This window comes from Pseudomonas fluorescens, assembly GCF_005938625.1.
In the GTDB taxonomy this organism is placed as follows: domain Bacteria; phylum Pseudomonadota; class Gammaproteobacteria; order Pseudomonadales; family Pseudomonadaceae; genus Aquipseudomonas; species Aquipseudomonas fluorescens_BD.
This window is the reverse complement of sequence record NZ_VCNJ01000004.1, coordinates 1-55,177: the sequence shown is the minus strand read 5'-3', so window position 1 is coordinate 55,177 and position 55,177 is coordinate 1. Positions and strand designations below refer to the sequence as shown.

55 protein-coding genes and 2 pseudogenes (1 of these 57 cut by a window edge) are annotated in these 55,177 nt (G+C 58.9%); 20 read left to right on the top strand and 37 right to left on the bottom strand.

The window, feature by feature from the left end:
- Window positions 1–264, top strand: the final stretch of a protein-coding gene (locus FGA82_RS04420) for a helix-turn-helix domain-containing protein (protein WP_141126160.1). The gene continues 420 nt to the left of window position 1, outside the view; only the last 264 of its 684 coding nucleotides appear in the window; its start codon lies beyond the left edge, outside the window; the stop codon is at window positions 262–264.
- 1 nt (window position 265) lies between these two features.
- Here FGA82_RS04420 and FGA82_RS04415 read toward each other — a convergent pair whose 3' ends face one another.
- Entirely contained in the window at window positions 266–1,144 is an 879-nt protein-coding gene (locus FGA82_RS04415; RefSeq protein ID WP_141126159.1) for a sterol desaturase family protein, read from the bottom strand.
- 168 nt (window positions 1,145–1,312) lie between these two features.
- Here FGA82_RS04415 and FGA82_RS04410 point away from each other — a divergent pair, with 168 nt between their 5' ends.
- On the top strand, window positions 1,313–1,618 hold the full coding sequence (locus FGA82_RS04410) for a PepSY domain-containing protein (RefSeq protein WP_141126158.1): 306 nt from the start codon (window positions 1,313–1,315) through the stop codon (window positions 1,616–1,618).
- 327 nt (window positions 1,619–1,945) lie between these two features.
- Here the strand turns inward: FGA82_RS04410 and FGA82_RS04405 are convergent, their stop codons facing one another.
- Window positions 1,946–2,386 carry a hypothetical protein gene (locus FGA82_RS04405; protein ID WP_141126157.1) on the bottom strand — a complete coding sequence of 147 codons (441 nt, stop codon included), beginning with the start codon at window positions 2,384–2,386 and terminating at the stop codon, window positions 1,946–1,948.
- 110 nt (window positions 2,387–2,496) lie between these two features.
- A complete protein-coding gene (locus tag FGA82_RS04400; protein WP_141126156.1) occupies window positions 2,497–4,119 on the bottom strand; it encodes a methyl-accepting chemotaxis protein in 1,623 nt (540 codons plus the stop codon).
- Between the two features lie 276 nt (window positions 4,120–4,395).
- Between FGA82_RS04400 and FGA82_RS04395 the strand changes: the two genes are divergently transcribed.
- Both FGA82_RS04395 and FGA82_RS04390 read left to right on the top strand, forming a co-directional pair.
- Complete coding sequence (locus FGA82_RS04395) at window positions 4,396–5,418, top strand: transporter (protein WP_141126155.1); 1,023 nt, start codon at window positions 4,396–4,398, stop codon at window positions 5,416–5,418.
- Window positions 5,419–5,642: 224 nt separating this feature from the next.
- A complete protein-coding gene (locus FGA82_RS04390) occupies window positions 5,643–7,256 on the top strand; it encodes an inorganic phosphate transporter (protein WP_141126154.1) in 1,614 nt (537 codons plus the stop codon).
- 120 nt (window positions 7,257–7,376) lie between these two features.
- Here the strand turns inward: FGA82_RS04390 and FGA82_RS04380 are convergent, their stop codons facing one another.
- A complete protein-coding gene (locus FGA82_RS04380) occupies window positions 7,377–8,273 on the bottom strand; it encodes a LysR family transcriptional regulator (RefSeq protein WP_141126153.1) in 897 nt (298 codons plus the stop codon).
- 121 nt (window positions 8,274–8,394) lie between these two features.
- On the opposite strand from FGA82_RS04380, the gene FGA82_RS04375 reads away from it, so the two are divergent.
- Window positions 8,395–9,153 carry an SDR family NAD(P)-dependent oxidoreductase gene (locus tag FGA82_RS04375; RefSeq protein WP_141126152.1) on the top strand — a complete coding sequence of 253 codons (759 nt, stop codon included), beginning with the start codon at window positions 8,395–8,397 and terminating at the stop codon, window positions 9,151–9,153.
- A gap of 118 nt (window positions 9,154–9,271) precedes the next feature.
- Here FGA82_RS04375 and FGA82_RS04370 read toward each other — a convergent pair whose 3' ends face one another.
- Window positions 9,272–9,709, bottom strand: coding sequence for a multidrug/biocide efflux PACE transporter (locus FGA82_RS04370; protein ID WP_141126151.1), 438 nt, complete (start codon window positions 9,707–9,709; stop codon window positions 9,272–9,274).
- An 89-nt stretch (window positions 9,710–9,798) separates the two neighbouring features.
- Here FGA82_RS04370 and FGA82_RS04365 point away from each other — a divergent pair, with 89 nt between their 5' ends.
- Window positions 9,799–10,653 (top strand): LysR family transcriptional regulator, encoded by an 855-nt coding sequence (locus tag FGA82_RS04365; protein ID WP_141126150.1) that lies wholly within the window; start codon window positions 9,799–9,801, stop codon window positions 10,651–10,653.
- Between the two features lie 229 nt (window positions 10,654–10,882).
- On the opposite strand, the gene FGA82_RS04360 is transcribed toward FGA82_RS04365, so the two are convergent.
- Genes FGA82_RS04360 through FGA82_RS04350 form a run of 3 tightly spaced genes read right to left on the bottom strand, consistent with a single transcriptional unit; the run spans window position 10,883 to window position 12,927 of the window.
- The gene (locus FGA82_RS04360) at window positions 10,883–12,124 is read right to left on the bottom strand and encodes an RNA polymerase sigma factor (RefSeq protein ID WP_141126149.1); all 1,242 of its coding nucleotides are present in this window, start codon (window positions 12,122–12,124) and stop codon (window positions 10,883–10,885) included.
- Window positions 12,117–12,461 carry a YciI family protein gene (locus FGA82_RS04355; protein ID WP_141126148.1) on the bottom strand — a complete coding sequence of 115 codons (345 nt, stop codon included), beginning with the start codon at window positions 12,459–12,461 and terminating at the stop codon, window positions 12,117–12,119. Before FGA82_RS04355 ends, FGA82_RS04360 begins: the two co-directional genes overlap by 8 nt.
- Window positions 12,462–12,501: 40 nt before the next feature.
- Window positions 12,502–12,927 (bottom strand): YybH family protein, encoded by a 426-nt coding sequence (locus FGA82_RS04350; protein ID WP_141126147.1) that lies wholly within the window; start codon window positions 12,925–12,927, stop codon window positions 12,502–12,504.
- 141 nt (window positions 12,928–13,068) lie between these two features.
- Between FGA82_RS04350 and FGA82_RS04345 the strand changes: the two genes are divergently transcribed.
- Entirely contained in the window at window positions 13,069–13,554 is a 486-nt protein-coding gene (locus FGA82_RS04345) for a GNAT family N-acetyltransferase (RefSeq protein WP_141126146.1), read from the top strand.
- An 18-nt stretch (window positions 13,555–13,572) separates the two neighbouring features.
- Entirely contained in the window at window positions 13,573–14,178 is a 606-nt protein-coding gene (locus FGA82_RS04340) for a pyridoxamine 5'-phosphate oxidase family protein (protein WP_141126145.1), read from the top strand.
- 148 nt (window positions 14,179–14,326) lie between these two features.
- On the opposite strand, the gene FGA82_RS04335 is transcribed toward FGA82_RS04340, so the two are convergent.
- From FGA82_RS04335 to FGA82_RS04325, 3 genes are all read right to left on the bottom strand, one after another.
- Window positions 14,327–14,815, bottom strand: a complete 489-nt coding sequence (locus FGA82_RS04335; protein ID WP_141126144.1) for a GNAT family N-acetyltransferase — start codon at window positions 14,813–14,815, stop codon at window positions 14,327–14,329.
- 311 nt (window positions 14,816–15,126) lie between these two features.
- Window positions 15,127–15,621: a GyrI-like domain-containing protein gene (locus tag FGA82_RS04330; protein ID WP_141126143.1), complete on the bottom strand. Its 495-nt coding sequence runs from the start codon at window positions 15,619–15,621 to the stop codon at window positions 15,127–15,129.
- Window positions 15,622–15,689: 68 nt separating this feature from the next.
- Window positions 15,690–16,352: a LysE family translocator gene (locus FGA82_RS04325; protein WP_141126142.1), complete on the bottom strand. Its 663-nt coding sequence runs from the start codon at window positions 16,350–16,352 to the stop codon at window positions 15,690–15,692.
- A 139-nt stretch (window positions 16,353–16,491) separates the two neighbouring features.
- On the opposite strand from FGA82_RS04325, the gene alaC reads away from it, so the two are divergent.
- Window positions 16,492–17,709 carry an alanine transaminase gene (alaC, locus tag FGA82_RS04320; protein WP_141126141.1) on the top strand — a complete coding sequence of 406 codons (1,218 nt, stop codon included), beginning with the start codon at window positions 16,492–16,494 and terminating at the stop codon, window positions 17,707–17,709.
- A gap of 180 nt (window positions 17,710–17,889) precedes the next feature.
- Here the strand turns inward: alaC and FGA82_RS04315 are convergent, their stop codons facing one another.
- On the bottom strand, window positions 17,890–19,245 hold the full coding sequence (locus tag FGA82_RS04315) for a GntP family permease (RefSeq protein WP_141126140.1): 1,356 nt from the start codon (window positions 19,243–19,245) through the stop codon (window positions 17,890–17,892).
- An 82-nt stretch (window positions 19,246–19,327) separates the two neighbouring features.
- Window positions 19,328–19,861, bottom strand: coding sequence for a gluconokinase (locus tag FGA82_RS04310; RefSeq protein ID WP_141126139.1), 534 nt, complete (start codon window positions 19,859–19,861; stop codon window positions 19,328–19,330).
- A gap of 215 nt (window positions 19,862–20,076) precedes the next feature.
- Between FGA82_RS04310 and FGA82_RS04305 the strand changes: the two genes are divergently transcribed.
- Window positions 20,077–21,108, top strand: a complete 1,032-nt coding sequence (locus FGA82_RS04305; protein WP_141126138.1) for a LacI family DNA-binding transcriptional regulator — start codon at window positions 20,077–20,079, stop codon at window positions 21,106–21,108.
- Window positions 21,109–21,356: 248 nt separating this feature from the next.
- Here FGA82_RS04305 and FGA82_RS04295 read toward each other — a convergent pair whose 3' ends face one another.
- A complete protein-coding gene (locus tag FGA82_RS04295; protein ID WP_141126137.1) occupies window positions 21,357–22,229 on the bottom strand; it encodes a LysR family transcriptional regulator in 873 nt (290 codons plus the stop codon).
- Window positions 22,230–22,351: 122 nt separating this feature from the next.
- On the opposite strand from FGA82_RS04295, the gene FGA82_RS04290 reads away from it, so the two are divergent.
- From FGA82_RS04290 to FGA82_RS04280, 3 genes are all read left to right on the top strand, one after another.
- Window positions 22,352–22,792: a PACE efflux transporter gene (locus FGA82_RS04290; RefSeq protein WP_141126136.1), complete on the top strand. Its 441-nt coding sequence runs from the start codon at window positions 22,352–22,354 to the stop codon at window positions 22,790–22,792.
- A gap of 125 nt (window positions 22,793–22,917) precedes the next feature.
- A complete protein-coding gene (locus tag FGA82_RS04285; protein ID WP_141126135.1) occupies window positions 22,918–24,342 on the top strand; it encodes an MFS transporter in 1,425 nt (474 codons plus the stop codon).
- A gap of 155 nt (window positions 24,343–24,497) precedes the next feature.
- Window positions 24,498–25,043 (top strand): hypothetical protein, encoded by a 546-nt coding sequence (locus FGA82_RS04280; RefSeq protein ID WP_141126134.1) that lies wholly within the window; start codon window positions 24,498–24,500, stop codon window positions 25,041–25,043.
- A 139-nt stretch (window positions 25,044–25,182) separates the two neighbouring features.
- Here FGA82_RS04280 and FGA82_RS32810 read toward each other — a convergent pair.
- The 6 genes and pseudogenes from FGA82_RS32810 to FGA82_RS04250 all read right to left on the bottom strand — a co-directional run.
- Window positions 25,183–25,605, bottom strand: a pseudogene (locus FGA82_RS32810) (methyl-accepting chemotaxis protein); the annotation flags it as partial.
- Between the two features lie 120 nt (window positions 25,606–25,725).
- Window positions 25,726–26,502: pseudogene (locus FGA82_RS32805) on the bottom strand (PAS domain-containing protein); the annotation flags it as partial.
- Between the two features lie 566 nt (window positions 26,503–27,068).
- Window positions 27,069–28,082: an ABC transporter substrate-binding protein gene (locus FGA82_RS04265; protein ID WP_141126132.1), complete on the bottom strand. Its 1,014-nt coding sequence runs from the start codon at window positions 28,080–28,082 to the stop codon at window positions 27,069–27,071.
- On the bottom strand, window positions 28,079–28,606 hold the full coding sequence (locus FGA82_RS04260) for a sigma-70 family RNA polymerase sigma factor (RefSeq protein ID WP_141126131.1): 528 nt from the start codon (window positions 28,604–28,606) through the stop codon (window positions 28,079–28,081). The genes FGA82_RS04265 and FGA82_RS04260 overlap by 4 nt, the downstream gene beginning before the upstream one ends.
- Before the next feature lie 182 nt (window positions 28,607–28,788).
- Window positions 28,789–29,580 (bottom strand): phosphate/phosphite/phosphonate ABC transporter substrate-binding protein, encoded by a 792-nt coding sequence (locus FGA82_RS04255; protein ID WP_141126130.1) that lies wholly within the window; start codon window positions 29,578–29,580, stop codon window positions 28,789–28,791.
- A 140-nt stretch (window positions 29,581–29,720) separates the two neighbouring features.
- On the bottom strand, window positions 29,721–30,662 hold the full coding sequence (locus tag FGA82_RS04250) for a fatty acid desaturase (RefSeq protein WP_141126129.1): 942 nt from the start codon (window positions 30,660–30,662) through the stop codon (window positions 29,721–29,723).
- A gap of 325 nt (window positions 30,663–30,987) precedes the next feature.
- Here FGA82_RS04250 and FGA82_RS04245 point away from each other — a divergent pair, with 325 nt between their 5' ends.
- Window positions 30,988–31,407, top strand: coding sequence for a GNAT family N-acetyltransferase (locus tag FGA82_RS04245; RefSeq protein ID WP_141126128.1), 420 nt, complete (start codon window positions 30,988–30,990; stop codon window positions 31,405–31,407).
- Window positions 31,408–31,534: 127 nt separating this feature from the next.
- Here FGA82_RS04245 and def read toward each other — a convergent pair whose 3' ends face one another.
- From def to FGA82_RS04230, 3 genes are all read right to left on the bottom strand, one after another.
- On the bottom strand, window positions 31,535–32,074 hold the full coding sequence (gene def, locus FGA82_RS04240; protein ID WP_141126127.1) for a peptide deformylase: 540 nt from the start codon (window positions 32,072–32,074) through the stop codon (window positions 31,535–31,537).
- On the bottom strand, window positions 32,071–33,027 hold the full coding sequence (locus FGA82_RS04235; protein WP_141126126.1) for a YihY/virulence factor BrkB family protein: 957 nt from the start codon (window positions 33,025–33,027) through the stop codon (window positions 32,071–32,073). Before FGA82_RS04235 ends, def begins: the two co-directional genes overlap by 4 nt.
- A 164-nt stretch (window positions 33,028–33,191) precedes the next feature.
- Entirely contained in the window at window positions 33,192–33,383 is a 192-nt protein-coding gene (locus FGA82_RS04230) for a CsbD family protein (RefSeq protein WP_008082339.1), read from the bottom strand.
- A gap of 197 nt (window positions 33,384–33,580) precedes the next feature.
- Here FGA82_RS04230 and FGA82_RS04225 point away from each other — a divergent pair, with 197 nt between their 5' ends.
- Window positions 33,581–33,958 (top strand): hypothetical protein, encoded by a 378-nt coding sequence (locus tag FGA82_RS04225; protein WP_007917843.1) that lies wholly within the window; start codon window positions 33,581–33,583, stop codon window positions 33,956–33,958.
- 164 nt (window positions 33,959–34,122) lie between these two features.
- Here the strand turns inward: FGA82_RS04225 and fadD1 are convergent, their stop codons facing one another.
- Together fadD1 and fadD2 are read right to left on the bottom strand one after the other, a co-directional pair.
- Window positions 34,123–35,820 (bottom strand): long-chain-fatty-acid--CoA ligase FadD1, encoded by a 1,698-nt coding sequence (gene fadD1 / locus FGA82_RS04220; RefSeq protein WP_095112255.1) that lies wholly within the window; start codon window positions 35,818–35,820, stop codon window positions 34,123–34,125.
- Between the two features lie 346 nt (window positions 35,821–36,166).
- Window positions 36,167–37,855, bottom strand: a complete 1,689-nt coding sequence (gene fadD2 / locus FGA82_RS04215) for a long-chain-fatty-acid--CoA ligase FadD2 (protein WP_141126125.1) — start codon at window positions 37,853–37,855, stop codon at window positions 36,167–36,169.
- Window positions 37,856–38,055: 200 nt separating this feature from the next.
- On the opposite strand from fadD2, the gene FGA82_RS04210 reads away from it, so the two are divergent.
- Both FGA82_RS04210 and FGA82_RS04205 read left to right on the top strand, forming a co-directional pair.
- Window positions 38,056–39,000, top strand: a complete 945-nt coding sequence (locus FGA82_RS04210) for an alpha/beta hydrolase (protein WP_141126124.1) — start codon at window positions 38,056–38,058, stop codon at window positions 38,998–39,000.
- Window positions 39,001–39,042: 42 nt separating this feature from the next.
- Entirely contained in the window at window positions 39,043–39,513 is a 471-nt protein-coding gene (locus FGA82_RS04205) for a MaoC family dehydratase (RefSeq protein ID WP_003227420.1), read from the top strand.
- A 258-nt stretch (window positions 39,514–39,771) separates the two neighbouring features.
- Here the strand turns inward: FGA82_RS04205 and FGA82_RS04200 are convergent, their stop codons facing one another.
- Window positions 39,772–40,239, bottom strand: coding sequence for a ferritin-like domain-containing protein (locus tag FGA82_RS04200; RefSeq protein ID WP_034153383.1), 468 nt, complete (start codon window positions 40,237–40,239; stop codon window positions 39,772–39,774).
- Window positions 40,240–40,444: 205 nt separating this feature from the next.
- Between FGA82_RS04200 and FGA82_RS04195 the strand changes: the two genes are divergently transcribed.
- A complete protein-coding gene (locus FGA82_RS04195) occupies window positions 40,445–40,681 on the top strand; it encodes a DUF3820 family protein (RefSeq protein WP_003227425.1) in 237 nt (78 codons plus the stop codon).
- Between the two features lie 29 nt (window positions 40,682–40,710).
- Entirely contained in the window at window positions 40,711–41,892 is a 1,182-nt protein-coding gene (locus FGA82_RS04190) for an aminotransferase class V-fold PLP-dependent enzyme (RefSeq protein WP_141126123.1), read from the top strand.
- Here FGA82_RS04190 and FGA82_RS04185 read toward each other — a convergent pair.
- The 4 genes from FGA82_RS04185 to zwf form a co-directional block, all read right to left on the bottom strand.
- Window positions 41,889–42,467 (bottom strand): hypothetical protein, encoded by a 579-nt coding sequence (locus tag FGA82_RS04185; RefSeq protein WP_141126122.1) that lies wholly within the window; start codon window positions 42,465–42,467, stop codon window positions 41,889–41,891. The genes FGA82_RS04190 and FGA82_RS04185 overlap by 4 nt on opposite strands.
- A 280-nt stretch (window positions 42,468–42,747) precedes the next feature.
- Window positions 42,748–43,413, bottom strand: a complete 666-nt coding sequence (locus FGA82_RS04180; protein ID WP_016773539.1) for a bifunctional 4-hydroxy-2-oxoglutarate aldolase/2-dehydro-3-deoxy-phosphogluconate aldolase — start codon at window positions 43,411–43,413, stop codon at window positions 42,748–42,750.
- 17 nt (window positions 43,414–43,430) lie between these two features.
- Window positions 43,431–44,144 (bottom strand): 6-phosphogluconolactonase, encoded by a 714-nt coding sequence (gene pgl / locus FGA82_RS04175; RefSeq protein WP_141126121.1) that lies wholly within the window; start codon window positions 44,142–44,144, stop codon window positions 43,431–43,433.
- A complete protein-coding gene (zwf, locus tag FGA82_RS04170; RefSeq protein ID WP_034153387.1) occupies window positions 44,131–45,597 on the bottom strand; it encodes a glucose-6-phosphate dehydrogenase in 1,467 nt (488 codons plus the stop codon). The genes pgl and zwf overlap by 14 nt, the downstream gene beginning before the upstream one ends.
- A 226-nt stretch (window positions 45,598–45,823) precedes the next feature.
- Between zwf and FGA82_RS04165 the strand changes: the two genes are divergently transcribed.
- On the top strand, window positions 45,824–46,684 hold the full coding sequence (locus FGA82_RS04165; RefSeq protein WP_171057240.1) for a MurR/RpiR family transcriptional regulator: 861 nt from the start codon (window positions 45,824–45,826) through the stop codon (window positions 46,682–46,684).
- Between the two features lie 151 nt (window positions 46,685–46,835).
- Here the strand turns inward: FGA82_RS04165 and FGA82_RS04160 are convergent, their stop codons facing one another.
- The 7 genes from FGA82_RS04160 to FGA82_RS04130 all read right to left on the bottom strand — a co-directional run bounded on the left by FGA82_RS04160 (window position 46,836) and on the right by FGA82_RS04130 (window position 55,051).
- Window positions 46,836–47,690 (bottom strand): D-hexose-6-phosphate mutarotase, encoded by an 855-nt coding sequence (locus FGA82_RS04160; protein WP_141126120.1) that lies wholly within the window; start codon window positions 47,688–47,690, stop codon window positions 46,836–46,838.
- A gap of 113 nt (window positions 47,691–47,803) precedes the next feature.
- Window positions 47,804–49,153 carry a carbohydrate porin gene (locus FGA82_RS04155; protein WP_095126181.1) on the bottom strand — a complete coding sequence of 450 codons (1,350 nt, stop codon included), beginning with the start codon at window positions 49,151–49,153 and terminating at the stop codon, window positions 47,804–47,806.
- Between the two features lie 191 nt (window positions 49,154–49,344).
- Window positions 49,345–50,505 carry an ABC transporter ATP-binding protein gene (locus tag FGA82_RS04150; protein ID WP_141126119.1) on the bottom strand — a complete coding sequence of 387 codons (1,161 nt, stop codon included), beginning with the start codon at window positions 50,503–50,505 and terminating at the stop codon, window positions 49,345–49,347.
- Between the two features lie 2 nt (window positions 50,506–50,507).
- On the bottom strand, window positions 50,508–51,353 hold the full coding sequence (locus tag FGA82_RS04145) for a carbohydrate ABC transporter permease (protein WP_038369190.1): 846 nt from the start codon (window positions 51,351–51,353) through the stop codon (window positions 50,508–50,510).
- Entirely contained in the window at window positions 51,346–52,254 is a 909-nt protein-coding gene (locus FGA82_RS04140; RefSeq protein WP_122800266.1) for a carbohydrate ABC transporter permease, read from the bottom strand. Before FGA82_RS04140 ends, FGA82_RS04145 begins: the two co-directional genes overlap by 8 nt.
- A 117-nt stretch (window positions 52,255–52,371) precedes the next feature.
- Window positions 52,372–53,673 carry an ABC transporter substrate-binding protein gene (locus tag FGA82_RS04135; protein ID WP_016983700.1) on the bottom strand — a complete coding sequence of 434 codons (1,302 nt, stop codon included), beginning with the start codon at window positions 53,671–53,673 and terminating at the stop codon, window positions 52,372–52,374.
- 118 nt (window positions 53,674–53,791) lie between these two features.
- Window positions 53,792–55,051: an AGE family epimerase/isomerase gene (locus tag FGA82_RS04130; RefSeq protein WP_141126118.1), complete on the bottom strand. Its 1,260-nt coding sequence runs from the start codon at window positions 55,049–55,051 to the stop codon at window positions 53,792–53,794.
- Window positions 55,052–55,177 lie beyond the last annotated feature (126 nt).

Here is a 55,177-nt window from a genome sequence, read left to right as displayed (position 1 = left end):
TCGGTGGCCGATTCAGCGAATTTGTCCCTGAGCCAATTGCAACGACTGCTGGTCGATCAGGTCGGTTTGCCGGTGCGCAGGCTGGTGCTGTGGCGGCGTTTACGGATGGCCATGGCCGCGATTCTCGCGGGTAGCCCGGTGACCACGGCGGCGCACGCTGCCGGGTTTGCCGATTCGGCGCACTTTTCGCGCAGCCTGAAAAAACTCTTCGGAGTCACCGCTCGCCAGGCGCTTCAACACATCGAGTTGAAACTGTTGAGCTGATTCAACGACGCAGCGCCTCGGGCACTGTCGGTTCGCCAACCAGCGTTACCGAGTCAAATGGATCAAGCAGTTGCGCCATGTAATCCCTGGGAAAATCCGGACGGCTGCCAATGCCCAGATCGCCCTGCCCGATCCGATACTCCTCGGTGTAAAAACCAGTGCCCAGCAACCAATCCCACACGGTGAAGAACAGCGCGAAATTGACGTCACCGGCGCGTCCGTACTTCATGTGATGGAAGCGGTGCAGCGGCGCCCAGGCGAAAACCCACCGGAGGAAACCGACGCGCATATCGACGTTGGAATGCTGCAACAACAGTTGAATCGCAATGGCAAACGCCAGCAACGTCGCCACCGGCAAAGGAATGCCCAGCACCAGCAACGGCAACAGCCCAGCCGACGCCTCCAGCAATTGATGCAAAGGATGTTTCATCAAACCGTTGAAACCGTAGAGCCGTTCAACACTGTGATGCACCGCGTGTAATCGCCACAACCACGCCACGCGATGGCTGGCGTAATGCATCAGGCTGATACCCGCGTCGGCGATGAAAATTGCCAGACCCAGTTGCAGCCATAGTGGCCAGCCTCTCGGCCAGACACCGTCAATCGCCAGCAACGCCACCAGCCCGGGCAATGCCAGCAGGCCCAGCGCACTCAACGCCTCGTTGACCAGCGCATGCAGAATGTCGCGTCGACGATCACCTACCGGGCGGTTCCAGACCGTCTCATAAGGCAGTAGCCATTCCGCCGCGAACGACACCGACAGCGCCGCAACAAACAGCGGCAACAACCACAACGCCGACCACTGCGCCAGCCATAACCCGCCGCCAATAAAACCGCCCCAGAACAGCGGCGCGTACAACCCGGCAACGATACGTTTCATGTGCACCTCCATTGATTGAAGGCACAGCATGAAATGTCATTGCATGGGCTAATTGAACAAACGACGCAATCGAGTGCAGCGTTTTAAGGGTGAATTAAGTTGCGGCGTTTAATCTGAACTCACTGAAACAGCACACCCGCTCAGACAAATACCTAAAGGATTGAACCGATGAAAACTTTGACTGCCCTGTTTACTGCCGCTGCCCTGACCCTCACCGCTGGCCTGGCCCAGGCTGATGTTCGCGTCGACCAGATCCCGCAACTGGTCAAGGAAGGCGAGATCAAGTCGCTGGAGTCGATGAACGCCGAAGCGCTGAAACTGCATCCGGGTGCGACTATTACTGACACTGACCTGGATAACCACTTCAATGGTTATGAGTATGAAGTTGAACTGAAGACGGCTGATGGCAAAGAGTTCGATGTGGACTTTGATGCCACCACTGGCAAGGTGTTGAGCAACAAGCAAGACACTTGATACATCGAATATGGAAAGCCGCACGATTGAGAAATCGTGCGGCTTTTTTTGTGTTTGGTGTTTGGCTTTGTTGATGTGTTGTCAGTGAGATTTTCTCCCCCTCACCCCAGCCCTCTCCCCCAAGGGGGCGAGGGGGAAAGGGAGCCGATCGGGGGCTATTCAAGACCTGAGTGCGACTCGCAATCTTGCAGCCGACAAGGAAACAACAAGGGCCTGAGTTTGACTCGATATTTCAGGTCGGCGTACCTCGAAAGAACACCACGGTCAGTCCCCTCGCCCTCTGGGCGGTCCGACGTTTCGGGAGGGCCAGGGTGAGGGGAAACGGCATCACGCCGAGGTACTGACCAGCGAACCCGAGGTGCTCGAGTCGGAATCCTGCAACGCCTGCAACAGCGAGGCGGTGGCGGTGGACAGGGAGGCCGAGGTGGCGGTGATTTGCGCCTGTGCGGCGGCTACTTCGGCGGCTTTGGCATCAGAACTTTCCTGCTTCGCCTGGGCCGCTTGCAAGGCTTGCTGCTCCTCCTGCAATTGCTTCTGCAACTCGGCAATCTGCTTGCGCAGCTCCTTCACCGAATCCGATTCTTCGCTGCTGCTGGAACTGCTGCCGCCCGAAGGTGCTGCGCCGCCAGCCGCTTTCGGCGCGTCGGTGGCTGCGCCAGTGCTGGCGGTTGCACTGGTGGAAGTGTCGTCGCCGATGTCACTGATCGAAGTTTTACTGGTGGGGGTCGTGACAGTCTGATTGATCGAAACTGAAGTGATGCTGACCATGGAAAGGCTCCAATGCCGGTTATAGATAACCGGTCATCGACCATGGCCGCAGGTAATTGAGATCGACTGTGTACCGACTCGGTATCCGAATCGGTACACGCTCAATGACCTCAGGCGCTGAGGCGCGCGGTGACTTCGTTCAACTGCCCCGACAGGCTATGCAGGTTCTGGCTGGCGCTTTCAGTGCGCTGCACATTGTCGAGGTTGGTGCTGGCGATCGAGGTGATCTCGGTGAGGTTGCGCGAGATGTCCTCGGCCACCGAGGTCTGCTCTTCGGCAGCAGTAGCGATCTGACGGTTCATGTCGCGGATCGCTTCCACGGCGTGCGTGATGCGCTCCAGCATTGCGCCAGCCTGGGTCACTTGCTCGACGCTTTCTTCGCTGCGCGTCTGGCCGCTGTCGATGGCTTGCGCCGCGTCCACCGCGCCGGTCTGCACGCTCTGAATGATCTGGTTGATCTCGATGATCGACTCGGCAGTGCGCTGTGCGAGGTTGCGCACTTCATCGGCGACCACGGCAAAGCCACGCCCGGCCTCACCGGCGCGCGCCGCTTCGATCGCAGCGTTGAGCGCCAGCAGGTTGGTCTGCTCGGCGATGCCGCGAATCACTTCCAGCACCTTGCCGATACGGCCGCTATCAGCTTCCAGGCGACGGATGACGGTCGCGGTGTTGGCGATTTCACCGCGCATCTGCGTGATCGAGTGAATGGTGCTCTGCATGACCTTCTCACCCTGTTGGGCAGACTGGTCGGCATCGTCGGCAGCACGTGCGGCGTCAGCGGCATGACGCGCCACTTCCTGCGCAGTGGCGGACATTTCATTCATTGCCGTGGCCACCTGATCGGTGCGGTTGAACTGCTCGTTGGTGCCACCGGCCATGGTGGTGGCGATCGCATTCAACTCGCCGCTAGCGCTGTCCAGATCGCTGGCACTGCGCTGCAAACGGGTGAAGGTTTCGGCGAGAAAGTCGCGCAGGGTGTTGGCGGCAGCCGCGAGGTTGCCCAACTCATCCTGGCGCTCGCTGACCACGCGCTCGGCCAGTTTGCCGCGGCTCAATTGGGTGACGTAATCGATGAGCTTGCGGATCGGCTCGATCAGGTTGCGGTTGACCAGCCACAGGCTCAACAGGCCGATCAGCAGGCCCGATGCGAGCATCACCAGCAAACCGAACAACACCGTGCGATCGGCCTCGGCACTGATCAGCGCCGACTGTGCGCTACCCTGCTTGCGCAACTCGCTGACCAGTTCGCTCATCTGATCGCTGGTGGCCCGGTCGACCCCTTTGACGGCGTTGTCGCCTGCCGCTGGATCACCACCGGCCGCCACGTAGGCATCGCGGCCCTTCTGATAAGCGCTACCCAGTTGACGGTGTTCGTCGCGCAGGCGTTCGATGCGCGATTTCAGACTCGGCTCAATGCCTTTCTGCCCGGCCAGCTCGCCGAGGATATTCTGCACATCGCGCTGACGGTCTTCGAACTGGCCCCAGTACTTGGCCAGATCCGCCGGTTGCTTGCCACGCAGCAGGACGTTTTTCCACTCCTGCACCTGCACCTTGAATTGCAGGTTGGCTTCGTCGATCAATTGCGAGGTGTGCAACGGGCCGGCGATCAATTGGCTGTAACTTTGCACGCCGTTGGACAGGAAATGAAAACAGGCCAGCGCGATCAACAGCATCGCCAGCAGACTGCCGCTCAGCAGGGCGAGAATTTGCGCTCTCAGGGATTTTTGCAGCATCGCAAGATACTCAGGACAAGAATGAGGCACGCCCGGTAAGGCGTGAAATTGTGCCGGACATCCATGTCGGCGAGCCTTGGCTCATGGCCAATGGCGCGCAACCTAACGCACCTGTGATCGGCGCGCCAGAGCGCTTCTTGAAGAAAATCCGACCGTCGGCAAGTCGCTGATTTGACGTCATTTTGCTGTCACACAAACGTCATGTGACATTGCGATGATGCGGCTCAGTGAACCTGCCATTTGCGCACCGACGCACCCTCCTCGCAGCGAGCCTTCATGAACCACAGCCTCGATATCAGCCATCGCGATCCCGATCTGTTTGGCCTGCTCTACGGCTATCGCTTCCTCCCCGGCGAACGCGGTCGCGAAGTTGACTCGGCGACGGCATTGCGCTGTTTGCAGGACGACAGCGACAGTGGCGAATTTCTTTGGCTGCACCTCAATCTGGCGCATGCGGCGTGCGAGCGCTGGATGAAAAGCCATCTGCAATTGCCTGAAGAGTTTTTCGAAGCGCTGCACGAAGGTTCGCGGTCGACGCGCATCGAGCATGTCGACTCGGCGTTGCTGGCGGTGGTCAACGATGTGGTGTTCAACCTCAGCAGCATGGTTTCGTCGGACGTGTCGACGCTGTGGGTCTGTGTGCGCAGCAAACTGATCGTCAGCGCGCGTCTGCAACCTCTGCACTCGGTGGACAAATTGCGCTCGTCGGTGAAGGCCGGCGAACGCTTTCGTTCGCCCTCGGAACTGCTCGTGCATCTGCTGCGCGATCAGGGCGAAGTGCTCACGCAAATCGTGCGCAAGACCAGCCTGAGCGTTGATCAGGTCGAGGACGAATTGCTCTCCTCACGGCTGTCGACCAACCGCGCCGAACTCGGCGCCAACCGGCGTGTGCTGGTGCGTTTGCAACGGCTTTTGGCACTGGAGCCGGGTTCGCTGCTGCGCCTGCTCAATCGGCCGCCGCCGTGGTTACAGAAGGAGGACGTCAAGGAGCTGCGCAAATCCACCGAGGAGTTTGCCCTGATCATCAACGACCTCACCGCCCTCGGTGAGCGGATCAAACTGTTGCAGGAAGAGATCGCCGCCAACCTCAACGAACAGAGCAACCGCACGCTGTTTACTCTGACGGTGGTGACTGTGCTGGCGTTGCCGATCAACATCATTGCCGGTTTTTTCGGGATGAATGTGGGCGGGGTGCCGTTGTCGCAGGACCCGGAGGGGTTCTGGATATTGGTGGCACTGGTGGCGACGTTTACCGTGATTGCCGGGCGTTGGGCGTTTCGCAAACGCGCAGACTACTGACGCCTGAACGCTCGTTCCCACGCTCTGCGTGGGAATGCATCAAGTGACGCTCTGCGTCACAGGGGCGCGGAGCGTCCCGGGCGTCATTCCCACGCAGAGCGTGGGAACGAGCAGAAGACCGACGGTTGGGCTAATCAGCCAAACACTGACATGGCGCAGTCTCTCTGTAACATTCTGCAACGATCATGGGCGACACTCCTTCCCTCGCTCAGGATTGTCCGCTCATGGCTACTCCCTCCCTGACCGCCAGCCCCACGTCCGCCGCCAATGGCAGGCCGGCCCTCGACAAGAAAACCGGTCCGTTCACCTACGTGATCTTTTTCGCCGTGCTGGCGATGGGGATGCTGTTCACCGCCTACAGCCTGATGCACGACATGCACGAACTCGGCACGGTCGTCACCACCTGGACGCCGTTCCTGCTGCTCGGCGTGGCGCTGCTGATTGCGCTGGGTTTCGAGTTCGTCAACGGCTTCCACGACACCGCCAATGCTGTCGCGACAGTGATCTACACCCACTCGCTGCCGCCGAATGTCGCGGTGGTCTGGTCGGGGTTCTTCAACTTTCTCGGCGTGCTGCTTTCGAGCGGTGCGGTGGCGTTCGGCATCATCGCCTTGCTGCCGGTAGAGCTGATCCTACAGGTCGGTTCGTCCGCCGGTTTCGCGATGATTTTCGCCCTGCTGATCGCGGCGATCCTGTGGAACCTCGGCACTTGGTGGTTGGGTTTGCCGGCGTCGTCTTCGCACACGCTGATCGGCTCGATCATCGGCGTTGGTGTGGCCAATGCCTTGATGCACGGCCGCGACGGCACCAGCGGTGTCGACTGGGCGCAGGCGACCAAGATCGGTTACGCGTTGTTGCTGTCGCCACTGGTGGGCTTCGGCTGTGCGGCGCTGTTGCTGCTGGCGCTGCGGGCGTTCGTGAAGAATCGTTCGCTGTACAAGGCACCGGAAGGCAACACCCCGCCGCCATGGTGGATTCGCGGGTTGCTGATTCTGACCTGCACCGGTGTGTCCTTCGCCCACGGTTCCAACGACGGGCAGAAAGGCATGGGCCTGATCATGTTGATTCTGGTCGGCACGCTGCCGATGGCGTACGCCTTGAACCGGACCATGCCGGAAGAACAGTCGCTGCAATTTGCCGCTGTGGCGCAAGTCACCCAGCAAGCGCTGGTGAAAAGTGCGCCGCTGCCGACGCCGGCCGATCCGCGTGCAGTGCTCTCCGATTACGTGCGCAGCAAGGAAGCCACGCCGCAACTGATCCCCGCCCTCGCCGCACTCACCGGGCACATCGGCGAAGAAGTCAGGGGCTACGGCTCGCTGGCGAAAGTCCCGGCCGAGGCCATGGGCAACGTACGTAATGACATGTACCTGGCCAGCGAAAGCATTCGCCTGATGGACAAAAACAAGGTCGGCAATTTCGATGCCGACACCAGCAGCAAACTGCAACTGTTCAAGCAGCAGATCGACAACGCCACGCGGTTTATTCCGCTGTGGGTGAAGATTGCCGTGGCCATCGCGCTGGGGTTGGGCACCATGGTTGGCTGGAAACGAATTGTGGTGACGGTCGGCGAGAAGATCGGCAAGACCCACCTGACGTATGCGCAGGGTGCCTCGGCGGAAACCGTGGCGATGCTGACCATTGGTGCGGCAGACATGTTTGGTTTGCCGGTGTCGACGACGCATGTGTTGTCGTCGGGTGTGGCGGGGACGATGGTTGCCAACGGTGGCGGGTTGCAGATGAAGACCATCCGTAATCTGCTGATGGCGTGGGTGCTGACACTGCCGGCCGCCATTCTGCTGTCGGGCAGCCTCTACTGGCTGTTCACCCAGATTTTCTAACCCCCCACAAATCCCCTGTAGGAGCTGCCGAAGGCTGCGATCTTTTGATCTTGTTTTTAAAAAGCAAAATCAAAAGATCGCAGCCTTCGGCAGCTCCTACATTTGGATGTGTGGTGTTGGTTAGAGCGCGGAGCGAATCAGATCGCCGAGCCAGTCCATAAACACCCGCACCCGCAACGGCAAATGCCGTTGCCGGGCATACAACAATGAAATGCCCATCGCCGGCGCGGTGAATTGCGGCAACACCGTCACCAGTTCGCCGTTTTCCAGATGCGGCTGCATGCCGGTACGCGGCACCTGCGTCAGACCGAAGCCGCCGAGGCACGCCGACTCGTAAGCGTCAGTGCTGTTGACAGTAATGCTGCCTGCCATCGGCAAGCGTTTCACCTGACCGCCCTCCTCGTACACAAACCCTTCCGAACGCGAACCCAATACGCCGACGTAATGCACCAGCCGATGCTGCGCCAAATCCTCCAGCGTCTGCGGCACGCCATAGCGCGCGAGGTAGGCGGGGCTGGCGCAGTTGACCATAGGAAAGTCACCGAGATGTCGCTCGACCACCGATTGATCCGGTTGCGCGCCAATCCTCACCACGCAATCGAAGCCTTCGCTGAGCAAGTCGACGCGGCGATCGGTGCTGCTGATTTCCAGCTCCAGATTCGGATGGCGATCCATGAACTGCGGCAGGCGCGGCATGACCAGTCGTCGCGCGAGAATGTTCGGCAGGTCGACACGAATACGCCCCGTCAGCGAGGCCTCGTCCTGGCGAAACAAGCCCTCGATCTCATCCATATGCGAGAGCAGATCCTTGCTGCGCTCGTACAACACCAGACCGTCCTGCGTCGCCTGCACCTTGCGTGTGGTGCGTTGCAGCAGGCGCGTGCCGACTAACGCTTCCAGCGCCTGCACATGTTCCGACACGGTGGAGCGCGGCAGCCCGAGATTTTCCCCAGCGAGGGTGAAACTCGACAGTTCGCTGACCCGCACGAAGGTGCGCAGCAGTTCCAGTTTGTTCATGAGGCACCTGTGGATTGTTCGTCTGAGCCGATCAGTGATTCCGGTTTGGCTCTGTTTATCACCTCACAGCGGATAAATAAACTGAGTCCCATCACCACTCACCGCAATCGAGGAAGCCTTCATGAATCGCAAAATCGCATTGATCACCGGCGCCAGTCGTGGCCTGGGCAAAAACGCCGCCCTGCACCTCGCCGCTCAGGGCATCGACATCATCGGCACTTACCACAGCCGTGCTGATGAAGCTCAGGCGCTGGTCGTGGAACTGGAAAAGCTCGGCGCCAAAGCCGTGATGCTGCAATTGGACGTTGGCCGCAGCGAAAGCTTTGCTGAATTTGGTACGAAGGTTGAGCAAGCGTTACTGCAAACTTTCGACCGCCAGCGCTTCGATTTCCTGATCAACAACGCTGGGGTCGGCCTGCACGTCAGTTTCGCCGAGACCAGCGTCGAGCAATTCGACATGTTGATGAACGTGCATTTCAAAGGGCCGTTCTTTCTGACTCAGCAGCTTTTGCCAGTGATTAATGACGGCGGCCGGATCATCAATATTTCTAGCGGGCTCGCGCGCTTCACCATCCCGGGCGCTAGTGCTTATGCGGCGATGAAAGGCGCGATCGAAGTGCTGACCCGTTATCAGGCGAAAGAGTTGGGCGCACGGCAAATTGCCGTGAATACCCTGGCGCCCGGTGCGATTGAAACCGACTTTGGTGGCGGCACCGTTCGCGACAATGCGGCGGTGAATGCGATGGTCGCCGACAACACCGCGCTGGGTCGCGCCGGTCAGCCGGATGATATTGGCGGAGCGCTGGCGTTGTTGCTGTCGCCGGGGGCGCAGTGGATCAACGGCCAACGGGTTGAAGCCTCTGGCGGCATGTTCCTCTAACCAACGCTGAAACACCTTCCCTTGCAGGAGCTGCCGCAGGCTGCGATCTTTTGATCTTGTCTCTAAAAACAAAATCAAAAGATCGCAGTCTTCGGCAGCTCCTACACGGGGATCAGGGTTAATTCTGGCAGGCGTTGCGGGTCATGAAGCGCTCGCGCAGTACGTCGTAGCCCCAGTGATAGACATAGGTGTACGGCAGGAAAAACAGCAGCACACCGATGTCGAGCAAAAACGCCTGCCACAGGCTGACCGACAGCCACCAGGCAATCAGCGGCACGCCCATCACGATCAAGCCCCCCTCGAACAGCAACGCGTGCACCACGCGCACCCAAGCGTTGTGCGCAACACTCATGCGCTCAAGGATACGGTCGAAGAAGCGGTTGAACACCACGTTCCAACCCAGCGCCAACAGGGCGATCATCACGGTCACCGCGCCCATTTCAAGCATCGGTTTTTGCATGATCCACGCCAGCAACGGTGTGCAGATGAGGATGGCCAGCAATTCGAAACCGATGGCCTGGAAAATACGTTCAGAGATGGATTTGTGGGCAGTCATGGCCTGACTCCTTGAGTGAAGATGGTTGCCATGATCTATGCTCGCGCCGATACTTCATAACCAATAACCATCGATCAAGGCGATAGTTGATGATTTCGCAAGAAGTGCTGCTGGCGTTTGTGCAGGCGGCCACGCAAGGATCGTTTTCGGCGGCGGCGCGCAAGTTGGGGCGCAGTCAGTCGACCATCAGCGCGGCGGTGGCCAGCCTCGAGATCGATCTGGATCTGCTGTTGTTTGATCGCAGCAGTCGCAAACCGACGCTGACCCCGGCCGGGCATGTGATGCTGCAACGTGCCGAAGCGATTCTGGCGGCCAGCAGTCGCCTGGAAATGACCGCACGGCAGTTGTCCCAAGGCGTCGAGCCGAAACTGACGGTGGCGATTTCCGATACCTATCAGTCGTACCGATTCGAAGCGGCGTTGGTCGGGTTTGAACAGCGTTATCCGGATCTGGAACTGGAGTGTTTGATCGCCGAATGCGATGACTTGATTGAACTGGTGCAGCGTGGTCGCGCGCATCTGGCGTTCGCTGAAATGCAGGAAAACTATCCGGCGGATCTGGCGACGTCGACGGTGGCCGAGCGTACCGAAATCGCCCTGTTCGTCAATCGCGACCATGCACTGGCCAAGCTTGATCACGTTGATCAGCAGATCCTCGAGCAGCATCGCGAATTGCGTCTGGCGACCATAGTCAATCCGTATGACAGCCGTGGCAAAGGTCGGGTGTGGTCGGCACCGAGTTATCTGATGTTGCTGGAAATGGCCGAGAAAGGTTTTGGCTGGGCACCGTTGCCGCGTTGGCTGGCGCAGCGCTTTGGCAACAATTTACTGGTGGAGTTGAAGGTGCGCGGCTGGCCGAAACCGGTGTTTGTCGATGCCTTGTGGTCGCGGCTGTATCCGCCGGGGCCGGCGGGGAGCTGGTTGTTGAGCAAGATGCTGGAATAGCGGTTGAAGATCGAGCCACCCTCACCCCAGCCCTCTCCCGGAGGGAGAGGGGGCCGACCGAGGTGTCTTGCGTCAGACATCGACCTGAAAGACCGAGTCGATTATGGATTCATTGCTGCGGTATATAGGGTCGTGAAATTTGGTTCGGTCACGGATTCACTGCTGAGCCTTCAGGTCGGCGTATTTCTACAGCATCCCCCAATCGGTCCCCTCTCCCCCTGGGAGAGGGCTAGGGTGAGGGCAATTCCAGCGCCGAAAGTCGCCCTTCAATAAACCGCCGCTCCGGCTCTTGTCGGGTCAGCTCCAAGGCTCGCAAATACGCCGCCCGAGCCTCCTCCACCCTGCCCAACTGCCGACAAAACTCCGCCCGCGCTGAATGCGCCAAGTGATAATCCTGCAACTCGCCCCGCGCCAAAATCCCTTCAATCAGATTCAACCCTGCCAACGCGCCATCACGCTTGGCCACCGCCACTGCCCGATTCAACTCGATCACCGGCGAAGGCACCGCGCGCAACAGCACGTCATACAAACCAACGATCTGCTCCCAATCCGTCTCCCCCGCCGACGGCGCCTCAGCATGAACCGCCGCAATCGCCGCCTGCAAACAATACGGCCCAAACCGCCGCGTGGTCAGCGCACGCTCGACCAACGCACAACCTTCAGCAATCAACCCGGCATCCCACTGAGATCGATCCTGATCATCCAGCAGCACCAGTTCACCACTCGGCGAAGTGCGCGCCGCCCGTCGCGATTCGTGCAACAGCATCATCGCCAATAGCCCCATCACTTCCGGCTCCGGCAGCAACTCCATCAACAGCCGCCCCAGCCTGATCGCCTCACGCGTCAGATCTTCACGGGTCAACTCAGCCCCGCCCGACGCCGAATACCCTTCGTTGAACACCAGATAAATCACCCGCAACACGCTGTCGAGGCGTTCAGGCAATTCGCTCAGGCTCGGTACTTGATAAGGGATTTTCGCATCACGGATCTTGGCCTTCGCCCTCACGATGCGTTGGGCAATCGCCGCTGGCGCGCAGAGAAATGCACGGGCGATTTCCTCGGTGGTCAGATCGCAGACTTCGCGCAAGGTCAGCGGTACTTGCGCATCCGCCGCCAGCGCCGGGTGACAACAGGTGAAGATCAGCCGCAGGCGATCATCTTCCACGTCTTCACCGCTCCAGTCGGCCTGTTCCAGTTCTTCTAGTTGCGCCAGCAGCAATGGCTGTGAAGCCTTGAAGCGAGCACGCCGGCGCAACACATCAATCGCCTTGAAGCGCCCGGTGGACACCAGCCAAGTGCGCGGGTTGTCGGGCACGCCGTCGCGTTGCCAGCGTTCGACCGCGACGAAGAACGCCTCGTGCAAGGCTTCTTCGGCGAGGTCGAAATCACCGAGCAGGCGAATCAGCGTTGCCAGAATCCGCCGCGAGTCTTCGCGATAGACCTGCTCGACCCGCGCCCTGACCTCAGACATTCAACTGCCGCACCGGGCGCACTTCAACGCTGCCCACCCGCGCCGCCGGAATGTTGCCGGCGACCTGGAGCGCTTCGTTGAGGTCCTTGGCGTCGATCAGGTAAAAGCCGGCCAGTTGCTCCTTGGTTTCGGCAAACGGGCCGTCGGTGATCGACAGTTTGCCGTTGCGCATACGCACCGTGGTGGCGGTCTGCACTGACTCCAGCGCCTCGGCGGCAACCATCCGCCCACTGCCTTGAATCGACTCGGCGTAGGCCCAGCACTCGGCGTCTTCCGGGCTGTCGGGCGACGAATGCAGCAGTTGTTCATCGCTGTAGACCAGGCATAAATACTTCATGGCGTTCTCCTGAAGCGGACGGTTCAACTATGGCTGAAGATCAGGGGGTCACATCGAACAGGGTCGCGCCGCTCATCGGATCGAACGGCGCCGACCAGTGTTCATGGGCGATTTTCCACGCCCCGCCGACCTGCCGGTAGCAAGCGGTGACGCGCATCCAGCAGCTCTGGGTTTCGCCTTTGTCATTGGTGCCGCCGCAATTGGCTACCCAGTGGGCGAAGGCGATGTTGTCAGCGCTTTCGATGGCGATCTCATGGAACTCGAAGATGTGCGGTCCGGGGCACATTTGCATGCACTCGACCCAGTGCGCGCGGTAGGCGGGCTTGCCCTTGAATTGCAAGGCCTTGATTGCGTCGAAAGAGACGATGTCGTCGGCGTACAACGCCATGACTTTCTCCACGTCCTTGGTCATGACGGCTTCGCGGTAGGTGTTGATCAGGGTCTGGATTTCAGCTTGTGCGCTCATGGTGTTCTCCATGGTTTTTGTTGTGAAGACACCTTTAGTCGTTCGGCAAACAGGCAGATCGACAGTCGAAACAAAAAATTTCCACTGCGGCCAAAATCGCTAGAATCCGAGGCTCATCTTTGTAGGAAAAAGGAAATTCCCGTGTCAGCCCAACTCGTGCCGTACGACAGCCTGAACGCCTTGCAGCGTCAGCAAGTCGAGGCGATTGAAATCCATGCCGAGCAGATCAAGTTCTCCGGTGATATCCATGGCGCTTTGCACACTCTGCTGTCGAAACCCGGCCCGGGCGTGAAAGGTTTTGCCTTGTTGGCGGATGACGTGCCGGTGGCGTTTCTGCTGCTCAAACGCCCGCCAGTGTTGCCGGCCTGGGCTGATGAGCACAGCGCCACCTTGCATGCATTGCAGGTTGATCACCGGGCGCAGGGCAAGGGTTTCGGCAAGGCGTGTCTGCAAGCGTTGCCCGAAGTCGCGCGTCAGGCCTGGCCGGAGATCAAAGGACTGGAATTGTCGGTGGACGCGGATAACGACGCAGCCATCGCGCTGTACGCCAAGCACGGCTACGTCGACAGCGGCGAAGCGTACAAGGGCCGGATCGGTTACGAACGGCGCATGGGGTTGTTTTTCTAAGTCATCGAGGGAAACACGATGATCGATTCAATCGAAGCACTGGAGGCGATTTACGGACTGCCCCACGAGCGGGCGGTGCGCAAGCAGATCGGTTTTCTCAACGAGGATTATCAGGCGATGGTGCGGGTTTCGCCGCTGGTGATCGTCAGCTCGGTGGGCGCCGATGGCCTCGACAATTCGCCGCGCGGCGATGCGCCGGGGTTTGTGCGGATCATTGATGAGCGCACGCTGGCCCTGCCGGATCGCCCCGGTAACAACCGCATCGATACCTTGCGCAATGTGCTGCAGGATTCGCGGGTGTCGCTGCTGTTCATCATTCCGGGGATTGGCGAGACGTTGCGGGTCAATGGCACGGCGACGATCAGCGCGGAGCCGCAGTTGTTGGAGAGTTTTGCGGTGAATGGCAAACCGGCGAAAACGGTGTTGCTGGTGACAGTGGCGGCGGCGTTCTTTCATTGTTCAAAAGCGTTTGTACGCTCGGATGCGTGGAACCCGCAAACCCACCTGCCGCGCTCGGCCCTGCCCTCTGCTGGCGCGTTTCATAAGCGCTTGAATGACGGCCAGTTCGATGCCGAAACCTACGACCGTGAAGCGCCGAAACGGGTAAGTGACACCCTCTACTGACACAACACGGCCCCTTGGAATGATCGTTCCCACGCTCTGCGTGGGAATGCCTCTTGTGACGCTCTGCGTCACGATTTTGGGACGCAGAGCGTCCCCGGCTGCATTCCCACGCGGAGCATGGGAACGATCATTGGCAGGAAGACATGGGTCAGAGGGTCAGGATCATCTCGTGCCACGCCATGCCGCCGTGATCCGACTCCGACGGTTTGATATAGGCAAAGCCAAACCCGGCATACAACGGGATGTGCTTTTCCTTGCACATCAAATGAATGGTCGCTTTATCCATCCCGCGCATACGCTCGATAAACTCGCCCATCAAACGCTTGGCCAAACCCTGCCCCTGATAATCCGGGTGCACCACCACCGACATGATCACTACGTTCGGCCCTTTCGGGTCATGGCCGATCAGCTCCTTGAACGCCTCGTCCGACATTTGCACATCAAACGCCGCGCCGGAATTGACGAAGCCTGCGACCTCACCGCCCACCTCGGCAACGATAAAACCTTCCGGCCAAGTGGCAATGCGCGTGGCGATCTTCTCGCGAGTAGCCGCTTCGTCACCTTCGTAGGCGACGGTTTCGATGGCGTAGCAGCGGTCCAGATCGGCGGCGGTGACGTTGCGGATAACGGTGTTCATGGCAGCTCGGAAATCAGCAGAAGAAAGAGCTGAAAGCATAAAGGAATAAGGCCTGCATATCGATGCGCACGGGCGGCGTAAAGCCTGCGTATAAGCGCTTTTCTTCGGGGTCGGGGCGGGCTATTTCTCAGGGGTGTCTCTGATCACCCTTGGGGGAAGCAACTTATGAGCAGCGTTCAGATCGGTCTGTTGATGGTATTGGGCATCAGTACTTTCGGCTTCATCACGCTGGCGGTCGACCTGCTGCGCACGCGGCGTAAACAGCGTTGAAACCATGCGGCGGATCATTGATCAGCCGCATGGTTGTCTGCTCAAACCTTGGTATCGACCGGCACGCAGATTTCCAGTTTGCCGGTGTGCAGCTTCGGATTGAAATCGGCACTGTAGCGTTCCAGCTCCGGGGCGTTGAGCTCCACGTAATGAGAGGTCGGCAGCCAGGTTTTGTAGATGTATTGCAGGGTTTGCGGCAACTCATCGAGTGGCCCTTGGTGTTCAAACACCGCGTAGTGCCGGGGCAGGACTTCGACCCACTGGTAGACCTTCTGGTCGAGATCATCGAGCTTGCTGATTTCTACCCCGGCGATGTAATCGAAACCACCCTTGCCGTCGAAGTTACTGCAGACGCCGTAGGTCACCTCGTTTTTTTGCCCCGGTATCTTTCCCAGGTTCGGCAAGAACTTTTCCCACAGAGCCGGGATGTCCTTTGCGCTGTCTTGGGTAAATCGACCGCGAAAACCTGCAATCAGCAGGAAGTGTCCATGTTCGAAGCGAGGTTCAGCCACTTCGACGCTTTTTTGCTCATCCATGACTCGACTCCTGGCACAAAAAAAGGGGTTCGGCTGGGAGTATAGAAAGCCCAATCCAATTCGCACGCCTACAACGCGTGCAACTGCTCGACGGCAGCAGAACCGACGAATTCGTTATAGCCAGATACGATCACGTACACCGCGAAATAGCAGAAGATCGCTGCAGATGCCATGTAGGAGTAACGCAGAAGCTTGTCACCGAGCAGCTTGCCGCCATGACTCGCGGCGAAGCACAAACCGGCCGACCACAGCAGCCCGGCGCAAAGGAAACCGCCAAGGAACAGCGCCGAACTGAGCGGGCCACCACCGCCGGAGCGCGCGATCAACGTGCCGCCAACCGCCGCGAACCAGAGAATCGCACTCGGCGACGACATGGCCAGAAAAATCCCCCGGAAAAACTCCTTGCGATGGGAGTTGTGCCCCACTTCCGCCGTCTCGGCCAGCAACGCTTCGTGATGGATCGCCGAGTAGATCATCTTCGCCGCGAAATAAATCAGCAGCGCCGAACCACCAATCCACAACACCCAGCGCACGGTCTCGTACTGCAACAGAACCGTCATCCCGGCCAGCGCCAGCACCGCATAAATCAGGTCGCCGACACAGGTGCCGAGGCCCAGCGCGAAGCCCTGAAAGTAACCGCGCTGCATCGCCAATGTGATCATCGCGATGTTGGCCACGCCGATATCCAGGCACAGCGAAAGGCTCAGCAAGAAGCCGCTGGTGAATTCCATCTACCGATTTCCTTGGGCAAATATGTTTGAAAAACGCGCTGGACAGTATGCCATCACAGCCCTTATCTTCCGCCACAGGTCACCGCAGTGACCAGCGTCGCTCGGACGGTTCCGGGCGCTTACGTTATCCGAGGCAACAATGGCTGAACAAGGTTCGCCGCGCCGCTTTGCGCGCATAGATCGACTCCCCCCTTACGTTTTCAACATCACCGCCGAGCTGAAGATGGCCGCGCGTCGTCGTGGTGAAGACATCATCGACTTGAGCATGGGCAACCCCGACGGGGCTACGCCGCCGCACATTGTCGAAAAGCTCGTACAAGTTGCCCAACGCGAAGACACCCACGGTTACTCCACTTCCAAGGGCATTCCGCGCCTGCGCCGGGCGATTTCCAACTGGTACAAGCAGCGCTACGAGGTCGATATCGACCCGGAAAGCGAAGCGATTGTCACCATCGGTTCCAAGGAAGGCCTGGCGCATTTGATGCTGGCGACCCTGGATCAGGGCGACACCGTGCTGGTGCCGAACCCGAGCTACCCGATTCACATCTACGGTGCGGTGATTGCCGGCGCCCAGGTGCGTTCGGTGCCGCTGGTGCCGGGCGTGGACTTCTTCGATGAGCTTGAACGGGCCATTCGCGGTTCGATCCCGAAGCCGAAAATGATGATCCTCGGCTTCCCGTCGAACCCGACCGCGCAGTGCGTGGAGCTGGATTTCTTCGAGCGGGTAATCGCCCTCGCCAAGCAGTACGATGTGCTGGTGATTCACGATCTGGCTTACGCCGATATCGTCTACGACGGCTGGAAAGCCCCGTCGATCATGCAAGTGCCGGGGGCCAAGGACATCGCCGTGGAATTTTTCACCCTGTCCAAGAGCTACAACATGGCCGGCTGGCGCATCGGTTTCATGGTCGGTAACCCGGAACTGGTCAACGCGCTGGCGCGGATCAAGAGCTACCACGACTACGGCACCTTCACCCCACTGCAAGTGGCGGCGATTGCTGCGCTGGAAGGCGATCAGCAATGCGTGCGGGATATCGCCGAGCAGTATCGCCAGCGTCGTAATGTGCTGGTCAAAGGCCTGCATGAACTGGGCTGGATGGTCGAAAATCCGAAGGCGTCGATGTATGTCTGGGCGAAGATCCCTGAGGCCTATGCGCATCTGGGTTCGCTGGAGTTCGCCAAGAAACTGCTGGCCGAGGCCAAAGTCTGCGTCTCGCCGGGGGTGGGGTTTGGTGAGTATGGCGACGATCACGTGCGCTTCGCGCTGATCGAAAACCAGGACCGCATTCGTCAGGCTGTACGCGGGATTCGCGGGATGTTCCGGGCGGATGGCTTAGTCCCGAAATCCGGTAACTGACACCTGCCCCCTGTGGGAGCGAGCTTGCTCGCGAAGGCGTCGTGTCAGCTACATCAGTGCTGACTGACCCACCGCTTTCGCGAGCAAGCTCGCTCTCACATTGGTTGTGTGTTCAGCCGTGATATCTCCAACCACAAAAAAACCGCATCGCTGCGGTTTTTTTGTGCCTGAAAGAGGCGCTTAAACGAACAGCGACAACAGAAGGATAAAGCCCAACGCAACCACCGACAGGATGGTTTCCATCGCCGTCCAGGTCTTGAACGTCTCGGCCACGGTCATGTTGAAGTACTGCTTCACCAGCCAGAAACCAGCGTCATTCACGTGCGACAGAATCAACGAACCGGCACCAGTCGCCAGCACCAGCAACTCACGGTTAACACCCGGGATCATCCCCACCACTGGCACCACAATGCCCGCGCCGGTAATGGTCGCCACAGTCGCCGAACCGGTGGCGATACGAATCACCGCTGCCACCAGCCACGCCAGCAGGATCGGCGAGATCTGTGCGCTGACCGCCATGTGGCCAATCACGTCGCCTACACCGCTGGTGACCAGCATCTGCTTGAAGCCACCGCCAGCACCGATGATCAGGATGATCGCCGCGGTTGGCGCCAGGCTTGCGTCGAGCCACTTGAGCATTTGCTGGGAACCGATGCCCTGCTTGTGCCCGAAAGTGTACAGCGACAGCAGCAACGCCAGCAGCAGCGCGGAGATCGGGTGACCGATCATGTCCATCCAGGTGCGGAAGAAGTGACCGTCCGGCAACGCCACGTCAGCGAAGGTTTTCAGCAGCATCAGGAACACCGGCAGCAGCACGGTGATCAGGGTGATGGTGAAGCTCGGCAGCTTGGCCGAGTCGTCGTTTTCGCGGGCCAGTTGATCGACCAGTTCCTGATTCGGGTGACCCGGAATGTGCTTGGCGATGAAGGTACCGAAGATCGGACCGGCAATGATCGCGGTTGGCAGCGCCACGATCAGACCATAAAGAATGGTCTTGCCGATGTCCGCGCCGAACACGCCGATGGCCAGCAGCGGCCCCGGGTGCGGTGGCACCAGACCGTGCACGGCGGACAGGCCGGCGAGCAGCGGGATACCGATCTTGATGATCGACACGCCGGTGCGACGCGCAACGATGAACACCAGCGGAATCAGCAGCACGAAGCCGATTTCGAAGAACAGCGGAATGCCCACCAAAAACGCGGCGAACATCATTGCCCACTGGACTTTGTCCTTGCCGAACGCACGGATCAGGGTCTGGGCAATCTGATCTGCCCCGCCCGATTCAGCCATCATTTTGCCGAGCATGGTGCCCAGCGCGAGGATGATGCCGACGAAACCGAGCACGCCACCGAAGCCGTCCTGGAACGCTTTGATGATGGTGCCGATCGGCATGCCGGAGGTCAGACCGAGGAACGCGGCAGCGATGGTCAGGGAAATGAACGGGTGCAGCTTGAACTTGGTGATCAGGACAATCAGTCCGATCACGGTGACCACTGCATCAAGCAGCAGAAACGCGTCGTGGGACATGCCAAACATTGGGGGTGTCTCCTGGATTGTTGTTGTTATTAAAGCGGGTTAAACAGAAGTCGGGAGGACAGCGCTAGCTCTTTCAACACACTCATACCGCCTGTTTCAGACCGTTGGCCTGCCACCAGACATGAGCCTGGGACGCCAGTTCTTCAACGCTGTGGATCGAGGCATTCAGGGCCAACGTCAACGGCTCGCCCTTGGGCGACTCGAGGGTGGCGAACTGGCTTTCGATCAACGTGGCCGGCATGAAGTGGCCCGGACGATGGGACACACGCTCAGCGGCGACTTCAGGGGTCAATTCAAGAAACACGAAACCCAGGCCCGGCAAGGCACTGCGCAACACTTCGCGATAAGTGTGTTTAAGGGCCGAGCAGGTCAGCACCGGGCGTTCGCCCAGCGCGTCGACGCGACGCAGTTCATCGCACAGGCTGTCGAGCCAGCCGGCGCGGTCGTCGTCGTTCAGGGGGATCCCCGCGCTCATCTTTTCGATGTTCGCGGCCGGATGGAAAGTATCGCCTTCAATGGCAGTGGCGCCGCTCAATTGGCACAGGGCCTCGCTGACGCACGTCTTGCCGCAACCGGCAACGCCCATGATGACCAGGGCGGTGATGGGATGACTCATATAACACCTCAGCGCGCAGACAGCGCTACCTTTGCTAGCTATGACTCTAGTGCACAGGCAGAAGTTGCCGACGCCTTCTTGTCGTTTTTTTGGGTTGCAGCAGGTTTGTTCCCAACGCCAAAAAGCGAAGATCAGGCAGGACCTCGCTTACGCATTTACAGCTGCATCAGGACAGCGCTACCTTAGTGCCTTGATTTTTGTTTGGCAAGCCGTCGATGACCACCCCTAAAAACGATAAAAACACTCGCACCACCGGCCGTCCCACCCTGAATGAAGTTGCCCGCCTGGCCGGTGTCAGCCCGATTACCGCTTCCCGCGCCTTGCGTGGGGTCAGCACGGTCGCCACCGAACTGGTGGAAAAAGTGCAGAAAGCAGCCAGTGAGCTCAACTACGTAGTGAACCCTGCTGCCCGTGCGTTGGCCTCGGCGCAGAGCCATTCGGTGGTGGTTCTGGTGCCTTCGTTATCCAACTTGCTGTTCATCGATACGCTGGAAGCCATTCATCGGGTGCTGACGCCCAAAGGCTTTGAAGTGCTGATCGGCAACTTCCACTACTCGCGCGATGAAGAAGAAAACCTGCTGCGCAACTACATGGCCTATCAGCCGCGCGGCTTCTTGCTGACCGGGTTTGACCGCACGGAAAGTTCGCGGCGAATGATCGAGGCGAGCAACATTCCCTGCGTGTACATGATGGAACTGGACAGTGCTGCCGGGGTGAATTGCGTCGGCTTCTCGCAGCTCAGTGCTGGTGAAACGGCGGCCGAGCATTTGCTCTCCCGTGGACGCAAGCGTCTGGCTTACATTGGCGCGCAGCTCGATCAGCGCACGTTGTTGCGCGGTGAAGGTTTCCGCAAAGCGTTGCAGAAGGCCGGGCGTTATGACCCGGATCTGGAAGTGCTGACGCCTCGCGCTTCGTCGGTGGGCTTGGGCGGGGAACTGTTTATGCAATTGCTGGCGGCGCATCCGGACGTTGATGCAATCTTTTTTGGTAACGACGATTTGGCGCAGGGAGCGTTGCTGGAAGCACTGCGCCACGGCATCAAGATTCCCGAACAGGTGGCGATTCTCGGTTTCAACGACTTGCCGATGTCCGAGCACATGGTGCCGCGCCTGAGCAGCATCAACACCCCGCGTGAAGCAATTGGCCGACGGGCGGCGGAGCAGATGCTGACGTTGATGGCGGGTAACAGCGTGGCACGTCCGGTTGAAGACATGGGCTTCGAACTGAAGATTCGTGAAAGCACCTGACGCTGTCGCCCCCCCGTAGGAGCTGCCGAAGGCTGCGATCTTTTGATTTTGCTCTTAAAAACAAGATCAAAAGATCGCAGCCTTCGGCAGCTCCTACAATTTTATGTGGTGCTCACATATGCTGAGTTGAAACACAATCCCTGTAGGAGTGAGCCTGCTCGCGATAGCGGTGTGTCAGGCGATGCATGTGTTGAATGACTCACTGCTATCGCGAGCAGGCTCACTCCTACAGAGGTTTTGTGTTGAGCTCAGTGGCTGAGCAAGTCAACGAGGGCCAGTGCGCCTTTCTGTAGCGGCTGGCTCTTGAGCCACACCGCATGCACCGGCATCACCAAACCATTTTCGATGTTGCGGAAATTCAGCCGTTTCAGCCGTCCGCTGTCCAGTCGCGACTGCACCACCGACAGCGGGAAATTACCCCAACCCAATCCCGCCTCAACCATCTCCATCGCTGTCTCAAGACTGTCGGTGCGCCAATACGACTCCGCCACCAACGGTCGCGTTTCACTGATCGGCAAGTCGCGACTGGCGACGATGATCTGCCGCACATGCACCAGGTCTTCGAGAAACAGATCCTGCCCCTGCAACAGCGGGCTGTCCGCCGCCAGCGTAGCGATCATCCGCTCGCTGCCGACAAACTGAAAACGCTCCAGCACATTCATGCTCAGCCCGGCGAACGCCAGACACACGCTGACCCGGCCACTGTGCAACATCGCCAGCACGTCATCTTGCGGCGCGGTCAGCACCTCGATATCGAGCAGCGGATGGCGCTCGGCGATCACCTTGATTGCCGCCAGCAAACGGTGCCGGTCGATGTCCGCGACCACGCCGATCGACAACTTGCTCTCCAGCCCCAACGACAATTCCACGGCATGCACTTGCAATTGCTTGAGCTGCTCGGCAATCAGCCGCGCGTGCGGCACCAGTGACAGCGCCATCGCCGTCGGCTGTGGTTCGCGATGGCTGCGGTCGAACAGCAGATAACCGAGTTCGGCTTCAAGGTTGCCAATACCCATGCTGACGGCGGAAGGCACCCGACCTAACGCACGCGCCGCCGCCGAAAACGAGCCGCGTTCGATCACGGCAAGAAACAGCTCGATGCTGTCGCTGTTGAAATTCACCCTGAACACCTATCAATAGAACTGAAAGTAGCTGACTTTTTCTGTCAGCCCTATTGAAGCTATCTTTCGCCGCCTTCGCCAGTCCCACTGGCCAACAAACGGCAAGAAAGAGGCAAAATCCAATGCAAGGCGTCAAACGCAAACTGGTCTATGTGTCGCTCTACGAAGTGATCGGCATGACCTTCTCCGCCCTCGGTCTGGCGCTGTTATCCGGCACGTCACCGGGCAGCACCGGGCCGCTGGCGGTGATCATCACCACCATCGCCGTGACCTGGAACTTCATTTACACCTCGTTGTTCGAGCACTGGGAAAGCCGCCAGGTGTCGCGCACGCGCACGGTGAAACGCCGCATTGCTCACGCCGTCGGCTTTCAACTGACGCTGATCGTGTTCCTGATTCCGTTGATTGCCTGGTGGATGAACATCAGTCTGGTGCAGGCGTTTCTCCTGGATCTGGCGCTGATCATTTTCATCCCGTGCTACACGTTTGCTTTCAACTGGCTGTTTGACCGGATCTTCGGGCTGCCAACCTCCGCACTGCCGGATTCGGCAGCGGCGGCATAAATCGTTAATTCGTAAGTGGATATTGCTGAAAATCAGCGGTTTACCCGGTTAAACCGCCGATATTCACAATCCGTGAACTCCGATAGCAGGCTAAGCTTTTCCATCAATAAAAAATGGATCAGCCCATGACTGCTCATGCCCCCGCCGCCGCGCACAGCGACGGCATCGACCCGATACGCGCCGCCCAAGTGTCCGCCCGCATCGATCGCCTTCCGGCGGTCGCGACGATCTGGCGCTTGGTGGCGCTGCTGTCGATCGGTGGTTTCTTCGAACTCTACGATCTGTTTCAGACCGCCTACATCAGCCCCGGGCTGATCCGCGATGGCATCTTTGCCACTGGTAATCAGGGCGTGTTCGGTTTCTCCGATCAAGCGGCGTTTGCTTCGGCGACGTTCCTCGGTCTGTTCCTCGGTGCCAGCCTGCTCAGCCCGTTGGCCGATCGTTTTGGTCGTCGCGCGATCTTCACCTTCGCCCTGGTCTGGTACACGGTGGCGACGGTGTTGATGGGGATTCAGAGTTCAGCGCTGGGCATCATTTGCATGCGTTTTCTGGTTGGCATCGGTTTGGGTATCGAGCTGGTGACCATCGACGCTTACCTCTCGGAACTGGTGCCCAAACGCATGCGCAGTTCGGCATTTGCTTTTGCGTTTTTCGTGCAGTTCCTGTCGGTGCCAGCGGTGGCGCTGATGTCGTGGTGGCTGGTGCCGCAAGCGCCGTTCGGGGTGTCCGGCTGGCGCTGGGTGGTGTTGGCCAGCGCAGTGTTTGCGCTGTTTATCTGGTGGCTGCGCAAGCGTCTGCCGGAATCGCCGCGCTGGCTCGCGCAGCATGGCCGCTTTGATGAAGCCAAGCGGATTCTCGATGGCATCGAAGCACGCTGCGAGAAGGATCACGGTAAACCGCTGGATACGCCGGAAACCGTTCCGGTCGACGTCGAAGGCAAGGGCCGTTTTGCCGATATCTGGCAGCCGCCGTACCGTCGTCGCGCGTTGATGCTGATTGTCTTCCACATTTTCCAGGCCATCGGTTTCTTCGGTTTCGGCAACTGGCTGCCGGCGCTGCTCTCCGGCCAAGGCGTCAGCGTCACCCACAGTTTGATGTACGCGTTCATCATCACCCTCGCCTACCCGCTCGGGCCGCTGCTGTTCGTGAAGTTCGCCAACCGTTTCGAGAACAAGTGGCAAATCGTCGGTTCGGCCCTCGGTGCGATGACCTTCGGCACCTTGTTCGCCCTGCAGACCAGTGCCTTCGGGCTGATCTTCTGCGGAGTGATGATCACGTTCTGCAACGCCTGGCTGAGCTTCAGTTACCACTCGTATCAGAGCGAACTGTTCCCGACCAACATCCGCGCCCGTGCCGTCGGCTTCTGTTATTCGTTCAGTCGTTTGTCGACGGTGTTCAGCAGTTTGTTGATCGGGATGTTCCTGGATAATTTCGGCACGCCGGGAGTGTTGGCATTCATCGTCAGCAGCATGCTGATCGTGATGCTGACCATCGGCTGGTTCGGCCCGCGCACGCGCAATCTGGCACTGGAGAACATTGCCCATCGCTGACGGGCGCAACGGTCATCCTCTGCCGCTTATCGGCAAGGGATGACCGCTACGCAGACCTTATCAATGATCAACCTATTGAAATAAAAGGACTTACTCAGAAGGCACGGTAATTGCTCTACTACGCCAGTCAGCAATTACCTACAGGCCTACACATCATGTTGATCAGTGCCAAACAACAGCAAATCATTCACCTGCCCAAAGCACTGAATGACGATGCCACCACAACGGCAGCGGCCGGTCTGCAAGGTGGCTTGCACGGCGCCATGCTGCAAACCCTGCAAAACCAGACCCAGGCGCAAACCGCTGAAGCCACTGCCAAGGTGCAGGATTCGGCCACGCAGATCGCCACCCAGCAAGTCAGCGAAGCCACACGCATCAGCGACAACGTCGACGAAGCCTTCGCCAAGACCCGCGTGAACCTGCAATCGACCGACGCCACCACCGCCTCGGCGAAATCCGCCACTGACGAATTCAAGGACTACATGAGCAAGACGCCGGAACAGCGTCTGCGCGACAGTATCCTGCAGTCGATGGGGCTGACCGAAGACGACATCAAAGCCATGCCACCAGAGAAACAACTGGCCATCGGCAAAGAGATCGCCGAGCGCTTGCAGGACAAGATGAAGCTGGCGCAGGCGGAGAAAGACAACGATGTGAAGGACAGCGACAAGCAGGCGGACAAGTTTCTCGCTGCACTCTGAGACCACGGATTCCTGGCTACCGCACGGTATCCCTGTAGGAGCTGCCGAAGGCTGCGATCTTTTGATCTTGCTTCCACCAACGAATCAAAAGATCGCAGCCTCGTTCCACTCGACAGCTCCTACAGGCCACTTTGTGGAATCAGTTCAGTTGCAGGGTTTCGCTGAACTGACTGATCGCATCCACCACATGCCGTGAGCCCTGCTGAATTTCCAGAATCACCTCCCCCGCCTCGTTCGCCAGCTCCACCCCAAGCCCGGTTCGGCTCAGACTTGATTGCATGCTCGACACCGCGCTCAGCGACAGGTCGTGGTTCTTGCGTACCACATCAACAATTTCCAGGGTCGCCTGACTGGTCCGCGCCGCGAGGCTGCGCACTTCGTCCGCAACCACCGCAAAGCCACGCCCATGCTCCCCGGCCCGCGCCGCTTCAATCGCAGCATTGAGCGCCAGCAGATTGGTCTGATCGGCAATGCCGCGAATGGTCTGGACGATGGTGCCGATGATGTCCGACTGTTTGCTCACCGCATCGATGCTCGCCGCTGCTTCGTTGAGGTCGCGGGAAATGTCCTGAATGATCTGCACGGTTTGCTGCACGACTTGTGAGCCTTTTTGCGCGCAGGCATCGTTTTGTACAGAGGTGCTGTGCGCCGATTCGGCAGCGTTCTGCAACGTGGTCATTTGATGGGTGATGTCGCTGGCGAACTTGACCACTTTGTACAAGCGGCCCTTGGCATCGAACAACGGGTTGTACGACGCTTCGAGGTAAACCATCTGTCCCGACTTGTTCTTGCGCTCGAAACGGTGCGAGTGATATTCGCCACGGTTGAGCGAGGCCCAGAACGCCTTGTACTGCGCAGACTCGGCTTCGGCACGGTGGCAGAACAGGCTGTGGTGATGGCCGACGATTTCGTTGAGCGAGTACTGCATGGTCTTGAGGAAGTTGTCGTTGGCGGTGATGACATTGCCTTCCGGGGTGAACTCAATCACCGCCATGGAGCGACTGATCGCCGCCAGCATGCTTTCTTCTTCGTGTTCTTTATTCACCCGAGCGGTGATGTCGGCAGCGACTTTGATCACGCTTCTGACTTGCTTGTCCGGGCCATACACCGGCATGTAACTGGCTTCGAGCCAGACTTCCCTGCCGGCCTTGTTCAAACGCAGAAACGTCCCGCTGATCGGCTCACCGCGAGCCAGGTCGCGCCACAGTTTTGCGTATTCCTCACTGCGGTAAAACGCCTCTTCACAAAAGATCCGGTGATGTTTGCCGCGCACTTCATCGGCGCTGTAGCCCATGGTCTTGCAGAAGTTTTCATTGGCATCGATAACGATGCCGTCAGGGCTGAACTCGATCATGGCCATCGAACGGCTGATCGCAGCCAACTTCGCGTTGGCCTCGGTCAGGGCGCAGCTGAAGCGCTCGATTTCCTGCAGGTCAGCCTTGTGATGTAGGTTGAACATGGTTGTATCACCTTCCGCGCGGACTTTTGATTTGATGAAAGTTCAGTTCTTTCACGATCCACCACTACGTTCCACAGAACAGGCACACGCATTCCTCCACGGGAGGAAGTTGTCAGGTGATAAATGATGATCAATCGGAGAGTCCATGCAGCGACGCTCTAATCAAGACATCCTTCTCTTGATAGCCCGCACGCGGGCCAGCCCTAACGCGTTGAAGAACTTCCATGTAAGCGACGCTCCTTGTTGGTTCAGTGTCGGTGCCTTGGGTTGCGCACTCTGGCAGCATGAATTCACGGACCAACGATGTGTTTCAGCCATGTTTTGACATGACGGTCGACATAGTTAGTTACAGGAAGCATAGCCAGCGGGAAGCCTTGCGCAAGGCCACTAGTCGGCCAGTATCTGGCACTTTTTGCACAAGAAACGGTTCAGCGCGGGGAGAATTGTTGGCGGGGCGGACGCTTTCGCGAGCAAGCTCGCTCCCACACTGGAATGCATTTCTCCTGTGAGAGCGAGCCTGCTCGCGAAGGCAAAAGTTGCAGCACTACAAAAACAACAGAAACGCCTTACAGACTTCCAGCCACTTTGGTCGCCACCTCCGCAGGTACCCAAGGCTTCCAGACTTGCGGCTGATCACGCAAGAACGCCTGCGCCACCAATCTCGGCTGCAAACGTTTTTCGCTCATCCCGGCCAAGGTCTGGTTCAGCAGATCAATCGGCAGATCGACCTTTTCAAAGAACGTCACCAACTCCGGATACTGCGCCTTGAACGGCGCCGACACGCCAATCGCCAGGCTTGCCGGCATCGACCGGGTGCCTTTGGGATTCGGGTTATTGGCATCGGCCAGAGTTTTCCAGGCCTCGGCATCGAACGGCGGCTCTTCCAGTTTGACCAGTTTGAAGCGGCCAAGCAGCGGCGTCGGTGACCAGTAGTAGAACAGCACCGGTTTACCGCGTTTGATCGACGACGCCACTTCGGCATCCAGTGCCGCGCCGGAACCGGTGCGGAAATTGACGAAGCTGTCGTTCAGCGCATAGGCCTTGAGCTTCTGGCTGTTGACGATCTCCGAGGTCCAGCCGGTCGGGCTGTTGAGGAAGCGTCCGCGCGACGGATCTTCCGGGTCGCGGAACACATCTTTGTAGCGCGGCAGATCGGCCACCGATTTCAACTCCGGCGCCAACGCTTTGATGCCCCGCTCGGGGTCGCCCTTGATCACATACTCCGGCACCCACCAGCCTTCGGTGGCGCCTTTGACCGTGTCGCCCAAACCGAACACCTTGCCTTCGGCGGCCGCTTTGATCCACGCCGGACTGCGCCCGGCCCATTCTTCGCCGATCACCTGGATATCGTTTTTCGCCAGTGCAGCCTCCAGGCTGACAGTGCTGCCGGGTAAAGTGTCAGTCGGGTAGCCGTAGCCTTTTTCAACGATCAGGCGCAGCACTTCGGTGATGAAACTGCCGCTTTCCCAAGTGATGTCGCCGAAGTGGATCGGCGCGGTTTTCTCCGCCGCCGAGACAGCGCCGACGCTAAGGCTCAGGGCCAACAACGACGTGCCGAGCAGGGTTTTGATCGATCTCATGCGGACCTCTTGTCTTGCAGGAATTGGTTGGCGCTGTGGCGATCGCACAGCGCTTGGGAACGGCTCATGTACACGCTGACCGAACGCTGGGAGATGCCCAGTTCGGCAGCGATTTGCGGGTAAGTCAGGCCGTCGATGCGGGCAAGCAGAAACGTCGTGCGGACCTTGTCGGGCAGGCGCTGCAAGCTGCAATCGAGGCGATTGAGGGTTTGCGAAAGCGTGACGAGGTCTTCAGGCGAGACGGCGTAATCGACATCAAGCTGCTGGCGATGACGACGCTCCAGATCACCGCGCCGCCAGCGTTGATAGAGCAGGCGCTGGGCGATGGTCGTCAGCAAGGCGCGGGGTTCGCGGATGGCTCTTAGCGCCGGGGCTTCGAGCAATTGCGCAAAGGTCTCGGCGGCAATGTCTTCGCTGCCAGCCGCGTCGTGCAGATGACCGCGCAGATAAGCACAGAGCCAGCGATAGTGGGCGCGAAACAGATCGTCCACGGTGTTGCGATGGGAAAGCTCGGCGCCGGACATAGGGGCTCCTTGATGAGGGGTCGCTGAATGTCCGGTGTTCCGGTGGCGCGATCGTAGCAAGGCGCCTTATTCTTTAATAATATTTAAATATCATTTTTATATTCGATTTATGAATAAAAGATCGCAACCTTCGTCAGCTCCTGCACCGAGCCCCTGTAGGAGCTGCCAGAGGCTGCGATCTTTTAGCGCAAGCGGCTATAGCCGAGTTCTTCAGCCTCGCGCTGATAATCGAGCAGGATCTGATAATCGCGCTCGCTCGCCGCAAGTACCTCAGGCAATCCCAAGGTCTGCACGACATCAGGGAGTTCACGCAGGGTTTCATTCATCACTTGGCGCAATGCCTCAACCTGCTCATCCGAAGCACTGGCGACAGTAATGAACGGCAGGGTCGGACTGAACGCGCTGCGCGCCACCACCCGCAAGCCGCAGACTTCTTCAGGTACATGCCGGGTGAGGTAGGCGTAGGTGACGCTATCAATAGCGGCCAGATCGCCAAGGTTTTCCCGCAACCAGCGCAGACTCTCGCGATGGCCGCCGCTGATGCCGACCGAGGCGAAGAATCGTCCGTCCTGATTCAGCGGCGCCAAGCGTTGACGCAGCAGGTTCATGCCGCTATTGGAGTCGTCACTGTTGATCACCCCGCGACTGCCGCGGAACTCCGCCAGGGTTGTGCGTGGGTCGTCAGCACGGCCGAGGATAAGGCTGCAATGATTGCCGGCGCTGGCGTTGGGGAGTTCGTAGCGAGGTCGGCCGACGATGCGCACTTGTCCGCGCAATGCAGTCATCAGCGGGTAGCCGCAGGTTTGCGTGAGCAGCAGATCGGGGGATAACCAGAGCTCGGGCAATGACAGGCCTTCAGCACTCAGGCGAGTGTGGCCAAGTTGCTCGAGAATGCGCGCAATCCAGCGCTCATTGGCCGCGCGGATTGGCTCGGGGGCGACGTACATCAGGAGTTCGGTGTGGTGTTGGGTCATACACATTTTCCCCGGGCTACAAATATCCAATGTGGCAGCGAGCCTGCTCGCGATAGCGGTGCATCAGTGACATCTTCGGCGCCTGACACACCGCTATCGCGAGCAGGCTCACTCCTACAGAGTTTTGTGGTGTTCTTGGGTCAGTGGTAAGGATGCTCGGGGCTGTCGATTGGCTTCAAAACATGGCGCCGCCAGAACTCGCCATACCCCTGCACAAGAAACCCGCCACTGCGCGCGATCCATTGCTCGCGATGCATCCGGTAAACCGTCGGCAAGTCGTACCACGCCAGCTTCGGCAAGTCGTGATGCACCAGATGAAAATTCAGATTCAGGAACAACCAGCGCCACGGCCAACTCGCCTCGTTCAACACCGTGCGCTGCTCAGGTTGCGCATGTGGGCGATGTTCATAATAGGAGCGGATCATCGCGATCGACAGCGCCGGCACGCTGATCAGCAGCAGGTAATGCCAGACCGGCAGCACGCTGAATCGGGCGATGAACCACAGCATCAATAACGTGAACAGACCATGGGTCAGCCACATCGACCAGGCCTGGAGTTCCCCATTTTTCAGCCGTAGCAGCTCTTCTTTGGCCATTGCCATCAGCGCCAGCGGTGCACCGATCACAAAGCGCCCGAACACGGTTTTGTTCAACCAGTGCAAGCTGCGTTCAAACAGCGAACTGCCCTGCCAGCCAGCGCGGGTCAGGTAACGGCTTTCCGGATCGACGCCGGGCACAGTCAGATCCTCATCGCGGTGATGCAGCAAATGACTGTCGCGATACAACGTGTACGGATACCACACGGCAAAAGGCACGTAGCCGAGGATCTTGTTGAGGCGAACCCAGCGCGTCGGATGCCCGTGCAGCAACTCGTGCTGCACCGACAGCCACAACACCAGCAGCGGGATCAGCAACAGCGTGCTCAAGGCTCGACCGAGCCAATGACTATTGAGAACAATGGCAAACCAGCCGCCATAGACGCCGATCAGCAACAGCCAGGTCGGCCACTCGGTGCGGGCGGTGAAGCGTTGGCGCAGGGTTTCGATCTGCTGACGATGGGCGGCGTCAAAGTAATGGGGCATGGCATTGCTCGGAACGGGATTCTTCCCCTTCTGTGCAACGACCATGGGCAATCTTGCAGATTATTTTCGGGTTCAGGCAGGAGCCCGAGAACCGGGCTCCGGAAAGGTGTGATCAGTGACCGAAGATGTCGACTTTCTTGGCTTTCTTCTCTGCGCGTTTTTCAATCGCGGTCTTGGCCGGTTTCTTCTTCGCGGCTTTCTTTGAATCCATACCTTTGGACATGATGCGTACTCCACTCACAGGGGATGTGAGGTCAGGTATACACCTATCCAGAGCCGTGCGTTCTTTTATAATCGGCGCTTTGCCCACCGACAGTCCGATCCCATGCCCGACACCCAATACAGCCTGCTCGACGAGTCGCTTTGGCCGTTGATGAACAAGTTTTACCGCAGCCATCAATCGTCGATGAAAGCTGTTCGCGAGGCACAGTTATGGGTCGCGCGGCGCGGAGAGATTGTGGGCGCGTTGTGCTTGCGGCCAGTGTCCGGCGGGCAATGGTTGACCGGGCTGTTTGTGGATCCGGGGTGTCGTGAACAGGGCGTTGCCGCACAGCTGATCGCAGCGGCGGTGCAGGATGTGAACGAGCCGGTTTGGCTGTTTTGTCATCCTGATTTGCGTGAGTTTTATGAACGGCGCGGGTTTACGTTCGATCCGGCGCTGCCCCAGGCGATGGCGGAGCGCTTGAGCCGGTATGCGCGGAGCAAGCCGATGATTGCGATGGAGCTGAGCCCCTCACAACCCTGATGTGCAACGCAAAACCTGTGGGAGCGAGCTTGCTCGCGAAGGCGTAGTGTCAGTCAATGAAGACGTCACTGATGTATCGCATTCGCGAGCAAGCTCGCTCCCACTAGGGATCGTGGTGTTTGCAAGATCAGTCGTCGGCTGTGGGATCGAGGTCCGGGAACATCACTTCGGTAAAACCGAACTTAGTGAAGTCGGTGATCCGCGACGGGTACAAGCGGCCGATCAGGTGATCGCACTCGTGCTGCACAACGCGCGCGTGGAAGCCCGAAGCAGTGCGCACAATCGGCTCGCCCTTCGGATCAACACCCTCGTAGCGAATCTGCTGATAACGATCCACCGCTCCGCGCAAACCCGGCACCGACAGACAGCCTTCAAAGCCCTCCTCCATCAACGGACTCAGCGGCGTTATCAGCGGATTGATCAGGATCGTCTGCGGCACCGCTTCAGCATCCGGATAACGTTCGCTGTGCTCGAAACCAAAAATCACCAGTTGCAGATCGACGCCGATCTGCGGCGCGGCCAGGCCGACGCCGCCGACGCTTTCCATGGTCTGGAACATGTCGTCGATCAGTTGCCACAGTTCAGGGCTGTCGAACATCTCGGCCGGCACCGGCGGCGCAATGCGCAACAGGCGCTCGTCGCCCATTTTCAGAATTTCACGAATCATGATCTGGCTTCGTCAGTGTCCGGCTTGAGCGAATGATCGCGGCCCAGGCCCGAGACGTGTTGTTTGGGTTGTTCATCGAGTTCGCCGGGGACTTTCTCGCCCGGGTCCTTGCCCTCGCTGGACATGTGCTCGATCACCGCGTTCATCTCGGCACCGAGCAACAGCACCGCGGCGGAAATGTAGAAATACAGCAACAGCACGATGATCGCACCGATGCTGCCATACATCGCGTTGTAGTTGGCGAAGGTTTTCACGTAGAACGCGAAACCCAACGAAGCGATGATCCACACCACCACGGCCAGGACCGAACCGGGCGTGATGAAACGGAATTCCTGTTTGACGTCGGGCATGACGTAGTAGATCAGTGCCACCGCGACCATCATCAGAATCACGATCACCGGCCAGCGCGCAATCGTCCAGACGGTGACGATGAAGTCTTCCAGCCCCACCTGCGCGGCGATCCAGCCCATTACCTGCGGCCCGAGCACCATCAACGCGGCGGCCACCAGCAGCATGCCGGCAATGCCAACGGTGTAGACAATCGACAGCGGGAAACGCTTCCAGACCGGTCGCCCTTCGACCACGTCGTACGCGGCGTTCATCGCGCTCATCATCAAGCGCACACCGGCGGATGCGGTATACAGGGCAATGACAATACCGACCGAGAGCAAGCCGCCCTTGGATTGCTGCAACTGGTCGATCACCGGATTGACCTGCTCCAGTGCCTGCGGCGGCAGCACCAGTTCCGATTGCAGACGCAGCCAGGAGAAGAAGTCCGGCAGGTGCAGGAAACCGATCAGGGCGATCAGAAACAGAATGAACGGGAACAGCGAAAACAGCATCTGGTAGGCCAGTGCCGAGGCGTAGGTCGACATCTCGTCGTCGACGAATTCAGTGACCGTGCGCACCATCACCCGGTGCAGGGGCAGACCTTTCATGTCCGGAAAAATCATTCGCGTCTCCTTTCGCCGCAATACAGGTTGAAGTCGTGGCGACTCAGGGGCCGTTTTTTACATCACGGTAGCCTGTTTGGCGAACCTCGTCGGGGCGCTGCAGGCTTTTGACACAAAAACGGCCATCCTTGGATGGCCGCTCATGTATTTCGTTCAAGGCTGAGTTACGCCTTGTCGACACCTTTTTTGACGGCGTCCTTGGCTTTGCCGACCGCTTGCTGGGCTTCGCCTTTTTTCTCTTGAATCTTGCCTTCGGCTTGCAGCTTGGTGTTGTCGGTGGCTTTACCGACGCCTTGCTTGACGTTGCCGACCGCTTCGTTGGCCATGCCTTTTACTTTATCGCCTGTGCTACTCATGGTGTTTCTCCTTGGTGCAATTAGGGGGAAAAGTCAGTACGTAATGATTGACTGGCCGGGTTTGCGCCAAGTTTCATTTATTTTCAGGGGTTCATTTCGTCGTGGCGTGCAGGTTGGGCTTTATGTTTGCGTGCGTAGCCCCGAGAATGCGCAACATATGGGCGCCAAGCGCCAGGAACCGATCCCGCAGGAATGTTATGAAACTCGATAAAACGCAGGCCATCGCCCGACGCAACAAGGAACTGGGCGGTGCCGTGCTCGGCACCAACAACTGCCACTTCGCCGAACTGAACCGTAACCGCAACATCTGGTGGTTCGACCTGCCGGTGTCACGTCTGGCGATCGGTCAGTACGAGTGGATTCACCTGCTGATGCACACGCCGGCCACTGACGAGCTGCTGCACCTGAAAGTGCCGACAGTGTTCCTGCGTGAAAAGCTTGAAGGGCTGGTGATTCGCAACGAAGGCAAGCGCAAAGCGGCGTTGAGCCTGGAATTGAGTGCGGACAAGGATTCGTATCTGCAGGACATGCGTCCGGCGGGGACTAACGTGAATTTTGCGCCGTTTCGTCAGTAACCCTTCTACGCTGATCGTTCCCACGCTCCGCGTGGGAATGCCGCCCCGGACGCTCCGCGTCCAGTACTGCAGGGACGCAGAGCGTCCCGGGATGCGTTACCACGCAGAGCGTGGGAACGATCACCTGACCAACAAAAAGCCCCGCATCTGCGGGGCTTTTTGTTTTAAGCGGCGGACTTGGCCTTGATCTTCTTCAGCTCTTCATCCCGCAGCTCGCGACGCAAAATCTTGCCGACGTTGGTGGTCGGCAGCGCATCGCGGAATTCCACCGAACGCGGCACCTTGTAGCCCGTGACGTTGGCGCGCATGTGCTCCATCACAGTTTCCTTGGTCAGCGTGACGCCCGGTTTGGCGACGATAAAGATCTTGATCGCCTCCCCCGACTTCTCGTCCGGCACGCCGATGGCCGCGCACTGCAACACGCCCGGCAGCGTTGCCAGCACGTCTTCCAGTTCGTTCGGGTAGACGTTGAAACCGGAGACCAGAATCATGTCTTTCTTGCGATCGACGATGCGCATATAGCCGTCCGGCTGGATCAGCGCGATGTCACCGGTCTTCAACCAGCCTTCGCTGTCGAGCATTTCATCGGTGGCTTCCTGACGCTGCCAGTAGCCTTTCATCACTTGCGGGCCCTTGACGCACAGCTCGCCGATTTCACCCAGCGGCTGCTCGACACCGTTATCGTCGATGACTTTGCACAAAGTAGATGGCACCGGAATACCGATGGTGCCGATCTGGATGTTCTGGATCGGGTTGACCGTGGCCACCGGGCTGGTTTCGGTCATGCCGTAACCTTCGCAAATGGCACAACCGGTGACCGCTTTCCAGCGCTCGGCAGCGGCCAGTTGCAAGGCCATGCCGCCGGACAAGGTGACTTTCAGCGCGGAGAAATCCAGCTTGCGGAAACCTTCGTTGTTGCACAGCGCCACGAACAGCGTGTTGAGACCAACGAAACCGCTGAACTTCCACTTCGACAGTTCCTTGACCATCGCCGGCAGGTCACGCGGGTTGCTGATCAGGATGTTGTGGTTGCCGATCAGCATCATCGCCATGCAATGAAAGGTGAACGCGTAAATGTGGTAAAGCGGCAGCGGCGTGATCAGGATCTCGCAACCTTCATTGAGGTTGGAACCCATCAGCGCTTTGCACTGCAGCATGTTGGCGACGAGGTTGCGATGGGTCAGCATCGCGCCTTTGGCCACGCCGGTGGTGCCGCCGGTGTATTGCAGCACGGCAACGTCGCCGCTGTCCGGATTGGCTTCGGCCACAGGCTGGCCCTGGCCCTTGCTCAGCACGTCGTTGAACTTGACGGCTTTGGGCAGGTGATAGGCCGGGACCATTTTCTTCACGTACTTGATGACGCTGTTGATCAGCAGGCGCTTGATCGGCGGCAGCAGGTCGGCGACTTCAGTGACGATGACGTGTTTGACGCCGGTTTTCGGCACCACGGCTTCGGCCAGGTGCGCCATGTTTGCCAGGCAAACGAGGGCTTTGGCACCGGAGTCGTTGAATTGGTGTTCCATTTCCCGCGCGGTGTACAGCGGGTTGGTGTTGACCACGATCAGCCCGGCGCGGATCGCACCGAAGACGGCCACCGGGTACTGCAGAACGTTGGGCAGTTGCACGGCGATTCGATCACCGGGCTGCAAATCGGTATGCTGTTGCAGATACGCGGCAAATGCACCGGACAATTCGTACAATTCACCGTAGGTGATTGTCTTGCCCAGGTTGCTGAAAGCCGGTTTGTTGGCGAAGCGTTGGCAGGATTGCTTCAACACTGCCTGAATGTTCGGATACTCGTCCGGATTGATGTCGGCAGCAATTCCAGCCGGGTATTTATCCTTCCAAAAGTCTTCGATCATGGAAGCCCACTCCTCAGCAACGCGAATTCTTCACCGCATTTGATGCGATTATTATTGGTGTGTGTTTGGTATTGGTGAATCTGGCTTTTACATAGGCCGAGAAGTCACAAAGCGCGCCGAGAGTAGCAGCTTTGCCAAGGGTCGACTAGAGCCAAAAGCGGCCCCTACAGTCATTATCATGACTCAAGACTACCTAGCAGTCATTTTAGAGCAAAAATCCTATAAAACCTTGAAGACCCCGGTTTTCGGGGACTTAAAGCAAAAGATCGCAGCCTTCGGCAGCTCCTACAGGAATGCATTCCAAGGTAGGAGCTGCCGAAGGCTGCGATCTTTGTGTTTTTGGCTTTTACGCGATATCGCGCAACTCCCGCCGCAGAATTTTCCCGACAGGCGTCATCGGCAATGACTCACGCAACACGATGTGTTTCGGCACTTTGTACGCAGTGAAATTCTCTTTGCAGTAAGCCTTGAGTTCTTCGAGGCTGACCCCTGTTTCCCGCGCCACCACAAACAGCTTTACCGCCTCCCCGGAACGCTCGTCCGGCACGCCGATCACCGCACAGTTGGCAACTTTCGGGTGCGCCATCACCACGTCTTCGATTTCGTTGGGGTACACGTTGAAACCGGAGACGATGATCATGTCCTTCTTGCGATCGACGATGCGCACGAAACCATCCGGATCGATCACCGCAATATCGCCGGACTTGAACCAGCCCTCGGCATCCAGCACTTCGGCGGTGGCTTCGGGTTTGTGCCAGTAGCCCTTCATGATCTGCGGGCCCTTGATGCACAACTCACCGCGCTCGCCCATCGGCTGCTCGACACCGTCATCGTTGATGACTTTGAGCAGTGTGCCTGGCACCGGCAAACCGACCGTGCCCAGTCGCGATTGATCACCGTACGGATTGGTGCAGGCCACCGGCGAGGTTTCGGTCAGGCCGTAACCTTCGGTGATGCGGCAACCGGTGATCTGCTCCCAGCGCTCGGCGGTGGCCTTGACCAACGCGGTGCCACCGGAGTTGGTGAGCTTCAGGCTGGAGAAATCGAGGGTCTTGAAATCCGCGTGATCCATCAGCGCCACGAACAAGGTGTTCAAGCCCAGCAGCGCCGAGAAGCGCCAGTTCTTCAGCTCCTTGATGAACCCGGCGATGTCGCGTGGATTGGTGATCAAGACGTTGTGGTTGCCGGAGACCATCATGCACATGCAATTCGCGGTGAACGCATAGATGTGGTACAGCGGCAGCGGCGCGATCATCACTTCCTGGCCTTCGCGCAGCAGCGGCTGGCCGTCCGGGCCGAGTTGAGCGAGACAGGCGCGCACTTGCTGCATGTTCGCCACCAGATTGCCGTGGGTCAGCATCGCGCCTTTCGCCAGGCCGGTGGTGCCACCGGTGTATTGCAGCACGGCGATGTCGTCGAGGCTGGCTTTCAGCGGCTTGATGCCCAGACCTCGGCCCATGCGCAGTGCGCTTTTGAAGGAGATCGCCTGCGGCAGTGAATACGCCGGGACCATTTTCTTCACTTTGCTGACTACGGTGTTGACCAGCCAGCCCTTGGCGGTGGGCATCAGGTCGCCCATCTTCGCTTGGATCAGGTACTGAATGTCGGTGTCGGGCAGCACTTCCTGGACTTTCTGGCCGAACATGTTCAGGTACACCAGCGCTCGCGCGCCGGAATCCTTGAACTGATGGCGCATCTCCCGCGCGGTATACAGCGGGTTGGTGTTGACCACGATCAGCCCGGCACGCAGTGCACCGAATACGGCAATCGGGTAATGCAGGACGTTGGGCATCTGCACGGCGATGCGATCCCCCGGCACCAGATCGGTATGTGCTTGCAGGTAACCGGCGAAGGCAGCGCTCTGGCGCTCGAGCTCGGCGTAGGTCAGGGTGATGCCCATGTTGCTGAACGCCGGGCGATCCGCGAACTTCTTGCAGGAACGCTCGAACACCTCGATCACCGACTTGAACTCACCCATGTCGATGTCCAGCGGTACGCCGGCCGGGCGCTTGTCGTTCCAGAAATCAGGTTGCATTGTTCTTGTCCTCTTTACCTGAGCCGATCCGGGGCCGCTTTCTGTCATTTCTGAAAAAGCGGAGCTTCACGGACACTAGCAGCTATGGCCATTGAGGCAAATATGGACAAAGCCGTCATTGATCGTGTGAATCTTCCTGCCGTGGCGTGGGCTGATCAGACGCGCTATACAATGATCCGACTCTGAGCAAAGGAATCGCCATGATCCACGACACGCTATGGCTGGACGCGAGTGACCGCAGCCGCCTGTTCATCAATCAATGGCTGCCCGCCGCGCCATTGAAGGCGGTGATCCTGCTGGCCCATGGCATGGCCGAACACAGCGGCCGCTATGCGCGACTGGCCGAAACGTTTTGCGACAAAGGCTATGGCGTGTACGCCCCGGATCTGCGCGGACATGGCAGAACCGCCAATCACGGCACCCTCGGCCACTTCGCCGATGACGACGGCTGGTGCAAGGTGCTCGGCGATCTGGCCAGCCTCAACCAGCACATCGGCCAGCAGCACCCCGGCGTGCCGATCATTTTGCTGGGGCACAGCATGGGCAGCTATCTTGCCCAAGGCTATTTACTGCACCACAGCGCCAGCCTGCACGGGGCGATCCTCAGTGGTTCCAACTTACAACCCGTCGCGCTGTACGGCGCCGCACGGCAGATCGCCCGTCTGGAAAAACTGCGTCAGGGTGGCAAGGGCCGCAGTGCGCTGATCGAATGGCTGTCGTTCGGCTCGTTCAACAACAAATTCAAACCGGTGCGCACACGCTTCGACTGGCTGAGTCGTGATCCCGCCGAAGTCGACCTGTACGCCAACGACCTGTTGTGCGGCTTTCGCTGCACCAATCAACTGTGGATCGACCTGCTCGGCGGCTTGCAGCAGATCAGCAAAGCGTCCAATCTCGCGCAGATCGACCCGGGCCTTCCGCTGCTGGTAATCGGCGGCGAATGTGATCCGGTGAGTGAAGGCAAGCGTCTGACAGATCTGGCCAATGCCTTGCGCACGGCCGGCAGCCAGCACCTGCAACTGAAGATCTACCCGCAGGCGCGGCACGAATTGTTCAACGAAACCAATCGCGACGAAGTGATCGCTGATGTGCTGGCCTGGATCGATCAGGCCCTGAGCCATCCGCGCCCTCAGCGCAGCGAATAATTTTTTGTGGATTCACTGAATCCGTCACAGGAATTGAGACCGATGACCCAGGTTACCAACATCCCTTACGAAGCCCTTGAAGTCGGCCAGACCGCCAGCTACAGCAAGACTGTCGAAGAACGCGACATTCAACTGTTTGCCGCGATGTCGGGCGACCACAACCCGGTGCACCTGGATGCCGAGTTTGCCGCCGCGAGCATGTTCAAGGAGCGTATCGCCCACGGTATGTTCAGCGGTGCGCTGATCAGTGCTGCAGTAGCGTGCGAGTTGCCTGGGCCGGGCACTATTTATATCGGCCAGCAGATGAGCTTTCAGAAGCCGGTGAAGATTGGCGACACGTTGACCGTGCGTCTGGAAATCCTCGAGAAGCTGCCGAAGTTTCGTGTGCGCATCGCCACTCGTGTGTTTAACCAGCGTGATGAGTTGGTGGTGGATGGCGAGGCGGAGATTCTGGCGCCGCGCAAGCAGCAGACGGTGACGTTGCCAACACTGCCGGCGATTAGCATTGGCTGATTGATTGGTGGGGTGTCAGTGGGAGCTTTTCCCCCTCACCCCAGCCCTCTCCCCCAAGGGGGGCGAGGGGAAAAGGGAGCCGGTCTCCGCTGTTTTCAGATTTTGAGTTCGACTGAATATTTCAGGTCGATGTAGCTCGAAAGAACACCTCGTTCAGTCCCCTCTCCCTCTGGGAGAGGGCTAGGGTGAGGGGCTTTGCTTTTCCCGGACACAAAAAAAACGCCAGACTAGCTGGCGTTTTTTATAACCGGCAAACGCTTAAGAACGGGCGCGAGCCTGGTTACGCAGGGCTTTCACCTGATCGTGGTTGCGTTGTACGCCGTGGTATTGACGTTCAACCAGATCACGAATGCCTACCAGATTGTGCTTGTTGATCTTCTCGATGGCTTCACGATAAGCCTTCAGCGCATGGTCTTCACCGCGCTCGGCTTCGTTTAGAACAGCCTCTTCGTCTTTGCCGGTGAACATCGCTTTGACATCGACCCAGCGACGGTGCAGATCACCGCTGACGCTGGTGGAAGTTTCCGGATCGCCGCCCAGCTTGCGAACTTCGGCTTGCAGTTCTGCTGCAGCGGTTGCGCAATCGGCAGAGCGGGTGACAAACAGGGTTTTCAGTTCTGGATGCTTGATGTCTTCAGCGCAAGTCTTGAACCCTTCCTGACCGTCCTTGCTGGTTTCAATCAGGTCATTGAGTACAGAGATGGCTTCTTTATTCATGTCGGTCATTTTTCAATTCCTTGCGATTGGTTGAAGATGCAAGGGATATTGCAGTGTGCGTGCCAGCTTTTTTATTTATGAAATTTCGTTATATATCAACGCTTTAAAGATAAGTGAACTATCTGTATCACGGTTATTTGCATGATCTGTCATTTGGCCTGCATGCAGAATGCCTGTATTTTCCAAGCTGATTTGAAGCCAGACGAAATCCCTGATGAATCCCGAAAAACTCGAACTGCTGATCACCCGCGAAATGCCCTTCGGCAAGTACAAGGGCCGGATCATTGCCGACCTGCCGGGGCCGTACCTGAACTGGTTTGCCCGTGAAGGTTTCCCTCACGGCGAACTCGGCGGCCTGCTCGCGCTGATGCAGGAGATCGACCATAACGGCCTCTCGGACTTGCTCGAACCGCTGCGCGCCAAACACGGCAAACCTGCCCCGCGCCATTGAAGCGCCCTCCTCTTTAGAGTCAGCCGACCATGCCCGACAACACCCGCCGCGCCCGTGACGAAGCCTTCTGGCAAACGTTCGCCGACCGTTACGACGTTCAACCCGGCCCCGTGAACCTGGAAAACGGTTACTTCGGGCGCATGTCGCGCACGGTAATCGAGGAGTACCAGCGCAATATCGAGCTGATCAATACCAGCAATTCGGTGTACGTGCGCCAGCGTTTCGAGCAGCACGACAACCTTGATATCCGCGCGCAACTCGCCGAGCTGATCGGCGTACGCGCCCAGAGCGTCGCGTTCACCCGCAACGCCACCGAAGGCCTGCAATCGCTGATCCGTAACTACAACCGCTTGCAGCCGGGCGATCAGGTGCTGATCAGTGATCTGGAATACGACACGGTCAAAGGCGCCATGCGCTGGCTGGCCAGACATCGTGGCGCCGAGGTGATCGAGATTGCCCACGCGCACCCGGCGAGCTACGACAGCCTGCTGGAGACGTACCGCGAAGCCTTTGCCGGTCACCCGAAGATCAAGCTGATGGCCCTGACTCACGTTACTCACCGCACCGGTCTGGTCATGCCGGTACAAGCCATCGCCGCCCTCGCCAAAGAGCATGGCGTCGATGTCATCCTCGACGGCGCCCATGCGCTCGGTCAGATCGAGTTCGATCTTGAAGCATTGGGCATTTCTTTCGCCGGCTTCAACCTGCACAAATGGATCGGCGCACCGCTCACCCTCGGTTTCCTCTATATCGCGCCGCAACGCCTGGCCGATATCGATCCGGACATGGATGAAATGCATTACCCGGTTAATGACATCCGCGCGCGCACCTCATACAGCACGCCTAACATTCCCGCGCTGATGACCTTGCCGCTGGTGTTCGAAGAGCACCGTTCGCTCGGCGGCGCGCCGGCCAAAGGCGCTCGCCTGAATTATCTGCGCAACCTGTGGGTCAGCGCGGTGCGGCACTTGCCGGGTATCGAGGTAATGACGCCAGACGATCCAAGGCTGTATTGCGGCATCACATCGCTGCGATTTACCCGGCACGACAATCAACAGGCGATGGCCGAGCGACTGCTCAACGACTACAACCTGTTCACCGTGGTGCGCAACGGCGCAGCCAGCGGGCCGAGCATCCGCATTACACCGGGACTGACCAGCACCGCTGGCGACATGCAGTTGCTGGTCCGCGCGCTGAACGAACTGCGCTAAAACACCGCGCCCGTAGACTTCTCGTAGCCTGCAAGGCCGATCTGCGACGACACCGCAAAGGTGTCGACGCCGATCGTCAGGCTGCCGAAATAACCGTCCTCAAGACCTTCCCCGCCAATCGGTCGCAATACCAGCGGCGAAGCATCATCCCCCGCCGTTTCACAGTTACAGACATCCGGAAGATGCAGCCGTCCTGCCCAGGCCTCCTGAGGTGACTGCAAAAGTTGATCATCACTGGCGATGCACACGGTCATGGCGATGCACGAGGCCCCTCCAGCGTGCTGATCCGGGTAAATACTGGTAAACCGCACGATGCCTTGGCTGTCGGTCGACTGGGCGCCGCACAAGCTGTCGGCGCCAATGTTCTGTTCGATCCGGACCTGGGCGCCAACCACTGGCTCACCGGTCATGGCGTCGACCAGGGCCAGACGCAATACCAGTGGCAGGCCTTCGACGCCGCGGCTGATGTTGCGCACCTTTTCTTCGGTTTCGCGCCAATCGATGCTGCCAGGGATATGCGTTTGCCGTTGCCGAAGAGGCTGATGGGGCAAGTCTGCTGATTGATGGTCGTCCATGAGGCGTTCTCTCTTCCGTAAGATGAACGCAGATTAGCGCCACGCCAACGCGGTTGTGCGGTAACTATGTATCGCGTCGTAACGGTGTCGATGTAGGAGCTGCCGAAGGCTGCGATCTTTTGATGTTGGCGCTCAAGAGCAAGGTCAAAAGATCGCAGCCTCGTTTCACTCGACAGCTCCTACATAGCTTCTACATAGCAATTTTCAGGCAAAAAAAAACGGTGCACCGACCAAGCGCACCGTAAAGCCGTAGAACACACAACGAAGTGTCTGGTAACAATCAGTCCAGCAGCGCCAGTGCCTCGGCGGTGCATTCCTGAATACGGGCCCAGTCGCCGTTCTTGATCCACTCCGGATCAAGCATCCAGCTTCCGCCCACGCACATGACGTTTTTCAGCGCCATGTAGCTCTTGATGTTGGCCGGGCCGACGCCGCCTGTCGGGCAGAATTTCACTTCGCCGAACGGGCCGCCAAGGGCTTTGATTGCCGCCACGCCACCGCTGACTTCAGCCGGGAACAGCTTGAAGCGGCGATAGCCCAGACCATAGCCTTCCATGATGCCGGAGGCGTTACTGATGCCCGGCAACAGCGGAATCGGGCTGTCGACGCTGGCTTCGAGCAGGTCACGGGTGATGCCCGGGGTGACGATGAATTGCGAACCGGCGGCTTCGGCTGCCGCGAGCATATTGCGATCGAGTACGGTGCCGGCGCCGGTCATCAGTTCCGGGCGCTGTTCACGCAGGATCTGGATGGCCTTGAGGCCGAACTGCGAACGCAGGGTCACTTCCAGCGCGGTCAGACCACCGGCGGCCAGGGCGTCGGCCAGCGGCAGCACATCCTGTTCGCGAGCGATGGTGATCACCGGCAGGATCCGCGCCTTGGCGCAGAGGCTGTCGATCAGGGCAACTTTGTCCGCCATGGAAACGGTCGGGGATGGGGTTGTCATAGCGGCTGTTCCTTGGCTCATGGGCACCAGTAAATCTCTAACGTAGGTTGCAGAAACGCGCGAACCGGCATGGCGGCGACGTCGTCGGATGCCAGTGCGGCATTCAGTGTGGTCAGTTTCGACTGACCGGAAATCGACAGAATCTTGTGCCTCGCCGACGCCAGCAGCGCACGGCTCATGGTCAGGCGCTGACGCGGCACGCTTGGCGCCAGCATCGGCCAGCAACGGCGAGTGCCATCGGCTTGCAGCGCTTCGGCGAGATTCGGGCTGTCGGGGAACAGCGACGCGGTGTGGCCGTCATCGCCCATGCCCAGCACCAGCACGTCAATCGGCGGCAATTCGGCGAGCAAGCGGTCAGCCTGTTCAGCAGCCTGCTCGACGTTCGCCGCAGCGCTATAAAGGCTGAGGAACTGTGCCTTGGCCGCCGGGCCTTTGAGCAAGTATTGCTTGAGCAAACCGGCATTGCTGTCAGCGTGTTCAACCGGTACCCAGCGCTCATCGGCGAGGGTCACGACGACCTTCGACCAGTCCAGATCCTGCTTGGCCAGGTGCTGGAAAAACGCCACCGGGCTACGACCGCCGGACACCACCAGCACCGCGTTGCCGCGCGCGGCAATGGCGTCGCTCAATTGCTTGGCAACGTTCAGCGCCAGACCTTCGGCCAACAGCACCGGGCTCTTGAATTCGTGAGCGTTCACGCCCGCAGGCAGTTGCACATTAGATATCGCCATACCACGACCTCCCGTCCCGCGTGATCAATGCAATGGAGCTCATCGGCCCCCACGACCCGGCCGCATACGGCTTGGGCGCGTCACCGGATTTTTTCCACCCGGCGATCAGCTGGTCACACCACTTCCACGCGGCTTCGATTTCATCTTTACGGACAAACAGGTTCTGATTGCCGTTCATCACTTCCAGCAACAACCGCTCGTAGGCATCGGGGATCCGCGCGCTACGCCAGGTGTCGGAGAAATTCAGTTGCAGCGGGCCGCTGCGCAGTTGCATGCCTTTGTCCAGGCCCTGCTCTTTGGTCATCACGCGCAAGGAAATGCCTTCGTCCGGTTGCAAGCGGATGATCAGTTTGTTGCTGATCTGCAAACGCTGCTCAGGGGCGAAGATGTAGTGCGACGGTTCCTTGAAGTGGATGACGATCTGCGACAGTTTCTGCGGCATACGCTTGCCGGTACGCAGGTAGAACGGCACGCCGGCCCAGCGCCAGTTGCGGATGTCGGCACGCAGGGCGACGAAGGTTTCGGTGTCGCTCTGGGTGTTGGAATTCGGTTCTTCGAGGTAACCCGGTACGGATTTGCCTTCGCTGTGGCCGGCGATGTACTGGCCGCGCACCACTTGCGTGGTCAGGCCTTCCGGGCTGATCGGTGCCAGCGCCTTGAGCACTTTTACTTTCTCGTCACGAATGCTGTCGGCGGACAGGTCGGCCGGCGGGTCCATGGCGATCAGGCAGAGCAGTTGCAACAGGTGATTCTGAATCATGTCGCGCAGCTGGCCGGCCTTGTCGAAGTAGCCCCAGCGGCCTTCGATGCCAACCTTCTCGGCCACGGTGATTTCCACGTGGGAGATGTAATTCTGGTTCCACTGGGTTTCGAACAGGCTGTTGGCGAAACGCAAGGCGATCAGGTTCTGAACGGTTTCTTTGCCCAGGTAATGGTCGATGCGGTAGGTGCGGTTCTCCGGGAAGAACTGCGCCACGGCGTCATTCACTTTGCGCGACGATTCGAGGTCAGAGCCGATCGGTTTTTCCAGCACCACGCGGGTGTTTTCTGCCAGGCCGACTTTCGCCAGGTTCTCACAGATCGCGCCATACACCGCTGCCGGTGTGGCGAAGTAGGCAATCATGCGTTGCGTGCTGCCAGCCAGTTCGGCCAGCGCCACATAATCTTCAGATCTGAGGAAGTCGACGTGCAGGTAGGTCAGGCGTGCGAGAAAACGCTCGGCGACGGCCTCGTTCAGCTCTTTGCCCACATAACGACGCAGTTCGGCGGCGATAAACGCCATGTGCTGCTGCTCGGAACCTTCTTCACGGGCCAGCGCGATGATGCGCGTGTCCTCGTGCAGCAGGTCGGCGCCATCAAGATGATAAAGGGCAGGAAACAGCTTGCGCAGGGCCAGATCGCCAAGCGCGCCGAACAAGGCAAAGGTGCACGGTTCAACCGTAATCGAAGGCATGATGTTTGTTCTTTTATCAAGTTAAGCTACAAATACCTTTTTTCAAGGCATCACTCAAGGGAAAATGTAGTAATAACCACAACATTTTCGCAAAATACAGATTCCGAGTGGTGGTCGGTCGGAGCCATCAGTAGGATAGGCCACCGTTACGGGCCATATCAAAGGCCCAATTTGCATAGCCCGGCGCACCTTTGCGCAGGTGAATTAGGAATTCCATATGGACCGCGTGCGAAATTTACTGGAACAGATCCAGAGTCGCCTTGAAGACCTTAACAAGGCCGAACGCAAAGTCGCCGAGGTGATCCTGCTCAACCCGCAGCAGGCCACCCGCTTCAGCATCGCCGCCCTCGCCCAGGCCGCCTCGGTGAGCGAACCGACGGTCAACCGTTTTTGCCGTTCGTTCGGCGTCAGCGGTTACCCCGAACTCAAGCTGCAACTGGCGCAGAGCCTGGCCAGCGGCGCGGCGTATGTCAGCCGCGCGGTCGAGGCCGATGACAATCCCGAGGCGTACACGCAGAAAATTTTCGGCAGCGCCATCGCGTCGCTGGACAGTGCCTGCCAGGCGCTCGATCCAAATCTGATCAGCCGCGCCGTCGACCTGTTGATTCAGGCGCGGCAGATCCACTTCTTCGGCCTCGGCGCTTCGGCACCGGTGGCACTGGATGCGCAGCACAAGTTTTTCCGTTTCAACCTCGCCGTCACCGCGCACGCGGATGTGTTGATGCAACGGATGATTGCTTCAGTGGCGCACACCGGTGAGTTGTTCGTGATCATTTCCTACACCGGACGCACCCGTGAGTTGGTCGAGGTGGCGCGTATTGCTCGCGAGAACGGTGCTTCGGTGCTGGGTCTGACGGCAGAGAATTCGCCGCTGGCCAAGGCGAGTACCTTGAGCCTGAATATTCCGCTGCCGGAAGACACCGACATCTATATGCCGATGACGTCGCGGATCATTCAGTTGACGGTGCTGGATGTGTTGGCGACGGGGATGACGTTGCGTCGCGGGGTGGATTTCCAGCCGCATTTGCGCAAGATCAAAGAGAGCCTGAATGCCAGCCGGTATCCGGTGGGTGACGAGTTTAATTAGGACGCTTCGCGTAAAAGATCGCAGCCTTCGGCAGCTCCTACTGGGGTTGATCGTTCCCACGCTCTGCGTGGGAATGCAGCCCGTGACGCTCCGCGTCACTGGACGCGGAGCGTCCCTTGAGGCATTCCCACGCAGAGCGTGGGAACGATCATCAAGCCGCCGCCCACGCCTGCAAACTCAAATGCGCCTTCTCCCCAGGCGCCAGATGCAAACTGTCGGTGCCGCCCGCCGCCGCTTCAACACAGACAAACTCCGAAATCTCATCCCACGTCACGCCCAACAACGGCCGCGCTCCAGGATGCCAGACCACCGTGTCCGCGCTGTCACCGGTATCAATGCACAACTCGCGCTGCCAGGCGTGATCTTTCAGCTGCAATTCGCCGTCGTGCTGGAACACCCGCTGACAGCCGCCATCCACCCGCAACTCACCTTCCTGCTGGCAAACCTGGCGATTCAACTGGTCATAACCCTGCGCCCCTTCGAGCCCAGACAGCGCTATCTCACCGATATCGCCAATACGCCAGTAAGCATGCAAAGCCTGGCTCAACTGGCACGGCATGTCGTCCTGATGCTCGGTGCTCAGGCGCAGTTCCATGCGTTCACCCAGATGTGCGTGCAGGTCAACCTGCCAGTCGCACAGCTGCAATTGCCAGTGCAGGCGCACGCCATCTTCGGCGCTGCTGCTGTCGAGCAACTTCCAGTCGAGCAAACGCGCCCAACCATGGGACGGCCAGGCGTTTTCGCTCGGATGACGGCCATACCACGGCCAACACACCGGCACACCACCGCGAATGGCACCGACGTGCGGCCACTTCGCCGCACACCACAACCACGGCTTTTGCCCGCGCGGTTGAAAGTGCAGCAACTGGGCGCCCTGACGACTGAACACCGCCTGACACAACGGGTGATCGATCACCAACACGTCGCGCATCTGATAGCGTTCCCAGGCGAACACCGGTTGTTCACGCAGGGATTTGAAGAAGCGTTGTAGCGGATGCTCATGCATTTGCCACGGTCCTGAACTCGACTTTCACAGGGCGGCGCTTGCCCCAAAAAAAAGCGGACAGCCTTGGCTGTCCGCAAATATGCGCACATAGAGAGGAGCTTATCGCAGACGCGTTAGAACGTAGACTGAATTTTCAGGCCAGCGACCAAAGCGTTGTCCACTTCATCCACACCACCCGGGTGAGTGATGTACTGCAGGTTAGGACGTACGGTCAGCCAGTTGGTGACGTGGAAGCCGTAGTTGATCTCGTAGTTGTATTCGGTTTCACGAATCGGCGAGAACACCGGGTTGTCGTAATCCGACACACCGTTGGAAGCGTTCAACAGCTCGGCGTTTTTCTTCACGTCGTCGTTGACGTGGATACGTGCCGCGCCGATACCGACGTCATCCTTCGGACGCGCGTCGAACGGGCCTTTGTAGACAAACATCACCGACTGATAGTTGTCGATGAAGTTGGTGTCCTTGTCGTGGAACGTGGCATTGGCCGCGATGTTCAGACCGCGGGTCGCATCACCGTTGTGGCTGGTGAGTTGCTGTTGCGCGACGAACCAGTAGCCGCTTTTGCTGCTGTGGGTCTTGTAGGCATCGCCAGTAGTAGCAGCGTCGAAACCGTTGACGTCTTCGCGAACGTCGTCGGCATCGGCCGTGCTCTTGTAGTAACCGACGCGGTATTCGCCCGGCAGGCTGTTGACCTTCGGCGACCAGACCAGCTCGACCGGAAGAACGGTACCTTTGGTGCCGCTGCCGCTGAGTTTGAAGCCGTTGCCGTGTTCCAGCTGCGACGGGTTCTGGTTGTACGCACCGATCTGCGCGTAGAGCTCGTCGTTGATGTTGTACTTCACACGGATCGCGGCCTGGCTGACGGGCCAGTTGTACCAGATGTTGGTCGCCCAGTTACCCACTTGGGAACCGCAGAACGCCAGGTTCTGGAAGTCGCACGGGAAGGTGTTGAAGTCTTCGCCTTCACCGAAGTAACCAGCCTTGACGTCGAGTTTGTTGTCGAAGAACTGGTGCTGAATCCACAACTGGGTCAGACGCACCATGTGGCCACGGCCGTAAACTTCTTGCGAAGAACTCAAGGTGCCGGCACGCGGATCGCCAACGCGGTCGTTGGAGATGTTGTAGCCGTTACGGTTGGTCAGCTGGATCTTCGCCTGAGTGTTATCCCAGCCCCACAGCTTTTGCAGATCGAGTGCCACGCCCAGACCGAACTGGTCAGCGTAACGCGCGGTCTTGTCGTCGTTGTAGCCACCGTTCAGGTTGCCACCGACTTCCCCAACGTAGTCAGCCTTGATGTCGATACCCTGCTCGATCAGCTTGGTACGCTCGCCACCCCAGTCGCCGGTCATCCATTTCGAGTCGGAGCTGAAGGCATCCGCCGCCATGGCGTTACCGGCCAGCACCAATGCCGCCGCAGCTGACACTTGGCAGATCAACCGGGCATTGACGTGTTTCTTTTTCATCCCTACATCCTCGTCTTTATTGTTATTAACTGTTTTTATCTAACGCGGTTTACATAAATTGCGATGCTCGACAGGCCGGGCACCGCGTGCTCCTTGTAGGAGTGAGCCTGCTCGCGATAGCGGTTTTACATTCAACATCTCTGTCGACTGATACACCGTCATCGCGAGCAGGCTCACTCCTACACTGTTCTTCAGCGGCCTTTGAATTGCGCCACGTTCGCAGACCGCGCATCGGTCTGTGGTTGACCGGCAGTGCCGAGGCGCTCGCCGGTGTTGGCATCGAACAACAACACTTTCGACGGATCGAATTGCAGCGTCAGGTTCTCGCCCACCTGCGGTGCCACGTCCGGCGCCAGACGGCAGCAGACTTTGGTTTCATTCAAATTAACGAACACCAAGGTGTCCGGACCGGTCGGCTCAGTGACCTGCACTTCGGCACGAATGCTCGGCAGGCCGTTACCCTCTCCGTTCGCCAAAACAATCTGCTCAGGGCGCAGGCCGAGAATCACTTCGCGATCTTCCAGACCAGCATCCTGCATGCTCATCGGCAACTCGCAACGGGCCTGACCGCTGTCGAGCAGCGCCAGCAGACGACCGTCCTTGCGTTGCAGACGCAGCGGAATGAAGTTCATCGGCGGCGAACCGATGAAGCTCGCCACGAACAGATTGGCCGGGTTGTTGTAGATGTCTTTCGGCGTGCCGAACTGCTGGATGATGCCGTCCTTCATCACCGCCACTTTGTCGCCCAGGGTCATCGCTTCGATCTGGTCGTGGGTCACGTAGACCGTGGTGGTTTTCAGGCGCTGGTGCATCAGTTTCATTTCGGTGCGCATCTCGACGCGCAGCTTGGCGTCAAGGTTGGACAACGGTTCGTCGAACAGATAGATCTTCGGCCGCCGCGCCAGTGCACGCCCCATCGCCACACGCTGTTGCTGACCACCGGAGAGCTGACCCGGCTTGCGATTGAGCAGGTGTTCGATCTGCAACAGCTTGGCCACGCGCGCGACTTCTTCGTCGATCGCCGACTGCGGCATCTTGCGAATTTTCAGGCCGAATTCGATGTTCTCGCGCACGCTCATGGTCGGGTACAGCGCGTAGGACTGGAACACCATGGCGATGTCGCGATCCTTCGGGCTCATGCCGCTGACGTCCTGGTCACCGATCATGATCGCGCCGCCGGTGATGGTTTCCAGACCGGCGATGCAGTTCATCAAGGTCGATTTGCCACAACCCGACGGGCCGACCAGGATCAGGAACTCACCGTCCTTGATCGACAGTTCGATGTTCTTCAGGGTGTCCGGCAGGCCGGCACCGTAGGTCTTGTTTACGTTGCGAAGTTCGAGCGTTGCCATGATTACCCCTTGACTGCGCCGGCCGTCAGCCCGCGCACGAAATACTTGCCTGCGACCACATAGACCAGCAGGGTCGGCAGGCCGGCGATCATCGCCGCTGCCATATCAACGTTGTATTCCTTGGCGCCGGTGCTGGTGTTGACCAGGTTGTTCAGCGCCACCGTGATCGGTTGCGAATCACCGCTGGAGAACACCACACCGAACAGGAAGTCGTTCCAGATCTGGGTGAACTGCCAGATCAGGCAAACCATGATGATCGGCGTCGACATCGGCAGAATGATGCGGCGGAAAATCGTGAAGAAACCTGCGCCGTCGAGGCGTGCAGCTTTCACCAGCGCATCCGGAATGCTCACGTAGTAGTTACGGAAGAACAGCGTGGTGAACGCCAGACCGTAAACCACGTGGATAAACACCAGGCCGGTGGTGGTGCTCGCCAGACCCATTTTGCCGAGGGTGAACGAAGCCGGCAGCAGCACGGTCTGGAACGGCAGGAAGCAACCGAACAACAGCAGACCGAAAAACAACTGCGAACCACGGAAGCGCCAGAACGACAGCACATAGCCGTTCAACGCGCCGATGCCGGTAGAGATAATTACCGCCGGAACGGTGATCTTGATCGAGTTCCAGAAGTAACCGTCAACGGTGGCCCAGGCCTTGACCCAACCGATGCCGCTGACCACGGTCGGCCAGCTCAGCAGGTTGCCGGTGCTGATGTCTTCCGGGGTCTTGAAGCTGGTCAGCAACATCACCACCAGCGGCACCAGATAAAGCAGTACGGCGATGATCAGCACCGCGTAGATCGCGATGCGACTCAGGCTGATAGCAGGTTTGGCAGCGAGACTAGTCATTGCGCTTGGTCCTCAGCTCGGAATACAGGTAAGGCACGATGATCGCGAGGATCGCACCGAGCATCAGAATCGCACTGGCCGAGCCCATGCCCATCTGGCCGCGACTGAAGGTGAAGGAATACATGAACATCGCCGGCAGGTCAGAGGAATAACCCGGGCCACCGGCGGTCATCGCCGCGACCAGGTCGAAGCTCTTGATCGCGATGTGCGCCAGAATCATCACGGCACTGAAGAACACCGGACGCAGGCTTGGCAGCACTACTTTCCAGTAGATCGTCGGCATGCTCGCGCCATCGATCTGCGCGGCACGGATGATCGATTGATCGACGCCACGCAGGCCGGCGAGGAACATCGCCATGATGAAGCCCGAGGCTTGCCAGACAGCGGCGATCACCAGGCAGTAGACCACGCGATCCGGGTCGATCAGCCAGTCGAGACGGAAGCCTTCCCAGCCCCAGTCCCGCAACAATTTGTCCAGGCCCATGCCCGGGTTGAGCAGCCACTTCCACGCCGTACCGGTGACGATCATCGAGAGCGCCATCGGGTACAGGTAAATGGTGCGGATAAAGCCTTCGCGACGGATGCGCTGGTCGAGGAACACCGCCAGCAACACGCCAATTACCAAGGTGATGCCGATGAACATGCCGCCGAACACCGCGAGGTTCTTGCTCGCGACCCACCAGCGATCGTTGTCGAACAACCGCGCGTATTGCGCAAGTCCGGCCCACTTGTAAGTCGGCAGGAACGTCGAGGTGGTGAACGACAGCACGAACGTCCACAGGATGTAGCCATAGAAGCCCACCAGAACGATGAACATGCTCGGCGCCAGCACCAGTTTGGGTAGCCAGCGCTGCAATGCATCGAACGGCGAGGCCTTGCTGAACACAGCAACAGAACTCATGGGGAAATCCATCAAAAAAAGTGAAGAGCAGCTACAAGCCGCAAGCTGCAAGCTGCAAGACCGCTAGAGCTCAAGCTTGTAGCTTGCGGCTCGCAGCTCGCAGCTTGCCGTTACGGCTTATTTGGACGACTTGATCGCTGCGCCAAGTTTCTTGGCGGTGTCGGCCGGGTCGGCTTTCGGGTCGTTGATGTAGTTGGTCACGACATCAAAGAACGCGCCTTGCACCGCCAGCGTGGTCGCCATGTTGTGCGCCATGCTTGGCTGCAGGCCGCCGGACTTGGCGTCTGCCAGGAAGTCCTTGGCAGCAGTCTGCGCGCAGGAATCGAAGCCGAGCTTGTCCATGTTGTTCAACATGTCGTTGCGAACCGGGATCGAGCCTTTGTTGATGCTGAAGACTTTCTGGAAGTTTTCACCCAGCACGACTTTGGCGATGTCCTGCTGACCGGCCGCAGTGCCGGCGTCCTTCTGCTTGAACACGGCCAGCGAGTCGATGTTGTAGGTGAACGCCTTGTCGGTGCCCGGGAAAGCTACGCACTCGTAATCCTTGCCGGCGACTTTCTTGGCGGCAGTCCATTCGGACTTGGCCCAGTCACCCATGATCTGCATGCCAGCCTTGCCGTTGATGACTTTGGCCGCTTCCAGGTTCCAGTCCTGACCTTTGCCGTCGGCGTCCATGTAGGTCGCGACTTTCTTCAGCTCGGTCAGCGCCTTGACCATTTCCGGACCGGTCAGCGCGGCGTTGTCCAGATCAACCAGGGCTTTCTTGTAACCATCGACACCCATGACCGAAAGCACCACGGCTTCGAACACGGTGCTGTCCTGCCAAGGCTGACCGCCGTGGGCCAGCGGAATGAAGCCCGCAGCTTTCAGCTTGTCGCCAGCGGCATAGAATTCTTCGAGGGTGGTCGGGTTCTTGGTGATCCCGGCTTTCTTGAACACTTCCGGGTTGATCCACAGCCAGTTCACACGGTGAATGTTCACCGGTACGGCCACGTAATCACCGTCGTACTTCACGGTATCGGAGACTTTCTTGTCGAGCAGGCTGTCCCACTTTTCCGACTTGGCGACGTCTTTCAACACGTCGGTGTCGAGCAGACCGGTGGATGCCCATTCCTGAATGTCCGGGCCTTTTATCTGAGCAACACCAGGCGGGTTGCCGGCGACTGCACGGCTTTTCAGCACGGTCATGGCAGTCGCACCGCCACCGCCGGCGACAGCGCCGTCTTTCCAGGTGAAACCGTCTTTTTCGACTTGGGCCTTGAGCACATCAACAGCGGCTTTTTCGCCACCGGACGTCCACCAGTGCACGACTTCGACCGAACCTTTGGATTCGGCAGCGGAAACACTGAGAGGCAGAATTGCGAGCGGGAACAGGGAGGCGACAGAAATGACAGTAGCGAGGCGAGAAATCGCATTCATCTGAGATGTACCTTTCTTGTTGTTATGCATGCAAGTCTGGTGCTTGCGCTGCACAGGAGTTTAAACAGGACGTTTCCCTTCGCAGGTAACGAAGGGACGCGCGAATGTCACCACATGGTTACACAGGACTGCTCTGGGATAACTGTGCCAGCGCAGTCGCCATACTGGGTGACAAGGGTAGACGAGGGATCAGCACGGCCTGCCAGGCGTGATACAGATCAGGTTTGCCCGGCCAGATATCGGCACTTGGCAGGTTTTGCGGATTGAGTTCGTGGTGCCAGCTGCCGTCGCAGCGGTCAATGAAATTCGTCTCGCAGAATTCCCAGAACAGTCGGTACCAGGTTTCGTATTGCGCATCGCCGGTGCGTTTGAACAAGGCGCTGGCAGCGGCACTGGCTTCGGCGTGCGTCCAGTGCAGGCGATGGCGAACGACGGATTTATTGTCCCAGTCGAGGGTGTAGACGATGCCCGGCAGACCATCGACGTCCCAACCGTTGCGGCAATTGTTCTCGAACAGTTTCTGCGCGTCGGTGGCGAGCCAACCGGGTGTGAGCATGCCGGCCTGAACCCGTGCAGCTTCGAGGTGTAACAGCAACCGCGCCCACTCGAAACCGTGGCCGGGCGTGGTGCCATACGGGCGAAAACCGTCGGCAGGATTGTCGTGGTTGTATTCACGCAGCGGCTGCCAGTCGCGATCGAAATGCTCGATGACCATGTAACCGTTGGCGGCAGCATGACCGTGGATCACCCGCTCGACGATGCGTTGCGCGCGGCTCAGCCAGCGCGGATCTTCAGTGACATCGGCCAGCGCGAGGAACGCTTCGGTGGCGTGCATGTTGCTGTTGGCGCCTCGATAGGCCTCTTCTTCGCTCCAGTCGCGATTGAAGAATTCGCGCATGGCGCCCTCTTCTTCGCTCCAGAAATACGTGTCGATGATGTCGATGGCATCGTCCAGCAGCGCTTGTGCGCCGGGGCGCTGTGCAACCACGGCAGAGCTGGCCGCCAGCGCGACAAAGGCATGCAGATAGGCGTTCTTGCCGGTGTTGTCGTCGCGGTGTTCGGCGACCGCGAACCAGCCACCGTGTAACGCATCACGCAACGGCCCGCGCAGGGCGGCGATGCCGTGATCAATCAGTTCGGCAAAACCCGGCAGGCCTTGAATATGGGCCATGGCGAAGCTGTGGGTCATGCGTGCGGTGTTCATGGTTTCGGCTTGCGCGTTGGCTGGCAGACGGCCGCGTTCGTCGAGGTTGCCGAAGCCTTCGGGCAGCTTTGATGCCTTGGCGAAATCCAGCAGGCGCAGGCCTTCGGCGGCGAGCCATTGCTGGTGGGCAGGGGCGTTCAGCCAACTGCTGAAGCCGGGTTGGAAGCGATCCATGGGTGGCCTTTTTTGTTGTTATGACTGCGGGAAGTCTAAACAACGGGTCGGGGTGGGCTTGTAACGAAGGGGGCGGGGTTTGTCACCAGACCGTGACAAAGAGCGACCCTCACTGTAGAGACCGGT

Coding starts and splice junctions, on each gene's coding strand:
- FGA82_RS04325 (WP_141126142.1), bottom strand. CDS start 16,352: ATGGAATTCACCAGCGGCTTCTTGCTGAGCCTTTCGCTGTGCCTGGAT.
- FGA82_RS04400 (WP_141126156.1), bottom strand. CDS start 4,119: ATGCTGCAAAAATCCCTGAGAGCGCAAATTCTCGCCCTGCTGAGCGGC.
- FGA82_RS04350 (WP_141126147.1), bottom strand. CDS start 12,927: ATGAGCGCACAAGCTGAAATCCAGACCCTGATCAACACCTACCGCGAA.
- FGA82_RS04235 (WP_141126126.1), bottom strand. CDS start 33,027: ATGATTTTTCCGGACATGAAAGGTCTGCCCCTGCACCGGGTGATGGTG.
- FGA82_RS04135 (WP_016983700.1), bottom strand. CDS start 53,673: ATGAATGCGATTTCTCGCCTCGCTACTGTCATTTCTGTCGCCTCCCTG.
- FGA82_RS04155 (WP_095126181.1), bottom strand. CDS start 49,153: ATGAAAAAGAAACACGTCAATGCCCGGTTGATCTGCCAAGTGTCAGCT.
- FGA82_RS04140 (WP_122800266.1), bottom strand. CDS start 52,254: ATGAGTTCTGTTGCTGTGTTCAGCAAGGCCTCGCCGTTCGATGCATTG.
- fadD2 (WP_141126125.1), bottom strand. CDS start 37,855: ATGCAACCTGATTTCTGGAACGACAAGCGCCCGGCCGGCGTACCGCTG.
- FGA82_RS04305 (WP_141126138.1), top strand. CDS start 20,077: ATGACCACCCCTAAAAACGATAAAAACACTCGCACCACCGGCCGTCCC.
- FGA82_RS04355 (WP_141126148.1), bottom strand. CDS start 12,461: ATGAAGTATTTATGCCTGGTCTACAGCGATGAACAACTGCTGCATTCG.
- FGA82_RS04190 (WP_141126123.1), top strand. CDS start 40,711: ATGCCCGACAACACCCGCCGCGCCCGTGACGAAGCCTTCTGGCAAACG.
- FGA82_RS04195 (WP_003227425.1), top strand. CDS start 40,445: ATGAATCCCGAAAAACTCGAACTGCTGATCACCCGCGAAATGCCCTTC.
- FGA82_RS04200 (WP_034153383.1), bottom strand. CDS start 40,239: ATGACCGACATGAATAAAGAAGCCATCTCTGTACTCAATGACCTGATT.
- FGA82_RS04250 (WP_141126129.1), bottom strand. CDS start 30,662: ATGCCCCATTACTTTGACGCCGCCCATCGTCAGCAGATCGAAACCCTG.
- FGA82_RS04145 (WP_038369190.1), bottom strand. CDS start 51,353: ATGACTAGTCTCGCTGCCAAACCTGCTATCAGCCTGAGTCGCATCGCG.
- FGA82_RS04160 (WP_141126120.1), bottom strand. CDS start 47,690: ATGCATGAGCATCCGCTACAACGCTTCTTCAAATCCCTGCGTGAACAA.
- FGA82_RS04310 (WP_141126139.1), bottom strand. CDS start 19,861: ATGAGTCATCCCATCACCGCCCTGGTCATCATGGGCGTTGCCGGTTGC.
- FGA82_RS04340 (WP_141126145.1), top strand. CDS start 13,573: ATGATCGATTCAATCGAAGCACTGGAGGCGATTTACGGACTGCCCCAC.
- FGA82_RS04205 (WP_003227420.1), top strand. CDS start 39,043: ATGACCCAGGTTACCAACATCCCTTACGAAGCCCTTGAAGTCGGCCAG.
- FGA82_RS04370 (WP_141126151.1), bottom strand. CDS start 9,709: ATGACTGCCCACAAATCCATCTCTGAACGTATTTTCCAGGCCATCGGT.
- pgl (WP_141126121.1), bottom strand. CDS start 44,144: ATGGCGATATCTAATGTGCAACTGCCTGCGGGCGTGAACGCTCACGAA.
- FGA82_RS04180 (WP_016773539.1), bottom strand. CDS start 43,413: ATGACAACCCCATCCCCGACCGTTTCCATGGCGGACAAAGTTGCCCTG.
- FGA82_RS04290 (WP_141126136.1), top strand. CDS start 22,352: ATGCAAGGCGTCAAACGCAAACTGGTCTATGTGTCGCTCTACGAAGTG.
- FGA82_RS04315 (WP_141126140.1), bottom strand. CDS start 19,245: ATGTTTGGCATGTCCCACGACGCGTTTCTGCTGCTTGATGCAGTGGTC.
- FGA82_RS04360 (WP_141126149.1), bottom strand. CDS start 12,124: ATGTCTGAGGTCAGGGCGCGGGTCGAGCAGGTCTATCGCGAAGACTCG.
- def (WP_141126127.1), bottom strand. CDS start 32,074: ATGATTCGTGAAATTCTGAAAATGGGCGACGAGCGCCTGTTGCGCATT.
- FGA82_RS04405 (WP_141126157.1), bottom strand. CDS start 2,386: ATGGTCAGCATCACTTCAGTTTCGATCAATCAGACTGTCACGACCCCC.
- FGA82_RS04265 (WP_141126132.1), bottom strand. CDS start 28,082: ATGAGATCGATCAAAACCCTGCTCGGCACGTCGTTGTTGGCCCTGAGC.
- FGA82_RS04395 (WP_141126155.1), top strand. CDS start 4,396: ATGAACCACAGCCTCGATATCAGCCATCGCGATCCCGATCTGTTTGGC.
- FGA82_RS04210 (WP_141126124.1), top strand. CDS start 38,056: ATGATCCACGACACGCTATGGCTGGACGCGAGTGACCGCAGCCGCCTG.
- FGA82_RS04330 (WP_141126143.1), bottom strand. CDS start 15,621: ATGGATGAGCAAAAAAGCGTCGAAGTGGCTGAACCTCGCTTCGAACAT.
- alaC (WP_141126141.1), top strand. CDS start 16,492: ATGGCTGAACAAGGTTCGCCGCGCCGCTTTGCGCGCATAGATCGACTC.
- FGA82_RS04375 (WP_141126152.1), top strand. CDS start 8,395: ATGAATCGCAAAATCGCATTGATCACCGGCGCCAGTCGTGGCCTGGGC.
- FGA82_RS04285 (WP_141126135.1), top strand. CDS start 22,918: ATGACTGCTCATGCCCCCGCCGCCGCGCACAGCGACGGCATCGACCCG.
- FGA82_RS04245 (WP_141126128.1), top strand. CDS start 30,988: ATGCCCGACACCCAATACAGCCTGCTCGACGAGTCGCTTTGGCCGTTG.
- FGA82_RS04365 (WP_141126150.1), top strand. CDS start 9,799: ATGATTTCGCAAGAAGTGCTGCTGGCGTTTGTGCAGGCGGCCACGCAA.
- FGA82_RS04335 (WP_141126144.1), bottom strand. CDS start 14,815: ATGAACACCGTTATCCGCAACGTCACCGCCGCCGATCTGGACCGCTGC.
- FGA82_RS04225 (WP_007917843.1), top strand. CDS start 33,581: ATGAAACTCGATAAAACGCAGGCCATCGCCCGACGCAACAAGGAACTG.
- FGA82_RS04415 (WP_141126159.1), bottom strand. CDS start 1,144: ATGAAACGTATCGTTGCCGGGTTGTACGCGCCGCTGTTCTGGGGCGGT.
- FGA82_RS04185 (WP_141126122.1), bottom strand. CDS start 42,467: ATGGACGACCATCAATCAGCAGACTTGCCCCATCAGCCTCTTCGGCAA.
- FGA82_RS04150 (WP_141126119.1), bottom strand. CDS start 50,505: ATGGCAACGCTCGAACTTCGCAACGTAAACAAGACCTACGGTGCCGGC.
- FGA82_RS04260 (WP_141126131.1), bottom strand. CDS start 28,606: ATGTCCGGCGCCGAGCTTTCCCATCGCAACACCGTGGACGATCTGTTT.
- FGA82_RS04230 (WP_008082339.1), bottom strand. CDS start 33,383: ATGAGTAGCACAGGCGATAAAGTAAAAGGCATGGCCAACGAAGCGGTC.
- fadD1 (WP_095112255.1), bottom strand. CDS start 35,820: ATGATCGAAGACTTTTGGAAGGATAAATACCCGGCTGGAATTGCTGCC.
- zwf (WP_034153387.1), bottom strand. CDS start 45,597: ATGCCTTCGATTACGGTTGAACCGTGCACCTTTGCCTTGTTCGGCGCG.
- FGA82_RS04380 (WP_141126153.1), bottom strand. CDS start 8,273: ATGAACAAACTGGAACTGCTGCGCACCTTCGTGCGGGTCAGCGAACTG.
- FGA82_RS04255 (WP_141126130.1), bottom strand. CDS start 29,580: ATGACCCAACACCACACCGAACTCCTGATGTACGTCGCCCCCGAGCCA.
- FGA82_RS04130 (WP_141126118.1), bottom strand. CDS start 55,051: ATGGATCGCTTCCAACCCGGCTTCAGCAGTTGGCTGAACGCCCCTGCC.
- FGA82_RS04410 (WP_141126158.1), top strand. CDS start 1,313: ATGAAAACTTTGACTGCCCTGTTTACTGCCGCTGCCCTGACCCTCACC.
- FGA82_RS04280 (WP_141126134.1), top strand. CDS start 24,498: ATGTTGATCAGTGCCAAACAACAGCAAATCATTCACCTGCCCAAAGCA.
- FGA82_RS04390 (WP_141126154.1), top strand. CDS start 5,643: ATGGCTACTCCCTCCCTGACCGCCAGCCCCACGTCCGCCGCCAATGGC.